The following is a 56,181-nucleotide window of genomic DNA, read 5'->3' as shown; positions in this document are numbered from 1 at the left end:
AAAGCGCATGCTGCAGGAGGCCGTCGACGCCCTGTTCGACAATGGCCGCCGCGGCCGCGTCATCACCGGCGCGAACAAGCGTCCGCTGAAGTCGCTGTCCGACATGCTGAAGGGCAAGCAGGGCCGCTTCCGTCAGAACCTGCTCGGCAAGCGCGTCGACTATTCGGGCCGCTCGGTCATCGTGACCGGCCCGGAACTCAAGCTGCACCAGTGCGGCCTGCCCAAGAAGATGGCGCTCGAACTGTTCAAGCCCTTCATCTACGCCCGCCTCGACGCCAAGGGTCTCTCCATGACCCTGAAGCAGGCCAAGAAGTGGGTCGAGAAGGAGCGCAAGGAAGTCTGGGACATTCTCGACGAAGTCATTCGCGAGCACCCGGTCATGCTGAACCGCGCGCCGACGCTCCACCGCCTCGGCATTCAGGCGTTCGAACCCGTGCTGATCGAGGGCAAGGCGATCCAGCTTCACCCGCTGGTCTGCTCGGCCTTCAACGCCGACTTCGACGGCGACCAGATGGCCGTCCACGTCCCGCTGTCGCTGGAAGCCCAGCTTGAAGCCCGCGTGCTGATGATGTCGACCAACAACATCCTCAGCCCCGCGAACGGCAAGCCGATCATCGTCCCCTCGCAGGACATGGTGCTGGGCATCTATTATCTGTCGATGGAGCGCGAAGGCGAGCCGGGCGAAGGCATGCTGCTGGCCGACATGCAGGAGGTCCATCAGGCCCTCTATGCCAAGGCCGTCACCCTGCACTCGAAGATCATCAGCCGCGTGCCGCAGACCGACGAAGCCGGCAATCAGTATATGAAGCGCTTCGAGACCACGCCGGGCCGCATGCTGCTGGGCGAATGCCTGCCCAAGTCGCACAAGGTGCCCTTCGACGTCGTCAACCGCCTTCTCACCAAGAAGGAAATCGGGGACGTCATCGACCAGGTCTATCGCCACACCGGCCAGAAGGACACGGTGCTGTTCGCCGACGCCATCATGGCGCTGGGCTTCCGCCACGCGTTCCAGGCGGGCATCAGCTTCGGCAAGGACGACATGGTGATCCCGGATTCGAAGACCGCGATGGTCGACGAAACCAAGGCGCTGGTGGCCGACTATGAGCAGCAATATCAGGACGGCCTGATCACCCAGCAGGAAAAGTACAACAAGGTGATCGACGCCTGGAGCCGTTGCGGCGACCAAGTCGCGAACGCCATGATGGACGAAATCCGCGCCCAGCCCAAGGACCCGAATACGGGCCGCATGGCGCCGATCAACTCCATCTACATGATGGCGCATTCCGGTGCCCGTGGTTCGCAGGCGCAGATGAAGCAGCTTGCCGGCATGCGCGGCCTGATGGCCAAGCCGTCGGGTGAGATCATCGAAACGCCGATCATCTCCAACTTCAAGGAAGGCCTCACCGTCCTTGAATATTTCAACTCCACCCACGGCGCCCGCAAGGGTCTGGCCGACACCGCGCTCAAGACGGCGAACTCGGGTTACCTGACCCGCCGTCTGGTCGACGTCAGCCAGGACTGCACCGTCGTCGAGGAGGATTGCGGCACCGACAAGGCGCTGGAGATGAAGGCCATCGTGCAGGGCGGCTCGGTCATCGCCTCGCTCGGCGAACGAATCCTGGGCCGCACCACGGCGCAGGACATCGTCGACAGCAAGGACGGTTCGGTCATCGTGCCGATCGGCACGCTGCTCGACGAAGCGCTGGTCGCGCAGATCGAGGCCATCGGCACGCAGGCCGTGAAGATCCGCAGCCCGCTGATCTGCGAAAGCAAGATGGGCGTCTGCGGCAAGTGCTACGGCCGTGACCTCGCCCGTGGTACGCCGGTCAATATCGGTGAAGCGGTCGGCGTCATCGCGGCGCAGTCCATCGGTGAACCGGGCACGCAGCTCACCATGCGGACCTTCCACATCGGCGGCGCGGCGAACTTCAACGAAACGTCGAACCTGGAAGCCATGTCGGACGGCACGATCGAGCTGCGCGACATGCCGACCATCACCGACAAGAATGGCCGCCGCCTGTCGCTCGCCCGCAATGGCGAGATCGCGATCATCGACAGCGAGGGCCGCGAGCGCGAAACGCACCGCCTGCCTTACGGCGCGACCATCCTGTTCGCGGATGGCGACACCGTGAAGAAGGGCGATCGCTTCGCTGAGTGGGACCCCTTCACCATGCCGGTGATCACCGAAAAGCCGGGCATCGTGAAGTATCAGGACCTGATCGACGGCAAGACGCTGACCGAACAGACCGACGAAGCGACCGGCATCGCGCAGCGCGTCGTGACCGAGCATCGTGGGTCCGCCCGCACCAAAGAAGACCTTCGTCCGCGCCTCACCCTGCTCGACGACCAGTCGGGCGAAGCCGCACGCTACATGCTGGCGGTGGGTGCGACCCTGTCGGTGGACGACGGCGCGCAGGTGCAGGCCGGCGACGTGCTGGCGCGTGTCAGCCGCGAAGCGGCCAAGACCCGCGACATCACCGGCGGTCTGCCGCGCGTCGCCGAACTGTTCGAAGCCCGCAAGCCCAAGGACAATGCGATCATTGCCAAGGTGTCGGGCCGCGTCCAGTTCCTCAAGGATTACAAGGCGAAGCGCAAGATCGCCATCAATCCGGAGGATGGCGGCGAGCCGGTCGAATATCTGATCCCCAAGAGCAAGGTGATCGACGTTCAGGAAGGCGACTATGTGAAGCGCGGCGACAACCTGATCGGTGGTTCGCCCGACCCGCACGACATATTGGAAGTGCTCGGCATCGAGCCGCTGGCCGAATATCTGGTTGCCGAAATCCAGGAAGTCTATCGCCTGCAGGGCGTGAAGATCAACGACAAGCACATCGAAACGATCGTTCGTCAGATGCTGCAAAAGGTCGAGATCACCGTGTCCGGCGACACCACGCTGCTGGTGGGCGAGCAGGTCGACCGCGAGGAGATGGAGGAGATCAACGCCAAGCTCCAGCCCGGCTTCCAGCCGGCAGAGGGCAAGCCGGTGCTGCTCGGCATCACCAAGGCGTCGCTCCAGACGCGCAGCTTCATCTCGGCGGCCTCCTTCCAGGAAACCACCCGCGTCCTCACGGAAGCGGCGGTCCAGGGCAAGAAGGACACGCTGGTCGGGCTCAAGGAGAATGTCATCGTCGGCCGCCTGATCCCGGCGGGCACCGGCGCCGGCATGAACCGCATGCGCGTCGCCGCCTCGTCGCGTGACGCGGCGATGCGGGCGGCGCTGCGGGCCTCCAGCCAGGTCGACCTGATCGCGCCCAAGACGGCTGCGGAAGAGCATGCCGCCGAACTGCGCCAGGGTCCGGAAGCCGCCATTGGCGACGATCCGCTGGCCGTTGTCCAGGGTGAGGATTTCACCACCGAGGACATGGAATAAGCGCTTTGAAATAATGGGGTCCGCTTCCTATCTCGGGAAGCGGCTCCCAGCCCTTCGTACCCCATCGGGGATCGATGAAGAGCCCGCCGGAAGCGACAGCCTGTCCGGCGGGTTTTCTTTTATGGTTGCGCCGGGCAGGGCATGAAATTGTCCGGCAGGCCTGTCGCAAAACTCTTGACCAATCCGGAATCGCCGCCTATTTGCGCCTCTCCGGTGAGCCGCTGGCCCATCCTGATGCCCGATCCTCTAATGGTAAGAGAGCGGACTCTGACTCCGTCAATCAAGGTTCGAATCCTTGTCGGGCATCCAAACTTTCCCCAGCAAAACCAATAACTTCGCGACACCAAGCCCATTCCCTGGCGGCGCCTTCATGTTGCAACAGAAACCCGCGCAATTCCGCCATTTTCCGCTGATTTCCGAGAGTTCCCGGCAGCTCCATGCAACATGGATGCAACATGGGATGGCGCGGAAATGGCGAGATTACTCGCTTTCTCGTTTGCTCTTTTGGGCGCTTAGGACTGACCGAGGAACGCGGACCTTGGGCTGAAGCATCTCCTGTACGCGCTGCAGCGACATTTTGGCCGCCTCTTGCATTTTGGCCTTATCAACTGGGTCGGCCGTCAGTGCGCGGTACTCATCCCTTTCCCGCTGCCGTTGTATCGCTTGGATCTTGAGCGCTTCGCCTGCGGCCAGTTTCAGCACCTCAATCGCGCCTACGGCAACGAGGAGGTCCAATTCTTCATCCGTGAGGCGTAGTCCTTTACCCACGCTGATCGCCCTCGAAACGCGCCGGTCCAGCTGAATAATGTCACCTGCCCTGTCCATATCGCCCTCCGACGGCAGCCCGGCCCTTCGTCGCGATCGCGTTCAATGTGCCGGGCCGGTCAACAAGGCGTAACATCTGCCTGCATGATCGAAAGGGCGTCGAGGGAGGGCGACAGAAGACAGCGATGGACCGCCTTTAAGACCTACCGGACTGGCCTGGGCGCATGACGGCGCCGGTTGCCGCCGCCTACATGTGCGTATCGCAGTCGACCTTCCTTGTCCGGTTCGCCAGCATCGGCCGCAAGGAAGGGGGCAACACGTTCTGGGCGCGCGCCCAGCTCGATCAGATCATTGCGGAGCAGTTCGATTTGACCTCAATCGGCGCGCCCCCTCCTGAACTGACGTCCGAAGACGAGTATGCCGCGTGGAAGGCCAAGCGAAACAGTGCGCGGCAGAAATAGGCAGCCAATCCGGCGGGACGGTTCAGTTGCTATAAATGAGCAAATTTGCAATGTCGCCGCACTCATGGCATTTAAGAGTCGCTATGGAAGGGGTGAGCATGGCATTTCTTGAATCCGCTGTTGCGGTCGCCATATAATGCGTAAACGCACAAGCTCCTTAACGGGTTGGAAATCAATATTTGGAACCATGCAACGGGGGGTCCGCTGGATGGGATTTCAGTCACCGATGAAGATCGAACTTGCCATACATCTCGCCTTCGATGAGGAAGCGGCGGTTTGGTACGTGGCTTCGTCGGACATCCCGGGTCTTTTTCTGGAAGCCGATAGCCCGCAAGCCTTGATTGAGCGCCTTGCGGTGAGCGCACCCGAAATGATCGAATTGAATCTAGCGGAAATTCTGTCCCGACATGAGGGTACTGAGAGCGACAAGCATCCGGCTGTCTCGCTTCGCCCGGTCTTCGACAGTCCGCTGGAACTGGCGCATGCTTAACCGTGCCGGGATATACGCCTGAGCTAAAGCGGCTGCTCACTGAGGCTGGCTGTTCCTTTTTCAGACACGGCAAGGGTGATCACGAGATTTGGCAATGTCCGGACGGCTGCAAGGTCACCGTCGATGGGAACATCAAGTCGCGGCACACGGCGAACGGTGTTTTGAAGCAGGCTGGCCTGCCCAAGGCATTCTGACTACCCCTTCCTCTCAATCATCTCCGGAAGGGCTGTATACGCGTTCGTAAAGCTTTGAATGGCGCCGCCAATCGCTGCCGGGTTTGATATTGCCCACCAAGCGATCGATGGCCTCATCGATTTGTTTCTTGCTCCATGCCTTCTTTCCGCCGAACTGAATGGGGTCAGGCATATTGCCGAATGCAACCTCGCGCTCAAACACGGTGACGGGCAGATCGAGGTATGCGGCGCTGTAGTCAATCGCATCATCGCTTCAAGGTTTTCGCCTGACGGCCGGGCACACATCTTCCTGCACCGTCGGCAACCTTAAATTTCGTGCGCTTCGATATCCTAGGCACGGATAGGTTCACCGTCAAAACACAGAGATCCCCGCCGTGAGCATCATGGGCGGCGATGAGAGGAAGTTTGAGATCATTCGGCTGACTGAGCCGGATCAAGCTTTTCGTAACCGGGCGTTTTTGACGGACTGCCTAAATTCGATATCTTATCGTCACCATGCTCAACCACAGGAATAACGAAGCTTTGTTGTCGCCTGCGGCCATGCGAATCATCATAATTAACGTGAAGGTCCAACGGACCAACAATGTCTCCAGGTTCATAAATAAACCTGAGCGTATTTTCTTCTGCCACTCCCATGAGAGGCTTTCGCATCACAATCTTTTCATTGGATCGAACGATAACATTTGTGCAAGCGGGTCCGCCACAAATTAGGTTATATCGAAATTCAACGCGGCCACCGGAGCGCGTACCGCCTGCTTGTGAAAGCAGCAGCCGTGGCTGGGCGAGCTTATCCTGCTCGGCGTCTATCCGAAGTCGCTCAGCGTATTCGGCCGACAGTTGCTCGCGCGATACCTCAACTAAGCGTCGTTGCTGCTCGACAGAATTACGGAGTTCTTCGCCTTGCAGCCACAACGCCTGAGCGCTGTTGCGCAATTCGTCTCCCTGTTGGCGGAAGCCAAGGACCAGCCACAGGAACGCGAGAGGTGCGAACGCCCCAGATAAGAAGGTTGCGAATTCGTCCGGGTCCATCGCGATCATCAGGTTCCAGACTGAAAGTGCATAGCCACCCATCGCGACCAAGTAAGCAACGCTACAAACGACGCCCCAACGATAGAGCTTTTGCGCGCTACGGATTTCTGGCGCGATTTGGTCGGGCGTCTCGATCATTACGCTTCTATGCTTTGTTCTGGCAGCGATTCTCAACCGTCAAATCTTATTGCCGAATCGCAACGAGCTATGCCAAAAGGAGGGCCTGCCAGAACCTTCGGTTTCGAAGCAGTATGGAGGGGTGGCTGAGCTGGTTTAAGGCACCTGATTGATACTCAGGCGCGGGTGCAAGTCCGCCGCGGGTTCGAATCCCGCTCCCTATTTTAGGAGCCCGCTCCGGACAATGGTCCGTCGAGCGGGCTCCGTCGTTTAGGGCACCCATGAGCCTGTCGGCGTGGATCTGATCCGGCATGTAGCCATGATCGCGGATCAGAGCGAAAATCGAATTCTGCACCGATCGATACCCGCCTCATAAGCGAAGAATTCGAATATGAGCAACTGACGCAATTTTTGGGTAACCGTTTTCGTCACCCCCCCATCGAAAGCCCGGAAACCAAGGGTTTCAGCTCTATCGGAACCTTACGCAATCAGGAATTGCGTAAGGTTGGCGCCGGAATTGCGTCACTCCTCTCGCTGACGGCGGTTTGATCCAATGCTGTCTTGAAGAGAGACTATCGAAGGCTCCTTTCTCCTATCCTTTCCAGCGGGCCCGGCAGATACTGCCGGCCGATTCGCGGCAGTAATGGGGAATGGCCGCGTTGGAAGGGGGAAATCATGAAGAGCCTATTCGTGAGCGCGCTTGCGCTCAGTGCCGCGGTGCCAGCACTTGCACAGCAGCCCGTTGCTGCGCCGGTCGCCGCCACAGCAGCGCCCATGCTGATCGCGCCGCCACAGGTCCAGCAGGCCACCGCCGTTCTACCGGCCAACACTGAAATCACGCTGGCGCTGAACGACACCATCTCGACCAAAGGCAAGCGCTGGACCGAAGGCGACAATTTCGACCTGACCGTCACGCACAACGTCATGCTGGGAAACTATGTCATCATCCCGAAGGGCAGCCGCGGCGTGGGCCGCATTTCCTGGCTCACCAACAAGGGCGCCTTCGGCAAGTCCGGTAAGATGGAGATCGACCTGGAGTATGTGGAGGTTGGTGGCCGCCGCATTCCGCTGTCGGGCCATTATCGGCAGGAGGGTGAAGGTAACACCGTCGCCACTGTCGGGACTGTCATTGCCGCAGGCGTCTTTGCGGGGTTCGTAACCGGCAAGAGCGGCACGATTCCGGCAGGCCGGGAGCTGACGGCTCACACCAAAGAGGATTTGCCGGTCGCGTTCGCTGGGCCGATGACCACGCAGACGGCGCCCGTGATGGTGCAGCCGATGGCTGTTCAACCTGCCGTCATGACCGTGGCCTCGCCTCCGCCTGTTGCAGCGCCCGCCGGAGTGACCTCCCCTTCCTCCAGTACATTCCACCCGCCGGCCAGCGGAAGGATCAGCTGCCAGACCTGTCAGTAAGGAAGACCCTGTCGATTGTTGCGGGCGTTAAGATACCGCCCGCAGTCCACAGGATGACGTCCACCTTCCGGAACAGCGGTGGTGTAGCCGGCAGGGTGTAACTGAGGAAATGCGGGAGAGGCGGAAGTGAGACGCGCACGAATGGCTGCAGCTTGGGCCGTTTTGCTCGTGCTATCGTTTTGTTACTGGAGTTGGGTTGCAACCATTGTGCACGACGGGAAAGGCATACGCGCAGCGTTGATCTATTTCGCTTTTCTGGCTGGCGGTGTCGGGGCATTGCTAGCCAAGATTTTTCGCCTCACATCACGGCCATAAGTCTCGTGTCCAGGGTCATCGGCATGTTCCGCAGCGCGCATCGCCACTTCTCTCCGCCTATGTGAGGCGCCCGAGTTCCAGCCATCCCTTGTCCTGGCTGTTGTTGCCGTGGTCGCGCGGGTTGGACCAGTTGCGCAGGTCCTGCTTTATGGATGCCTCCCTGCCACTGGGAAGGTCGCGGACGGGATCGAGCGCCGCCAATACCTCTGGCAACGCAAAGGCGCGCTCAGGTTGAAGTTTGGCGAGTTCCTTCAGAATTTCCCAACGCTTCAACGCGTGTTCGCTGTCGGGCCTGAGGCCCCTCACCAAACGAACGTGGGTGATCAGGTCCCAGTTGGTCGGAACGCCCGGCGTTTGCAGCAGCGGCTCGAACGGCATGATCGAATCCCCCCGAATTCAGGCGGGCAGCCTATCACGGTGGAGGGCGGGAGGAAATCTGTGGGTCCTACCCAGGGGATCGGAAACCCAAAGCGGTGGGGAGCCGCAAAAAAAGAGCGGGTGTGCCCAAAAATCTTTTGCGTAAGTTACCGGTTCGTCCTCATCCACGCTTCAAGCCGTTGAAATTAATGGATCATGTGGCCTCTGGTCAAAGAGTGGGGCCAGAGCGGGCGGGTTGCCGACGCCCGCCGGTGGGTAGATGATGCTGACATCGACAGGCGATATTTGGACCAGCGGGAGAAGAGCATGAGGCTGTTGCTGATCGCCGTTGCGCTTTTGAGTTCTGCCGCGTGGGCGGCGGAGAGAAGTTCATCCATCAGAGCGAAGACGGAACAGGCATTCTCAGCAGCGGTGGCCGTAGGCGATGCGGAGCAGGACTGTGGCCATGCGATAGGCAAGCAGCGCGCTCTGGCGCTGGTACGATATTGCCGATGGGTAAGCTCAGCAACGCGCCCGCCATGCAACACTGTCAACGAATGTGCCCTTATAGTGAAGCATATCCGCGGAATGTGCGGTGCGCCCAACGCGACCGTATTAGGGCAGACATGCGAGCGTTTCGGAGAATCCAGTTGGCAGGCCGTCAACCGTATGCCCGCGCACTAGAGCCAGACGGCTTCCTGATCTATGAGCCCGAAAATGCGGTTCGCTCTATCCGCTTATTTGCACGCGCCGGGGACCGGTCATAGCGCCGTCATCGGAATCCGCTTATCTGGCCCACATGAATATCGGTTCATACTTCCGCCTTGAGGGCGTCTTGGTTGCTGGAGCGGTCAGCCTATACGTGCAGGCATGCAACGGTGCGCTTTGGGAAATCGGCTTGCTGAAAAACGTTGGCCATCTCCTCCAAACAAATGTCATCGTGGAAGGTATCCGCACGGGCGCCGAGGCAATTGCGGTGAACTGGATTGAGGCGTGTGAGCCGATCCGAAGGACGCTTAACCCGACTGGAATGTAACCCACGCGCCCGGAAGCCATCCGCCGCCTGGTTCGACAACGCGTCGGATGTTAGCCCGCCCATAAGCAGAGCTAACCCACTGAAAAGGATTCGTTATAATTGATTGAATCGTAACAATTTTTAGGTAAATTGATCAACGGCAGGATACGCTGGGATTACCGCTCCTCGACAGCCTACTGGGCTTAGATTATCTGCTGGGACGGCCGCACTGATGTTGGCGACCTATCAGCCCACCGGAGACAGGGGTTGGCCAGGGCCTGCCAACTTACCGAATTTGTATCCATAATGCTCGTAAATCTGGCGGGCTTCCTGCGGTATATGCGCTTGGTGCGCGAGTGGCCATACCGTTACCCCGACATCTCGCGCTACCTCAGGCGGCATTTCCGCCATGATCGGCGATAAGGCTCGCGCCGGCTCCAACGCGAAATTGGGTGAAACCGTGTTCGTGGCCTGGAAGAAGGCGCTGGCAACTACATCTGCGAGCTGGAGGCCTGCTAGTTCTTCATGCCGGACATGAGATGCGAACTCAGCCTTCATCATGGTTGGATTGAACGCCTTGGGCGGTTTTTTGAATTTGCCATGCTCTGCTTGGTAGACGAGCGTACCAAAAAGATACCTGAACATATGATCATAGTCGTGACCGCCTCGATGAGAAAAAATTATTCTCATGGGCGCTAAAGAAAGTTCGCCCGCAGAAATCATTCCTTCATACCAGAACATGACCCTTTCCAGCAGAAGTCTCGTGCACCAGTTATAGAATTGGCCAAAGCTCAGGTGGCCTAGAATGTCGTTGTGGTATTCGCGCAAGTTGCGCTTGTGCGACGCAAAGCAGAATGCTCGTGCGCTCGATCGAGCCACCTTCCTGCACGCTGGAAGTCGGTTGTGACGCCCAAGCTGCGCGTAATGAAGTGTGGGCGACTGGCCTCCCTTCACGAGGGATAAGATATCTTTGACAAGATCGACTGGTTCATTGTGTCTAGTGGAGCGGGTTACATACGCGCCCAGCGTGAACCATTCGTACGGCGAGTTTAAAAATTTGAGGCCGTCTTTGACACCTGGATCGCCACCTTCATCGATGTACACCGTTATCTGCGTTTCCATTTATATATTTGTGAACAGTCGTCGCGAAGAGTCGAGTCTTTACTGCATTCTTGGTCGGCGGCCTGTTCCTTGCCACCCTGTATCACGCCGAGCAGAGGCATCGGTGGATCGGTGATATAGAGCCTATGCAACGGAAATCCGTCATTTCTCTGGACTCTTGCGCTCGAATCCATCCTGATTCATATTGTCGGCGTTGTGGCACCCCGTTCGATGAGGGACCGCGACCCGTGCTTTCAGAACCAGCAATCGTCCACCGGTCGAACTGACCGATGGACTGGAAGATTAAGCAGCCCAGCGGCGACGCGCTCGGCCCGTTCCGCCGTGAGCTATCGAAGCGCGTCACCATCGCGGCTGGTCTAGCCACCGACAAAGCCGCACGCTCTGCCCGCGATGAGATCCGCGCCACGATGCGCACCCAGCGGTTGGGCGGACTGTCCCGCACGATTGCGTCAACCTCCGACGCCGAAAAGGGCCGTATCAATATCGGGGACATTTCGTCGTTGGACGTCGGCGGCTTCGTCTCTGTCCGTGGCGTGAAATCACCGCGCACAGCCGGCGCGCTGAAAAGCTACATCGACCGGGACACGACGCAGATCGCGCCAGTGCGCGGGCGATGGCTGGCGATCCCGACCGGAGAAATCCCCAAAAAGGTGGCGAGGCGCGGAATCACACCTGACCTCTACCGCTCATCAGGGCTGGAGGAGAAAATCGGACCGTTGCAATTCGTGCGCAGCGGCAAGCCGGGGATAGCCTATCTCGTGGTCAATGACGTCACCGTCCGCACCGACGGCAAGAATGGCAAGGCCAGGCGGCTTCCGAAACGCGGTGTTGCCAGCAAGGGGCGGGCACATGTTTCGATCATCGCTTTCATTCTGATCCGCGTGACGCGCCGATCGCGCCGCGCTGACCCTCGCCAAATCGCTGAAAAATGGGCGCGCCGTCTGCCTGCTCTACTCAACCAGGAGCTTTCCGGCTCCGCCATCAAGTTCTGAGGCTCGACATGGGCAATCTTAACTCATTCCCGCTGGTTCTTTCGATAAAAGCCGAAGATGGCGCCGTTGCAAGGATGCGCGAGTTCGAAGCCAACCTGCGCAGCAGCGCCGACCGGGCTAGCACCGCGTGGGAGAAGGCGGGACAGCGTGCCGACAAGGCATTCTCCTTCAACGGCGCGAGCCGGGAGGTAAAGCAGTTCGGTCGAGAGATCGAGGCTCTCTACCAAAAGCTGGCGACTAAGGGACGGGTTCAGAATCTTGCAGCCAGCGCTTTGTCTGGTTTCGATACCGGCGGCGCGATCCGCCAAATAAATGCACAGGCCGCCGCAGAGGAAACCTTGGAGGCCACGCGCCGTCGGAATCATGCCGAACGGATGGCTGCTGTCCAGCGGGAGATAGCCTTGACGCTGGGAGGCATTCGCGAGCGCCAAGCGGCCGAAAACGCGGCCTTCCGCCAAGCGACAACCGAAGCGGAACGGCGCATAGCTCTTGAGCGCCAGCGTATCACCGAGAGCGCGGCGAGGATCGCGGGGCCACAAAACCTTGGCGGCGTGACCCTTGATCCTGCCGCGACGCTGCGGTCCGCAACATCGGCTCGCGCATTTGCCAATGCCCAACGCGAGATTGCGGAGGCCGCCACCGTCGCCGCTCGTGCCGTTGGCACCGCCACTGCAGAAGATAGGGCCTATGCGACCACGGCGCGCCAGGCTGCGGCAGCGGCGGAGGTGGAGGCCCAGCGGCTCGAACTGCTGGCAGCGACCCACAGCAAAGTGGCCGGCGCATTGGTGGCATCGGGTGGTTCCCTTGCTCGCACCAGTGCAGCGGCAGCGGTGTCGGCCGGCGCACAGCGGGCGGCTTATGCGAACCTCTCGAATCAGATTGCGGACGTAGCGGTCCAGGCCCAACTCGGTACGAACGCCTTTGTCATCTTGTTGCAGCAGGGAAGCCAGGCATCGTTCGCCCTGGCCCAGACGGGCGGCAAGCTGGCTGCGCTCGGCCGCTTCCTCTCCAATCCTTGGGTTGTCGCTGCAACGACGGCCGCCGCAGTGCTAGGCAGCTACGTCACCAAGTTGGGTGAAGCCGATACCGCCAGCCATCTGGCCAAGGTCGGCGCGAACGCCCTGACAGACGCCCAGGTTGTACTGGGCACCATGTTTGACCTGACCTCCGGAAAGCTGGAAAAGCAGAATGAACTTCTCCGCCTCAATGCCCGGTTGACCGCCATCAATCTCCGCGCCGATGCGGCCGCCAAACAGGCCTCATCCGCAAAGGTGTTTGGGCAGGACGGGCTATCGACCACCACCAAACTCCGCGCCGGGGCAAGCGCCTACCTGCCCTTGGGCCTCGGCAACGTGGTTGGCGGCGATTATTTCAAGGCCCGCGAAAATCAGCAGGCTCTCCAGCGGCTGGAGCAGGAGCGCGCCAAAGCCGAGCAGATCAAGAATGCCGACGCCCGCGCGAAAGCTATCGATGCAGTCCTGCAACGGTCCGAAAAGCTCGATTTTTCTGGCCTAAAAATCACCGGCGAGGAATACCGGCAGGCGCTCATCGACCGGTCCACCAGCGGCATCAATACCCAGATTGCCAAACTCATCGATGAATCGCTCGATAGTGGCACCCTCGCCAAAGGCCTCCGCAATCCTGCCAAGAAAACGGGGAGCGGCACCGCCAACAGGATTGCGGGACTGGAGGAATCGGGCCGGGATATCTTTGACCGCATCAAGAACATTGCGGCACCCTTTGGGGATCAGCCTAAACTTGTTCAGCAGACAGCCAAGGCGATGGCTGAACTGGCGGATATCACCGATGACCTGACTCGGAAGAATGACGCCTACGTCAAGGCGACTGGCAAGGCGTTGCCCGGATATGAGAAAACCCTGACCGCCGCGAAGGAAGCCGCCGCAGTGATCGGCAACGCGCCGGTGATGGCGATCAAGCAGCAGACCGATGCGCTGGCGGATCAGGCGCGGGTGCAGGAATTGCTGGCGCAGGGCCGCCCGGCGGAGGCCGAAGCGCTTCAGGCAAAGCTGGCCATCATCCGGCAGATTGGCGTCGAACTGGACAAAGAGCCGGAGGCAGTCAGCAAGGCGCTGGCGGAATACGAGGAGCAACGGAAGCGCCTAGCGCAATTGACCGTCGATGCACAGGCGACCAGCGCCACGCGGCAACTGGAAGAGGCAAACCAGATTCTTCAGGCGCAGCTGTCCGGTAACGAGCGCCTGGCTGAACTGCTCTCGCGCCGGTTCCAGATCGAGCAGGGCACTGCGCAGATCGGTGATGAGCAGCTGACCAACCTTGAAAAGCAGATCGAACTCAACAAGGCCCTTACGCAGGAGAACGAACGCCGCAACCAGCTGATTGCGATCCAGGTACAGCAGGCGCGCGACCTGCAGAGCGCGTTTGAGAATTTCCTGACTGAGCCGTTCGCCAAGGGCAGCCTGAAGTCGCTCACGGACAGCATCACCCAGTCGCGCCGACAAGCCATTGCGCGGGAGATCAGCGTCAAACTGTTCGGTGACATGGGTTCGACCGTTGAGGACAAGCTGCGTAACGCTGGGGAAGTGGTGACCATTGCCGGGGACACGCTCAACGCTTCAGCCACAACCATCAGTGATTCGGCGGGGAAGGCGTTGGAGGCGCATCAAGCTGCAGCGAAGGCCCTCACGGATTCCGCGACTGCCATTAGCAATGCCGCGGCAAACTTCCTGGCTTCGAATGACAATATGCCTTCCATCGGACAGCTGACCACCACTCCAACCGCTTTTGGCAGTCAAACCGGGCTGGAGCCGTTCCTGACCAATTTTGCAAAGGGCCTGCAGCCGATCCAAGACATCTGGAGCAATGCGCAGCCAGCCCAGGAACTTGCCGATATCGTAGTGACCGCGCAGCGCTATATTCCGGCCAGCGCCCAACGAACTGCTTCGGGTGGCGGCTTCGGGACTGCGGTTGGCGGCGTGAATGGGTTGACCACCCTGTTGAGTTTCGCCAGCAGCGCAGTCGGCGGCAAGGCGGGCGGCCTCATCAACGGGCTGTTGAATGCCGCGGCGTTCAATCAGATGGGGCAACTGGCAGCCAGTGGCATCTTAAAGCTTGGCGGCGGCACCTTTGCGGCAGCGGGAATCGGCCAGACGGTCGGCAATGCCATCGGCGGCATTGGTTCGGGCATGCTCGCCAGCAGCATCGTGAAGGCCTTGGGCCTCAAGGGGTCCACCACGGGCGGGGCGCTCGGCGGCGCCATCGGTAACGCCATCCTGCCCGGTATCGGCGGCTTTATCGGCGGCGCCCTTGGTTCCATCGTCGGCGGATTGTTCAAAAAGAACCCGAAGGCCTATGTCACGCTGGGGACCGACGCATACGGCAACACCACATCGGAAACGTTGCGCGCTGTCGGCAAGGGCAAGGCCGAGCGCCTGGCCGGTGCACAGTCGTCAGCCAGTGGCGTGTTCGATGCTCTGGAGCAGCTATCGAGCGCGTTCGGCACTGGCCTTGCATCCAATATGAACCTTGGCGTCATCGGGAGCTACAAGAAGCAGTATCGGTTTGATCCTGATGGTGACGGTCCTCTTGCGCATCAGTCCTTCGCGACCGCTGAGGAAGCTGTAAAGGCCGCGCTGGTCAATGCCATCAATCGCGGCGTTATCACCGGAATGAGGGAGTCGACCAAGCGCCTGCTGACCGTTGGAGGCGATTTCGACAAAGCGTTGCAAAAAGCCACAGCGTTCGAAAGCGTGTTCACGGACCTCAAATCCTATCTTGATCCGGTGGGCGCCGCGATCGATGGCGTCGAGAAGCATTTCGACGGGCTGCGCAAGATCTTCGCTGAGGCTGGGGCCAGCACGGAAGAATATTCGAAGCTGGAGCAGCTTTATGGCATCGAGCGGAGCGAAGCCATCAAGCAGGCAGCGGAGAGCCTGTCTGGCACGCTCCAGAACTTCTTGGATGGCCTGCGCTATAGTGGTGACAGTGGCCTGTCGCTGCGTACCCGGCAGTCCAACGCCAGGGCGGCGTTCGATCCTTTGGCTGCACAGATCATGGGGGGGCAGCAGGTCGACCAGGACAAGTTCACCTCCACGGCCCAGTCCTATCTGGACATCGCCCGCGAACTGTACGGCTCGACCCAGCAATATTTCGACCTGCTGGCCCAGGTGACGAACCTGACCACGAAGGCCATCACGAACGCTGGGGGCACCGTCACGCCCATCACCGCAGCGTCGACGGCTTCAGCTATTGCGGCGGCGACCGGCACCACCTCCAGCGCGTCGGGCAGTGCTTTCACCGCTTCGGTCACGGGCACTACCACGGGCATCACCGGCGCCACTTATGACGTCGCCCGGCAGATCGCGAACGACAACGCGATGCTGGCCCAGACCATCGTTGAGCAGTTCAAGCAGCAGACCCAGGCCATCGCCATTCCTGCTGATCGGCTGGCCTGGTTCACGCGGACGGACTTCGTATCAGCGATGCAGGAATCCTTGGGCATTTCCGCTCCGTCTGGCCAATCATCGGCGCGCCAAAACAGCATCCTGACCGCGCCCGACGTGGTGACCGCGATCAACGCCACCAATAAGCGGCTCGATACGTTGATTGGCGTTACGACCAGCAACGCGCCTCCACCGACGGTGAAGCCTATCCTTCAGGCTCCCGTTGGCGCCACGCCGCGCACCAATACAATATTGGGGCTGAGGAATGCCTGAGGCTGGTCAAAGGAGATCGATAGCCGCTCGCAGCTGGGCTATACGGGCATTGATGGCAGAGGTTTCGTGGTGGATGCGGAGAAGCCGCGCGTCATCGATGCCGATCCGAGCCTGGGCAGCGGCGGCTCGGTCAGTTGCGTCGATAGCCGGTGTCCTGAATTTCGCCATGAGTTGCTTGAAGATGGCGGTCTGGCGCGCCTCCAATGCAACGATCTGGGCTTCAAGGCTTTCGCGGGAGATCATGCTGATGTTCTCTTGAAAGGCTCCCCGCCGCCCGCGGATGTTGTGGCCATAATAGGCGGCGGGGAAAGGTGGCGCTGTTACGCGCCCGATGGGCCGGTGGCGTCGGGGAACGATGCCCCGGCCTGTACAGGGGGAAGCCATTCGATATTGACCCTCTGGCGAAGGCCATAGCCGCGCACGGGACGGCCGCCGGTGCGATGGGTGAAACAGCGGCGCGTGGGCATCCCGCCACCGCAGACGCTAGTTCCGTAGAAGGTCTCGCCACAGTCTGCGCATGGCGCCGACCAGCTGATCATCGTCCGAATGGAGCCGTCACGCCGGCGGCAAGGGTCGACGCGCAGAATTGTGTAAACCTGCTGGTCCATCACCAGACGCTGGCCGATCACGATGCACGAGGCGTCCGGCAAGGTCGAGCGAACATAAGGAACGCTGGGAACTTCGGTTTCATCGTTCATAGGAACCTCCGAAACTGATGATCGAGGCGGGCAGCGGAGAGTCTGAAATCCGCTGCCCGCCCGCGCGGCACTCCCGGCCCGCGCCCGCTGGGACCATCAGCCAGCGGCGAACTGAAATTCCTGTCATCCTGATGTTCGCCGTCACCGGGGGAAGAGTGAACCCAGGTGACGGCGGCGCAGCGTTTCCGCGCGCGGCGGGCAAAGGATGAAACCCCGCCAACACCTTACCGCGCTGCCTGGAGGAGCGCGATTTGAGAGCGAAGCGCAGCATTCTCCTGCCCCATGACAACGAGAGCCGGATTGATAGGCCGTAGCGGAGCGTTGACGTTGACAGGCCATCTCCGTCCGAGCTGTTCGATGGGCGCCCGCCCAGCCTCCAGCACGTTCAACGTTTCGCTGGGCACCGGAATTCGACCGTTCTTCAGTAAGCCGCCTTCATTGGCCTCCGCCAGTGTACGGCTGATGCGCTCCGCAACGCCGCGCGCTGCGGTGCTGCCTACCCCCTCCGAAAGCGCCACGGCCGCCGCATATACCGCAGCCAGCTGTTCTACGGCCTGTTGAGCCTCTCGCAACAGGATCGGTGAAAGCTCTGCGACACAACCCGCCAGCCCCTGATGTGCTGCATTTTTCGCCTCCGACTCGGTACGCGCGGCTTCCGTTTCGCGTTCGCGCAAACGCTTGAGTCCGGCCTGAAGACCGGCGCGCTCGACTTCCAATTTCGCGAGCGTATCGACCTCGATCAACACCTCACCCTTGGACATCAAGGCGTCAGCAGCTTGGTCAGGATCGACGCGCGGCCCATACTTCAAATCGGTGATCCGGCCGCTCATGACGTTCAGTTCGTGAAGGCCATGCTGTACACCCGCATCGATTTTGACGCGCTCTGCCTCTGCTTCAGAAATGCGCGCCTGGTGTTCGGTGACGTCGAAACGGGCCAACCTTTCGGCCGCTGCCTTTAACTCGCTGGTGGGCATTGTTTTCCCTTTCACTTTTTCGGCCGGAGACGATCATAGACACGATCCCAGGCAGCGCTGGAGGCGGAACGGGATGGGTCATGGCCAGGGTTGTTCGCGGCGATGGCGGAGTTCCAGACGGCATTGGCATCTTCCGGCTTGCGACCCGCCGCCTTCGCATACGCTCTATCCCACCCATGGTTTTTGCGCAGAATGTGCGAGCCCGACTGAGCCGATGCAGCTTGCCTGCGGGCCATACGGGTGGAGATCGACTCGCCTGGCCGGAGCGGCAAATCGAGGTGCAGGACGACAGAGGACCCAACATCATCGAAGCCAGAGCAGCAATCTTCATCGCTCTCTTCGTCGTCAGGATCGCCGTCGAGTTCGTCCAGCCTGTCGATAGCCGCCTGAGCGACAGCTTCGACCCGACTGCGGTTCAGCCGTTCAAGGAAGCGCTGGATTTTTGGCGTGACGCAAGGCGCCGCGCCCGGTAGGGTGCTGTCGTTCATTTGAGTTTCCTTCTCGATGATCACAGCCGGCGGGGTGGCTCCATCCGCTCCGTCGGCACATCCTGGCAATCAGTTGATGACCCCCGCGCGCAAGTTCGCCTCCAACTCGGATTTACGTGCGTGAATGCGCCCGCCAATTTTGAAGTGAGGAATCTGATTGTTGTAAATCAGGTGATAAGTCGCACGCTCCGTTTTCCCCACGTAGCGCGCAATCTCGGGCACACCCTTCAATAGATCATCTGCCAAAGTCATCGGAGTAGCCTTCCATAAAGTTCCGATTAGCTACAGGTATAGCCGACACCCTTCATGAACTTGCAAATCTTTTCCGTCAAGAGGTAGAGGGAGAGGTGTAGCCGATGAGAGGTTTGAGATGATTCTGACGTATGGCCAGTTAGAGGCGACCCTAGCTGGGCACCTACGCATTCATCCTGATCGCCTCGGTACGCTGCGCGCGCGCATTAAGCAGCTCCAGAAGCTGCAGTTTCCGCCTGGAGTTAATGTCGGCCGGGGGACCAAGATGGCCTATTCCGGGGCACACCTATTTCAGCTGGTCAGCGCGTTTGAACTCATCAACCTAGGACTACCTGCAGCAACAGCGACGGGTTTAGTAACGCCGAGTTGGCGAGTTATAGCTGCCGGATACGCCTTGGCGGTTGCAAATCCTTCGTGGGGGCGGCCGAATGACATATTCATCAGGCTTCTAAACTCCTCTCTTGAAGATTTGACCGGAGGCCTTGACCGTCATGGCTGGACATCTCGGGCATATATTCATGACCGGAAGAGTCTTATAGATGATCTTTACTGTGACTACAGGCGACCAGAATTCTCATCTATACTAATCAACGCGTCAGACGTTGTGAGAAGCGTTCTTCAATTTGCAGAGCAATTCGCAAGAGTACCTTCACCGCTTGCCGACGATGAGATCCGCAGTTGGACAGTCAATTATTCCGACGCAGATTATTGGGTGCGCGTTGATGAAACTTGGCGGGAGGCGGAGAATACTTTCTGATGACCTCAATTCGCAAACGCACCTGGACCGCCCCCGACGGCACCACCAAGCAATCATGGCTTGTGGACTACAAGGACGCGGCCGGGATGCGTCGCGCCAAGCAGTTCGACCGGAAAAAGGACGCCGAAGCCTGGCTGACGACGGTCGCCTATCAGGTCCAACAAGGCACCCACACGCCCGATTCGCAGTCCATTACGATCGCCAAGGCGGCGGATCTGTGGATCAAGCGCGGCGAGCGCGAGAATTTAGAAGCCTCCACCCTCGCCGCATATGGCCAGCATGTCCGTCTGCATATCGTGCCCCTCTGCGGCGACAAGAAGCTGTCCCAGATTACGCGCCCGATGGCGGAAGGCTGGCGCGATGACCTGATGGAGAAGCTGTCCCGCCCGATGGCCTCTCGCGTCCTGCGTTCCCTCACCGCGATCGTCAGCGAGGCGCAGGGCCGCGGCTATGTCGCTCAGAACGTGGTCGCCGGCGTGAAGATGCGCCGGGCGAAGCGCGAAAAGCCCAAGATGGTGATTCCGACCAAGGCCGAACTGAAGGCCATCATCGAGGCGGCGAAGGCATCGACCGAACCGATGGCCTATCCCCTCGCCCTTATCACCATCTTCGCCGGTCTGCGCGCATCCGAACTGCGCGGCTTGCCCTGGCGGTGCATCGACCTGAAGGCTGCAACGGTGACGGTCGACCAGCGCGCCGACGTGAAGAACGTCATCGGCCCGCCCAAATCGGAGGCAGGCTATCGGACCATCCCCCTGCCCGCATCTGCTATCGCCGCGCTCACCGCATGGAAGCTGGCCTGCCCGCCAACCGACGACGGTCTGGTGTTCCCGTCGCTGGCCAAGCGGGTGATGAGCCACATGTTTATGAACGTGAACATCATGGGCGCGGTCCAGCTTGCAGCTGGCATTGCCGATCCGGCGATGAAGGACGGGAAGCCCATGCTGGACAAAGATCAGCAGCCGGTGGTGGCCCAACGCTACACGCTACACGATTTCCGGCACGCCGCCGCCTCGCTCTGGATCGAACAGCGGGTCAATCCGAAGCGGGTGCAGAAATGGATGGGGCATAGCTCTATCCAGGTCACCTTCGACACTTATGGGCATCTTTTCGATCAGGCCGATCAAGATGGCGCTGTGGCAGCAGCTATCGAGAACGAAGTTTTAAACGTGCCGTAAGCGAAACGTTAATCCCGGATCGGCACAGCAACCCCTTCAACGTCTTCAGGAGGAACGTTTGTCACTTAAGGAATTGGCTGCGTTAGAATTATCTCTCGAAGACGCTGAACTCATCGAGGCTGCTACGGCGGCGGCGATTAAGGAGCTCGCCAAGCACATCCAAGTGCCGGCCGAAACTCGGCACCGCTCGAATGGCATGATGGACATGATGGTGGCGCGCCCGAGCGGAAACGTCGCTTGGTCATTCCACATCAACAACCTAGTACGAGCCAATCCGATAAGCCCAACGGCGATCACCGCTGGCGTTGCCACGTATGCTTTGGCAGCCGCTGCCGGCACATTACTTGCCTTCATTGTCGCGGTGACAACTCTTGCTTTCCGTTCGGTCAATCGAGCAGAAGCTATGACGCTCCATCTCATTCACCGCATTGCTCGCGATGATGGCACATTCCTTTTGGAGGACGTCATTGGAGCCGCTGATCAACTCCGAGAGGAATACGGGCTGATCAAGAACAGCCAGACAGACATAGAATCCTACGTGGCTGAGCTCTTGCGGGCGGGATGCGTCAGCGAGATTTATAACGGGTACAGGGTAGAGGAACGGATCTTGATCACACCCTTTTAAGCCGTTCGAAACTTACCTTGCGGACGTTCGGTTGGGCCTGCGGGTAAGACCCCTACCGCCAAACGAGACATATCTTTGCAACACAGATGCAACATGAAGCCTGAAACCCACAGAAAACCGTACCATCTTGGGGGACTCTGACTCCGTCAATCAAGGTTCGAATCCTTGTCGGGCATCCACACTTTCCTAAAAATCACGGGACACACGGCAAGGCCTGGGGCACTTTGGGCTCCAAAGACGCCGCGCCCGATCACCGCCTTGTCAGGAAACGGCATTCCCTGGCCAGCCGGCGCCCCATGTCCCATGCCGGCCTATAGACAGCCATGCCCTTGCGAAGCTGTTCGCACGACATGTTGAGCCCACCGGCATAGACGATGGCCACGGTACGCCCATAGGCGTCGCGCGCCACGGGAACGATGGTGATGGGATCGCGCAAAGCGTGCTTCAGGCTTTCCTTGCTCCGGCGCGAACTGTCCTCCGGGCAGGTCTTGCCCTTGCGGCAACGGCCGACAATGTCGGGGGCTTCGATGCCGATCAGCCGGATCGGCTCGCCATTCACGCGCAGCATGCCGCCATCGACCACCGTCAGGGCGGACGCCAGGAACAGGGCGCCGATCATTCCCTCAACCTCGGACCGGGAAGGGAAACGCCCAGGCTAGCAATCATGTCCTCTCCCCATCGTCCTTGCCCCGCGCGGGACAGTGGTCCCATCGCCCGGAGCCGTTGCAGGAACCTGCGGGGGAAATGGTGCCAGACTCCCGCCGTCCACGACCTTGGGAAAGCTGGCGCCGGCACGGGAGCGACCTCTACGGGCCCCTCACCGACTGCCTCCATTCTCCACCGGAGACCTGTCCCCATTGCGTATGTTTACGCATTCATAATTGATCCTCCAACCTATTTTGCCTTTCTCCGCGAATATGTATCGCTTTGATACAGAATGGTAAAATATCCGATCCGACGCCATATGACTTCCGACATATAGGGCGGCCCGGGCATGCAGATGTCATGGCGCATCGCCGCCGCCCGGGATTTTCGCCGGCGCGTCGGGGCAGGGCGCGATACAGGATATAGATCGTCCGCTATTGGACGCCGTTGCCAACGCAATAAGCAATAATGGGCAAGCATTACCCATTTTCCCAAATTGTCCCCGATGGCCGGTCCAGATTAAATTCCCGCGATGAGATCAAGCGCCCATGCAAAGCCTGCAATGGGCGCAGTCTGTCGGGGAGGAGAGGATGCGCCCTGCATGGACATTCCTGCCGCTCCCCTGGGCTCTCTGCATCGCCCTGACGCCGGCGGATGCGCAAGACGTCCGCCCGGATGAAGCGGTCCAAACGGCCCTGCTGGAAACACCCTTCGACCTCCGCGCCATGACGCCGGAACCGCCCGAGACCGGCAACAGGGTCCAGGGGCCGGCCGATCCGCGCATCCCGCCTCCTCCCGATCCCGTCATGGAAGGGCGTTACCATTCGCTGGGCAGCCGCATCGGCGCCGCCAGATGGGAGACTATCGGCCTGTTCGCCTATATCACCGCGACGCAGGCCTATTGGACCGACGGCACGACCCATTTCCATTTCAAGGATGAGGGCTGGTTCGGCAAGAACACCCATAATCTGGGCATCGATAAGCTGACCCACGCCTTCAACGCCTATCTCTTCGCTGAATTTCTGGGCGCGCGGATCGCCCGCAGGACTCATGACCGGGCGCGGGCGGCGGCGCCCGCGGCGCTGCTTTCCATGGGCCTCATGCTCTATGGCGAGCTGTGGGACGCGCATAAGAAGGACAGCGGCTTTTCGATACAGGACGTGGTCTTCAACAGCGGCGGCGCGGCCTTCTCGGTGCTCCGCCACACCGTGCCGGGGCTGGAGGAGAAGCTGGATTTCCGCCTGCTGATGATGCCCAATTCAGAGGTCTACAGCTTCAAGGGAAAGCGTCATTATGAGCAGCAGCGCTTCCTTCTGGCGCTCGAACTTTCCGGTTTCAGGGGATTGCGCGACAGCCCGCTGCGCTTCGTCGAACTGCAGGTCGGCTATCGCGGCAGGAATTTCACCAATGCCGACCGCGCCGCCGGAAGAGAGCCGGAGCGCGACATCTTCTTCGGCGTCGGCCTCAACATCAAGCAGCTGTTCTTCCGCGACAGCCGCTCGCGCCTGGGCCGGGCGATCGGCAGCGGGCTCAACTATTTCCAGCTTCCCTATACCGCCGCCTATTTCCATTGACGGGCAAGGGAAGCTGGAAGAGCGAACGGGGCGGATGCGCGCAGGCTGACCCGCGCCGCATCGAACCGCCCGGCCGCTCCTCCAGACTCCGCATCGCGCAACGCCATCCGGGGGGAAGGACGGCGCTCAGCGCGACGCAATCAGGACCGGCCTGTCGCCGTCGGCCTGCGCCATCGTCCGGGCGCGGTGGTCGGTGCGCAGCCGGCGCAACATGGCGTCGCGTTCCAGCGCGTCGCTGGCGACGACGATCCAGGCTTCGAACCGGGACGAGGCGGCGATCTGCGGCGGCAGGGGCGTCAGCCGTCCCATCCGCTTCACCGCCCGCAGCGATATGCTGTCGACGGCGGGCGACGATGAAGGCTGGGCCAGCGAGACGGCTTGCGGCCGCCCCTCCCCGTCCAGACGGAATTCGACGCGGGTATAGCCGGTCGCATCCCGGTCGAAATTCTGATCGGCGGCGCGGCGGATGCTGCCGGTCAGCCGGGTCGCGGTCCGGCTCTGCCATTTTTCAAGGGTCATCTCCTTTTCGGGAGAGGCAATGACGGTCAGCTGGTCACCGGGCTGTCTGGCGCTAACCCCTGTCGACAGCAGCAGGGACGAGCAAAGCACCAAATATCTGGCACGCATAAGGGCCTCCTCTGCCAGGATAATGATGTCGTGGATTGCGGCTGCGGCTGTGTCTGACCGGCCGAAAGCAGCGCGAAGCTATATATTACAAAATCGATCCTGCTGGTAATGAATATAAACCAGCAATCTCATCGACATGCATAATATTTCACGATTGTGTCTTTGCGCCGGCATGGCCGCATGGCTGCCGGTGGCACGGCGGGGATGCGGGCCAACCCGTTGTCGTTGATCAGTTTTGGTGAACGGGACCGAAGCTCGCGGCGGCGACTCGGCCTTTCCCCGGACGTACCGTCACCCCGAGCCGCTCCACAATATCCGTCCAGCCCGCCATCGCCCTCTCCAGGCTGAACGCTTCGATCCTGTTGCCCGACAGGATGGCGCTGGCGGGTTCGATCTGGCCCAGCAGCGCATCCGCCATGGCCGTCGCATCCGCCGGGTCGACCAGCCGCCCGAACCGCCCGCCATCCAGCAGATCGGCCGCATTGCCCGCCGTGCGGGAGGCGACCACGGGAACGCCCACGGCCATCGCCTCCAGCAGCACATTGGGCGATCCTTCCCACCAGCTCGGCAGGACGAAGGCGTCGGCATGCGCCAGCCAGGGAAAGACGTTCGCCACCACGCCGGGCAGCGCCAGATCGTCCGCCATGCCCAGCCTGCGCGCCTGCTCCATCAGCCGGTCGCGCATCCGGTCCCGGCTCTCGCCCAGGATGATGAGCCGCGCCCGCCGGCTTTGCCGCAAGGTGGCGAAGGCGCGCAGCAGCGTCTCGAAATTCTTCTGCTTCGCCAGCCGGCCGATGGCGAGGATGACCGGCGCATCCTCGGTCATCCAGCCATGGGGCGCCGGACCTTCCGCCCTTGCGCGCGCCGCGGCGGCGTCGATGCCGTTGGGAATGACCGCGACCCGCCCCTCGCGCGCCGCGGCCGCGAAGGCCGGCGCGGCGGCCAGCGTCGGCGACACCAGCACGACCCGGTCGGCGTCGGCGGCGATCAGGCGGGTCATGATCCGCCGCTCCCACCCCGCCGATCCGCCATGCGGGGCGCCCGGAACGGCACGCACCATGTCGTTGCTGATGCGATAGACGCGGCGCAGGCCGCCAAGCCCCCTGCTGGCCGCCCAGGCGACGAAATGACCGTGATTGCCGGCAGAGATCAGCAGGCCCGGCGCGCGCCGCCGCAAATGGCGGCGCAGCGCGTGGATCGCGATCAGCTTTTCGATCAGGCGGGAGGCATGGCTCCGCTGGAGCAGCGCATGGTGGCGCACGCCCGGAACGCCCTCCCCACCGGGCGCGGCCGTCACCAGTTCCACCTGATGGCCGCGCTCTGCCAGGGCGGCCGCCAGCAGCCGCGCATTGCGCACCACGCCGGTCGCCGCCAGGGCGTGGACGTAGAGGACGATCACCGCCGCGCCTCCGTTTCGATGGCGCGGGCCGTGCGCCAGCGTCGATCGGGCAAACGGTCGAGATGATGGCGGTATAATGCGCCCATGCGTCCGGTCCCGACGCCTCGCCCGCTGACAAGTTGCACAATGTCCGTGCCGGGGTTCCAGTTCCCCTCGATCAGCGCCGGTCCCTGCGCGGTCAGGCCGATGTCCCAGCCGATGACCGCGAAGCCCTCGCTAAAGCGCCGGTGCGCGGCCAGCGCCAGGGCCTCCGCCGCATCCCGGTCGGGAAGCATCATGCCTTCAAGCCTCGCACCGGTGGCGGGGTGCCGGCCCGGACGAACCCGTCCCATGCCTCCGCGCCACGCAGCGCCGCAGCGCCCCGCATCGTCCACCGCCAGCACCAGATTGCCCGCATTGAAATTGTCGACCGGCCGCCCCTCCCCCGCCGACAGGCGCAAGGCCAGCGCGCAGGCCTCCGGCGCGCCCCGCTCATCAAGGACGGTCACGACACGCAGGGTCGGCAGCGCGCCGGGCGACACCGGCTCCAGCGCCGGATGGGTGGCGAGCCGCTGCTGGATGACGCCGCCCCGCGCCCATTGCCGATGCAGCCGGGCGAGCAGCGCCGTTTCGGACAGGCGGCCATGACCGCCGCGCCAGCGGTCCCCGTCCCGGACGAAACGCTCCACGCCCCGCCCCCTGGACGTGTAGCTGGGCTTGGCGATGATGTCATGATGGCGGCCCAGCCATTGCGCCAGCGCCTCCCGCTCCGGATCGTGGCTGTCCGGCGCGGGCAGGCCCGCCTCCCGCACCAGCCGGGCGAACAGGCGCTTGTTCTTGAGCGGGTTGGCGGCAAGCGGAAAGGCGCCCGGATTGAGCAGCCGGTGCAGCCCCTTGCGGTCGCGCATCGACAGGCCCTGGGCGCGCGCGGCTTCGCTCAGCATCGCCCGCTCGGCGCGGCTCCAGCCGCCCTGCCCCGCCTCCGCCAACAACCGCGCAAGGACCCGTCGGCTCAGGCTCCAATGGCTGCGCAGCCCCCGGTGATAGGCGGCCATCAGCTCATTGTCGCCCGGTCCGGCGGGCAGGGCGCGCAGGGTGAACAAGGCGGCTACTCCGCCGCCTGCGCCACCGTCATGCGGGCGTCCAGCAGTTCCGCCGCGACGGCGCGGGTGCGGCTGTTGTCGACGTCGATGGCGACCGCGCCGTCGCTCAGGATCACCGGCGCGATGGTCATGCCGAACCGCCGGGAAAAGCGGGCGAAGGTCTCCGCCAGCGTGCCGATGCCAAGGCGGAAACGGACGAGATTCAGGAAACCGAAGGCGTTGACGATGCGCATCGGATGCTTGACGAACTGCCCCCCCGACCGGAATGTCTCCGCGGCCGTCAGGGCTGCGCGGTCCTTCAGCCAATAGCTGTTGCAGTTGGAATAGCTGCCCTCGGCAAAGCGGTAGAATTTGCGCTGCCCCTCCGGATGGGCGGCCAGCACGGACTCGCGCCGGGCGAAGGCGACCGCCGCGTCGGTTCCCGGCGTCCCGCATTGGCCCAGCATGTCGGCCACCGCTTCGGGCGTCAGCAGCACATTGTCGGCGGTGGTGATGAACAGCGGGAACTGCGCGCCCTGCGCGGCGGCAAGGATGCTGTCGACCAGATTGGGCCGCGCGGCCACCGGCATCATCCGGCCGCTGTCGAGCAGGCGGCGCAGCAGCGGTACGCCCGCCAGCACTTCGGGATCTTCGATGGCGACGCGGATCTCCCCGATCCCGTCGCTTGCCGCCAGTGCCGCGGCCACATGGGTCAGCATCGGGCTGCCGGCGACGGGCGCCAGGCATTTGTGCGACACGCCCGCCTCCAGCGCCAGCGGATCGGTCAGGCCGTCGCGCCTGCCCGCCAGGATCAATGCCGTCGTCATGCCGCCGCCCGGTCCGGCACGTCGGCCGACAGCCCCTGCCGCAACAGCCCCTGCCGCAACAGGCTGTGCGCGACGATGGTCTCGACCAGCGCGGGATGATCCACGCCCAGCGAACGGGCGGAACGCGAAATGGTCTTCTTCGACCAGAGATTGCAGGACAGGTTCAGTTCCATGAACAGCAGCGCATCGGTCGCCGGATCGTAGCGGAACTCGAACCGGCCATAGTCGAACGGCCAGAATTCGGGCAGCAGGCGGCGGGTCAAATCCTCCAGCCGCTCGCGCAGGTCGCGATCCTCGACCAGCACCAGCGGATCGTCGCCCGCATCCACCAAGCCGCGCTTTTCCTCATAGCTGCGCTCGCGATGCGGGTCGGCGGGGACGTACATCATCGGCGGCAGCACCCAGGGGGCGTTGCCGCTGCCGCCCACCACCGGCACCGCCACATCCAGCAGCGGAGCCCAGGCCTCCACCAGCACGTCATGGCCCAGGTCGAACAGACGATCGGCATGGACCAGCGCCTCGGCCCAGCCGTCAACCATGGCCAGCCCCCAGGAGGCGGAGGATGCGTTCGGCTTCACCACCAGCCGCTCGGCCGCGAAAGCGGGGCCGCCGGGCAGGCCGCCGCGCCGGAAGAGCTGCGCCTTCATGGTCGGCACGCCGCGGGCGCGCGCGATCAGCTTGCTCAGATATTTGTCGTCCGACACGCCGCGCACGATCGGGCTGGCGCCCAGAAAGGGGACGTCGCGCCACGACAGCAGCAGGGGCGCCAGCATCTCGCTGTTCTGGAAGCCGCCGCGATTGAGCAGGGTGACGACGAAATCGGCATCGGGCCGTTCGAACAGGGCATCATAGCGGCTGGCGGCGGCGACATGGAGGCCGATGCCCTCCAGCGTGGAGCGCATCTCATGATGGTAGATGGCGTGATTGCCGTCCACTGCGTCCGGCCGCCCGCCCGCGCAGGCATGTTTGGCAAGGAAAAGGACGCGCAGCCGCGCCTTGTCGGCGGCCGGAATGCGCATGCAGCGGTCGGGGCTGGTCGTCATGCCACGACTGCTAACGCGGCTGCATGACGGCGCCTTGACGCTGGAGTTACGGCAGAGCGTCGGTCAGGAGACGATAGGATGACGGGCGCATGACCGCTTTATTTCACCCCGCCAAAGCGGCAGGTCCCGCATGGCTGCGCAATCAGGAAGATGCGACATCAAGTCGCCGCGATGCCCAGCCCCACCGCTTCCGCCACCTTGATGCCGTCGATGGCCGCGGAAAGGATGCCGCCCGCATAGCCTGCCCCCTCGCCCGCCGGATAAAGCCCCGCGACATTCAGGCTCTGGAAGTCCCTGCCCCGCGTGATGCGGATGGGGGAGGAGGTGCGCGTCTCCACCCCCGTCATCACCGCGTCCGGATGGTCGTAGCGCGCGATCTGCCGGCCGAAGACCGGGATCGCCTCGCGGAACGCCTCCAGCACGAATTCGGGAAGGCAGCGCGACAGGTCGGTCAGGGTCACGCCCGGCTTGTAGGAAGGGACGACCTCCCCCAACCCGGTCGAGGCGCGGCCGGCAAGGAAATCGCCCACCTTCTGCCCCGGCGCATGATAGCTTTCGCCGCCCGCGACGAAGGCCATGCTTTCCCAATGGCGCTGCAATTCGATCCCCGCCAGCGGCCCGCCGGGATAGTCCCGTTCCGGATCGATGCCGACGACCAGCCCTGAATTGGCGTTGAACTCGGCCCGCGAATATTGGCTCATGCCGTTGGTGACGACGCGCCCCTCCTCGGACGTCGCGGCCACCACCCGCCCGCCGGGGCACATGCAGAAGCTGTAGACCGTCCGCCCATTGGCGCAATGATGGGCCAGGCTGTAGGCCGCCGCCCCCAGCACCGGATGCCCCGCGCAACTGCCGTAGCGCGCCCGGTCGATCCAGCTTTGCGGATGCTCGATCCGCACGCCGATGGAAAAGGGCTTCGCCTCGATATGCACGCCCCGGCGGTGGAGCATCTCGAAGGTGGGCCGGGCGCTGTGGCCCACCGCCAGCACGACATGGTCCGCCTCGATGAAGCCGCCATCCGCCAGATGCAGCCCGCGCAGCTTTTGCGTGCCGTCCGCCTGCCGCTCCAGCTCCAGTTCGTCGACCCGGTGCCGCCATCGATATTCGCCGCCCAGCCCCTCGATCTGCCGCCGCATCGCTTCCACCATGGAAACCAGCCGGAAGGTGCCGATATGCGGATGCGCCTCGGTCAGGATGTCGTCGGGCGCACCGGCCGCGACGAATTCCTCCAGCACCTTGCGGCCCAGGAAGCGCGGGTCCTTGACGCGGCAATAAAGCTTGCCGTCGGAAAAGGTGCCGGCCCCGCCCTCTCCGAACTGCACATTGCTGTCGGGGTTGAGTTCGGCCCGCCGCCAGAGGCCCCAGGTATCCTTGGTCCGTTCCCGCACCACCTTGCCCCGGTCGAGGATGATCGGCCGGAAGCCCATTTGCGCGAGGATGAGGCCGGCGAACAGCCCGCACGGACCCGCGCCGATCACGACGGGGCGCTTGCCCGACCAGCCCGGCGGCGCATTGGCCACGAATTTATAACCGGTGTCCGGGCGCGGGCGGACGTCATGATCCTTCGCGAAGCGCGCCAGCACGCCCGCCTCGTCGGCCAGCTCGACATCGACGGTATAGACGAGCTGGATCGCATTCTTCCGCCGCGCATCATTGCCCCGGCGCACGACGACATGGGCCAGCAATTCCTGCGGTTCGAGGCCCAGCCGCTCGCAAATGGCGGCGGGCATCGCCCCGGCGGGATGGTCGAGGGGCAGTTTCAGTCCGGAAAGGCGCAACATCCGCCTGCCCCTAAACCTATTACCGAGTCGGCTCCAGTGCTCCTTAGATTATCTCTCCCATTGTCGTTCCCGCGAAGGCGGGAACCCATCTCCCATAAGAATAGACGGGATGCCGCGTCGGAGATGGATTAGCTTTGCTGAACTGCGTTTCCCGCCTTCGCGGGAATGACGCTTGAATTAGAACCGGGCGCGCACCCCGCCATAGAAGGCGCGCCGTTCGATGGGATAAAAGGCGACGCTGCCTTCATTCGCCACAGTCGCCGGATTGTCCGGCACATAGCGAACCACCGCGCTGATGTCGCCCACGGCCCGCTCGCCGGTCAGGTTGCGCGCATCGAGGAACAGGGTCAGCCCCTTCCGCACTTCCGCCTGCGCTCCCAGGTTCAGCGTCGCGTAATCGCCCACCCGCTTCGTGTTGGCATAGTCCACCCAGGCACCCTGCGGCAGCCACTCGACGGCGGGCGAAATGCTCAGCCGCTCCGTCCCCAGCTTCAGTTCCGCCCGATAGAAATGGCGCGGCACCACCGGCAGGCGGTTGTTCCCGAACTGCGCATCGCCCCGGAAGCGGAAATCGCTATATTGATAGACTTGCCGCAGCGTCGCCCAAGGCGTCAGCGTCAGGTCCAGTCCTGCCTCGACGCCCTGATGGCGCGTGCGGCCCGCATTGAAGGTCGCCGCCGGAATGGCGCTGTCGCCCGCGCCATATTGCAGCATCTCGCCGCGAAGATCGGCCCGGTAGATGCTGATGTCCCAACGGGCCATGCCCAGCGTCCCGCGAGTGCCGATCTCCGCTGTCCATGCCTTTTGCGGCTGGAGCGGGACGAAGCCGACGGCCAGCGTATCGAACTGCGTCTGGCCAAGCTCGATAAAGCCCGGCAATTCCACCGACCGGCTGTAGTTCGCATAGAATTGCACCGCCTGCGCCGGCTCCACGAGCAGCCCGAATTTCGGCGCAAAGGCGTCAAAGGACGCATCCCCGCTCCGCGCCGGAGCGAAGCGGTTGTCCAGCCGCCGCTCGCCATGGGTGTAGATGCCGCCCGCGATCAGCCAGAGCCCTGCAAGCGGCGCGATCCGCGCCTCGCCATAGCTGTTGATCGTCTGCGCCCGCGCCTTCTGATAGGATGTCGGCGCCCCCGCCCTGCCGTTCACATTGACGAACTGCCGGAACCGGCCCTGCCCGAAACGCGCCTGCGTGCCCAGCGTCAGCCCGACCGGCATCCCGCCAAGGTCACCAGCCAGGTCGAGGCTGGCAAAGACCCCGCGATCCTCCGATTTCTGGTCCACGACCTGATAGATCGGATGATCCAGCGCCTTGGCGTTATAATAGACGCCGAACGCCAGCTCCCCGCCATCCAGCGCCACCGTGGTGCGGTTCTGCAAGCGGATCGAATCGATGTTGCGTGCCTGATCGCCGGTAAAATTGCCCTTCGCCGGATGATCCAGCGCATCGCTTTCATTAAGCGCGCCGGGCAACTTCTGCCGGATCGTCTGCACGCTGGCATAGAAGCGCGTTTCGACCCGCTCACTGAGTTTCAGCCCGACATTGCCGTTGAAGCGCAGCGCCCTGCGCCGTCCATGGTCGCGGTCGCCGTCGGACCGGTCGGCGGTCACCGCGGCCCAGGCGTCGCCCCGCGCGCCGGCATGGCCATAGGCCGCCTTCGCCCGCAACGTGTCGAACGACCCGCCGTCGACCCGCATCTCCACGCCCGGCGCCGTGCGCCCGGTCGGCGTCACCGCATTGATCGCCCCGCCCAGCGTCGACCCGCCCAGCCGCAGCGCATTGCCGCCGCGATAGACCTCCAGATGCTGGAAGACCTGCGGGTCCAGTTCCTGGAAGTCGCCATTGTCGTCGGCCATGTTGATCGGGATGCCATCCTGCAACAGCGTCAGCCCGCGCATATGATAGCCGCGCGACAGGCCCGACCCGCGAATGGAGATGCGCACCTCCTGCCCGAAGCGCGGCTGGGTGTAGACGCCGGGCGAGAAGCTCAGCGCATCGCGCAGGGAGATGGCGAGCCTGTCCTCGAAATCCCCGGCCGACACCACGTCGACGCCGCCGGGGGTGCGGACGACTTTCGCCGCGGCTTCCTCCACCACGGGGCTGGCGGTGACGATGATCCGGCTCTGCTCGGCCTCCTCGGCCAAAGCGGGAGCGGACAGGGAACAGGCAAGCGCGCACAGCGAGACGCCGCGCGAAACGGAAAAGACTGGCATGAAATGATAACCTTACTGAAAAATCGCGGAAAATGGCGGATTTTCAGAAGGCGGGCGGCCCCGAGGAGGGCGGCGGCGGCGCGGCCAGCCGCGCGATCAGCCCTATCTTGAGCGCGAAGGCGATGGGCCCGAAACCAAGCTGCCAGGCGGGCAGGGGCAGATCGGCCAGAGCCAGCGGCGGAACCAGCGGCTGCACCGATGCGGCAAAGGGGCAATGCTGCTGCCCCGGCGCACCGTCGTCCGGACGATGCCGGCCCGACTCGCCATGCCGGTCGAAGGCGCCCCGGTCGACCACGACATTGACCGCGCCCTGCCCGGTGCAGAGCGTCACGACGACGCCCCGTTCGGTCCGCACCGGCATGAAGCCCGAAGGCGCGACAAGCTGGATCGCGAGGACGAGCAGGGCCAGCGCGGCCAGCAGGCCCCTTGCCGATTCCGATCGTCTGACTGCCCCCATCATGGCCCAGGCCCTAGCGGCGACGGCCTGCCCTGTCACTAGGACAAAAGGGCCAGGGGCCGCACACTCACCTTGACGTAAACGTAAAGCACCGTTACATCAGCCGGCATGGACAAACACACCAGTATCGCCGGTATCGAACTGCCCGATCACAGCGACCGGCAGTCTTATACCATCACCGACCTGTCGGAAGAATTCGGCGTCACCGCCCGCGCCCTGCGCTTCTACGAGGATGAAGGGCTGATCGCCCCGGAACGGCAGGGCCTCGCCCGCATCTATTCGCGCCGCGACCGCGCCCGCCTGGCCTGGATATTGCGCGGCAAGCGGGTCGGCTTCAGCCTGTCCGACATACGCGAGATGATCGACCTCTATGACGCCGACGAGGAGCATGAGGAACAGCGCCGCGTCACCATAGAAAAGTGCAGGGCGCGCATCGACCTGCTCACGCGGCAGAAGGACGACATCGACGCCGCCATAGCGGAACTCTCGCAGTTCGTGACCGTCCTCGACAGATAATCCCCCACCAGAACAGAACCGTCCGGAGAAGATCATGCCCAGCTATACCGCCCCCGTCCGCGACACCCGCTTCGTGCTCGATCACATCGTGGGGCTGGACCGCTACACCAACCTCCCCGGCTTCGAAAATGCGTCCGCGGACCTGGTCGACGCGATCCTGACCGAAGGCGGCAGGATCGCCGCCGAAGTCCTCTTCCCCCTGAACGCCGTGGGCGACAGGGAAGGCTGCACCCGCCACCCCGACGGCAGCGTCACCACCCCGACCGGCTTCAAGGCGGCCTATGACGCCTATGTCGAGGGCGGCTGGACCACGCTGCACGCACCGGCCGAATATGGCGGCCAGGGCCTGCCCCATGTCGTCGCCACGGCGGTCAGCGAATATATCCTCTCGGCCAATCACAGCTTCGAAATGTATCATGGCCTGACCAGCGGGGCCGTGGCCGCCCTGCTCGCCAAGGGTAGCGAGGAACAGAAGCGGAAATATCTGCCCAATATGGTGTCGGGCAAATGGACCGGGACGATGAACCTGACGGAGCCGCATGCCGGCACCGACCTTGGCCTCATCAAGACCAAGGCGGTTCCGAACGCCGACGGCAGCTACGCGATCAGCGGCACCAAGATCTTCATTTCCGCGGGCGAGCATGACCTTGCCGAAAACATCATCCACCTCGTCCTCGCCAAGACCCCCGGCGCGCCGGACAGCAGCAAGGGCATTTCGCTGTTCGTGGTGCCCAAGTTCCTGGTGAACGAGGATGGATCGCTGGGGCAGCGCAACGCGGTCTCCTGCGGATCGCTCGAACACAAGATGGGCATTCACGGCAACGCCACCTGCGTCATGAACTATGACGGGGCCACCGGATGGCTGGTGGGCGAGGAGAACAAGGGCCTGGCCGCCATGTTCATCATGATGAACGCCGCGCGGCTGGGCGTCGGCCTGCAGGGCCTGGGACAGGCGGAGATCGCCTATCAGAACGCCGCCCATTATGCCCATGACCGCCGTCAGGGCCGCGCCCTGACCGGCCCCAGGGACCTGGAGGAAAAGGCCGACACGCTGTTCGTCCATCCCGACGTCCGCCGCATGCTGATGGAGGCGAAGGCGCTGACCGAAGGGCTGCGCGCGCTGATGCTCTGGGGCGCGCTCCAGGTCGACCTTTCCCATCAGGCCGCCACCGAAGAGGAACGCCAGGCCGCCGACGATCTGGTGCAACTGCTGACCCCCGTGATCAAGGGCTATGGCACGGACAAGGGCTTCGACGTCACCGTCATGGCGCAGCAGGTGTTCGGCGGCCATGGCTACATCTGGGAAAATGGCGTCGAACAATATGTCCGCGACGTCCGCATCGCCCAGATCTACGAAGGCACCAACGGCGTGCAGGCGATGGATCTGGTCGGGCGCAAGCTGCCGATGAACGGCGGCCGCGCGCTTCAGGCCTTCCTGAAGGTCGTCGCGGATGAAGTGGCGCAGGCCAAGGGTGACGAGAAGCTCGCCGGCCTTGCCGAGGCACTGGAAAAGGCGAGCGGCCAGCTTGGCGCGGCGACCATGTGGCTGATGCAGAATGCGATGAAGAACCCCGACAATGCCGGGGCGGGGGCGGTGCACTATATGCACATATTGGGCATCGTTGCGACCGGCCTGATGTGGCTTCGCATGGGCAAGGCCGCAGCGGCCCTGCTGGCGGCGGGGGAAGGCGACGCGAAATTCCTGGAAGCCAAGCTGGTGACCGCCCGCTTCTTCGCGGAACGCATCATGCCCGACGCCGGCGCGCTCCGCCGCAAGATCGAGGGCGGCGCCGACAGCCTGATGGCGCTCGACCCGGATATGTTCCTGGCGGCCTGACCGCCGGGGCAGGCAAGGCGCTCCATCCGGCCCAAGCCGGACGGAGCGTCCCTGCGTTCAGGCGGCGAGGGGCAGTCGTTCGGCCGGACGCCGCGCCGCCGGGGCGGCAGGGCGGGCTTCGGCCCTGGCCAGTCCGGCGACATAGCGCTCGGCAAGGACGACATCGCGGCGATAGGCGAAATATAGCGACAACAGGGAGAACATGGCGACCTCTTGATAAAAGGATTGCTGCGTTGCAGCATCGACGCCCATCTGGGGTCAGCGGGAAAAATCCGCAAATGCAATGGCTTCGAACGCGATTGCAGAAAGCTCATCCTCATGACCGCGCGCATCATGGCTGGATTTTGAGCGGCGCGATCCCGCTTGCAGGCCGATGCTCCCGCTTTCGGCAAACCGTCCCAGTCAATCCAGCGAAGGCGGAAAAGCCGCGCCCTGCCTTCGCAGGCGCCCGTCGCGCATAGCGCCCGCAACGGACCGTCCACCGCTGCCCTTCATCGCCACCGACCATTGACCCATTGCGCGCGGCGCGGCATGGGCCCATCAAACGGGACATGATGCAGCGAGCCGCTTCGTGAACGGGCCAGTGCCGGCAAGCCGCACGCTCGGCCTGCCCGCCTGCATTGCGCTGGTGATGGGCAACATGATCGGGTCCGGCGTGTTCCTGCTGCCCGCCTCGCTCGCGCCGTTCGGCTGGGATGCGGTGGCGGGCTGGATATTCACCATCGCCGGCTCCCTCCTCCTTGCCTATGTCATCGCCCGGCTGACGGTGCGGATGCCCGACGCCGGCGGCACGGCGCAGTTCATCACCCGCGCCTATGGCCCGTCCGCCGGCTTCGCGATCGGGTGGATATACTGGATTTCGGTGATCTTCACCAATGTCACCATCGCCGTCGCCGCCACCGCCAATCTCAGCAGCATCCTGCCCGCGCTGCACCGGCCCGGAATGGGGGCGCTCCTTTCCATCGGTTTCCTCTGGGCGACGACCGGCATCAACCTGGTCGGCGCGCGCGCCGTGGGCGCGACCCAACTCGCCACCACCGCGATCAAGCTGATCCCGATCGCGGTCGTCTTCGTCCTGCTCGCCCTGACCTTGGGCCATGGCCGGGCGCAGGTCGCGCCATTCCCCGCGCAAGGCTTCACCAGCGCCGGCATCACCGCCTCGGCCGCGCTGACGCTCTGGGCGCTGCTCGGCTTCGAATCGGCCAGCGTCGCCGCCGACAAGGTGCGCGATCCCGCCCGGACAATCCCGCGCGCCACGCTGATCGGCACGGCAGTCACCGGCCTCATCTACCTGCTGGTCTGCTCCGGCATCGCTCTCACCCTGCCGGCGGAGGAAAGCCGGTCCGGCTCCCCCTTCGCCGCCTTCGTCGCGCATTACTGGTCGCCCGGCCCGGCGGGACTCATCGCGGTCTTCGCCACGATCAGTTGCCTCGGGGCGCTCAATGGCTGGACATTGTTGCAGGGTGAAGTGCCGCTTGCCATGGCGCGGGGCGGCGAATTGCCGCGCTGGCTGGCCGGGACCAACGGTCGCGGCACGCCGGTCTGCGCGCTGCTGCTGTCCTGCCTGCTCGGAACGCTGATGCTGGTCGCCAACAGCCTGCAGGGGCTGGTGGCGCTGTTCACGGCGATGGCGCTGCTGTCGACCTCGGCCACGCTCTGGCTCTATGTCGGCTGCGCGCTGGCGGCGCTCAGGTTTCGGCTGGCGGTGCCCGCCGCTCTGCTGGGGCTGTGCTATGCGCTCTGGACATTATGGGGCGCGGGGCTGGTGCCCAGCGGAGCAAGCTTCCTGCTGATGGCGGGGGGATTTCCCTTTTACGCCTGGGCGCGGCGGGACCGAAAGTCCCTGCCCTGTCTCCACTCAGGCTGAGCCCGTCAAAGCCCTTCCCTTCTCCTCGAAGAAAGAAAAGCCTCTCCACCAGCTCGGGGCGAACGGAGGCAGGGAAGGCGTCCGACGGGTGGAGGGAAAATCAGTCCCCCCACAATTCCTTGAGCTTGCTGAAGAAGCCGGTCGATTGCGGGCATTCCTCGCCGGTTTCCGTCTCGCGAAAGGCTTCCAGCAGTTCGCGCTGCTTGGCGCTCAGCTTGGTCGGCGTCTCGACGTCGACCTGGATCACCAGATCGCCCTGCCCACGCCCGTTCAGCACAGGCATGCCCGCGCCGCGCTGGCGGATCTGCTTGCCCGACTGGATGCCGCTCGGAATCTTGATCTCATGCCGCCGGCCATCCAGCCCCGGCACCTCGATGACCCCACCCAGCGCGGCGGTCGTGAAGCTGACCGGCGCGCGCGCGAACAGGGTCGTGCCGTCCCGTTCGAAGATCGCATGCCGCTTCACATGCAGGAAGATGTAAAGATCGCCCGCAGGAGCCCCCCGCGCCCCCGCCTCGCCCTCACCCGACAGGCGGATGCGCGTGCCTTCGTCGACGCCGGCGGGGATGTTGACGGAAAGCGTCTTGGGCTTGTCCACCCGCCCTTCGCCCCGGCAGCTACGGCAGGGGCTTTCGATCACCTGACCCGCGCCATGGCAGGACGGGCAGGTCCGCTCGACCACGAAAAAGCCCTGCTGCGCCCGCACCTGGCCATGGCCATGGCAGGTGCCGCAGCTCTTGACCCCGGTGCCCGGCTGCGCGCCCGAGCCGTCGCAGCTTTCGCAAGGGGCCGAAACCTCGATCTCGATCTCGGTCTTCTTGCCATGATAGGCGTCGTCCAGCGTGATTTCCATGTCGTAGCGCAGGTCCGCCCCGCGCCGCTGCGCCTGCCGCCCGCCGCCGAAGCCGCCCGCCGCCTGACCGAAGATCGTCTCGAAAATATCGCCCAGGTCGGAAAAGCCGCCCGCGCCGCCGCGCCCGCCGCCGAAACCGCCGCCATTCTGGAACGCCGCATGGCCGAACCGGTCATAGGCCGCGCGCTTCTGCGGGTCCTTCAAACATTCATAGGCTTCCGAAACGGCCTTGAACTTGGCCTCGCTGTCGGTGCAGCCCCCGGTCTTGTCCGGGTGATATTTCATCGCCAGCTTGCGATAGGCGCTTTTGATCGTGGCGGCGTCCGCCGTGCGCTCGACTTCGAGCAGTTCGTAATAGTCGATTTCGGTGCTCATCTCGCCCCCGGCGTCCCTGCCCCGTCAAGGCCATAACAGTCCTGACGGGGCAAGCACATCAGCTTACGCCTTGTTATCGTCCACTTCGGAGAATTCGGCATCGACGACATCGTCATCCGCCTTCGGCGCGTCCGCGCCCGGAGCAGCCGCAGCCGCCTGCTCCTTCTCGTAAATGGCCTGCCCCAGCTTCATCGCGACCGTGGCGAGTTCCTGCGCCTTCGCCTTCATGGCTTCCGCATCGCCGCCCTCGACCGCAGACTTGGTGGCCGCGATCGCGGTCTCGATCTCCGACTTCAGGCCAGCATCGACCTTGTCGCCATGCTCGGAAAGCTGCTGCTCGGTGGTGTGGATCAGGCTTTCGGCATTGTTCTTCGCCTCGGCCGCCTCGCGCTTCTTCTTGTCTTCCTCGGCGAAGCGCTCGGCATCCTTGACCATCTGGTCGATGTCGGCGTCCGACAGGCCGCCCGAAGCCTGGATGCGGATCTGCTGTTCCTTGCCCGTGCCCTTGTCCTTGGCATGGACGTTGACCAGACCGTTGGCGTCGATGTCGAACGTCACCTCGATCTGCGGCACGCCGCGCGGCGCGGGCGGGATGCCGACCAGATCGAACTGGCCGAGCAGCTTGTTGTCCGCCGCCATCTCACGCTCGCCCTGGAACACGCGGATCGTCACCGCCTGCTGATTGTCGTCGGCGGTCGAATAGACCTGGCTCTTCTTGGCCGGGATGGTGGTGTTGCGGTCGATCATGCGGGTGAACACGCCGCCCAGCGTCTCGATGCCCAGCGACAGCGGAGTGACGTCCAGCAGCAGCACGTCCTTGACGTCGCCCTGCAACACGCCCGCCTGAATGGCGGCGCCCATGGCGACCACTTCGTCGGGGTTCACGCCGGTGTGCGGTTCCTTGCCGAAGAACTCCTTCACGGCCTCGCGCACCTTGGGCATGCGGGTCATGCCGCCGACCAGCACCACTTCGCTGATCTCGCTCGCGGAAACGCCGGCATCGGCCAGCGCCTTCTTGCAAGGCTCCATCGTCCGCTTGATGAGGTCGGCCACCAGCCGCTCCAGATCGGCGCGGGTGATGGTCTTGACCAGATGCTTCGGCCCATTCTGGTCAGCGGTGATGAAGGGCAGGTTGACTTCGGTCGACTGGGCCGAGGACAGTTCGATCTTCGCCTTTTCCGCCGCTTCCTTCAGGCGCTGCAAAGCCAGCTTGTCCTTGGTGAGGTCGATGCCTTCATCCTTCTGGAAGCCCGAAGCCAGGAACTCCACCAGCTTGGCGTCGAAATCCTCGCCGCCCAGGAAGGTATCGCCATTGGTCGACTTCACCTCGAACACGCCGTCGCCGATCTCCAGGATCGAGATGTCGAACGTGCCGCCGCCAAGGTCATAGACCGCGATGGTCTTGCCGTCCTGCTTCTCCAGCCCGTAGGCGAGCGCGGCCGCGGTCGGCTCGTTGATGATGCGCAGCACTTCCAGGCCCGCGATCTGGCCCGCATCCTTGGTCGCCTGACGCTGGGCGTCGTTGAAATAGGCGGGCACGGTGATGACCGCCTGCGTCACCGTCTCGCCCAGATAGCTCTCGGCGGTTTCCTTCATCTTCTGCAGGATGAAGGCGGAAATCTGCGAAGGCGAATAATCCTTGCCGCCGGCATTGACCCAGGCGTCGCCATTGGGACCCTTGGCGATGCTGTAGGGCACCAGCTCCATGTCCTTCTTGGTCATCGGATCGTCGAAGCGGCGGCCGATCAGGCGCTTCACGGCGAAGATGGTGTTGTCCGGATTGGTCACGGCCTGACGCTTGGCAGGCTGGCCGATCAGGCGCTCGCCGTCCTTGGTGAAGGCGACGATGGAGGGCGTCGTCCGCGCGCCTTCCGCATTTTCGATCACCTTGGGCTTGCCGCCGTCCATCACAGCGACACAGCTGTTGGTGGTGCCCAGGTCGATACCGATTACTTTTGCCATTGTGTCCTCTTTGAACCCCAAATCATATTCAGCGGTTGACGGCCCCATACCTCACGAAAGCGCCAAGGCAAGGGCGTTTGCGCAAGGGATATAGGCGTGCTTTCGCTTGGCACAAGAAGCTGTGACGATTACCTCCAGGAAACGATCGGAAACGGGACATTGAGGAAGCCTTTGCCCATGCGCGCATTTTACCCCCTAATCGCCCTTGCCGCCCCGCTTGCGCTCACGGCGTGCGGCGATCCCGCGCCCACCTATGTCGATCAGGCCTGGGTGCGGCTCAGCCCCAACAAGGACATGCCGTCCTCCGGCTATTTCATCGCCCATGGCGGCGATGCGGACACGGCGCTGCGCGGCGTGCTCACCGACTATGCGCTGAAGGTGGAGATGCACGAGAGCATGAGCGAGGGCGGCAGGATGACGATGAAGCCGCTCGACAGCGTCCCCATCCCCGCCAGGTCCACGGTCGCCTTCGCGCCGGGCGGCAAGCATCTGATGCTCTGGGGCGTCAACGACACGGCGATCGGCCGCGGCAGGATGACGCTCACCTTCCTGCTCGCCAATGGCGACCGCCTGCTGGTCGACGCCATCATCCAGAAGCCCGGCGCCGCCGCTCCCGTTCCCCCGCAAAAGGAGCATGAGGCGCATTGACCGGACGTCCGCTGACCGAGGCTGAAACCGCCCTGGCCCGGTCGGTGTTCGCCGCCGCCATCGATTATCGGCGGGTGCGGGTGCATGATCGCAAATGGTGGCCGTTCCAGCCGCGGCAAGTCACCATGGCGCCCGACGGCGACCTCTGGTTTCATCCGGAAAGCGGCCTGTTCTGCCCTGATTTCTGCGACAGCCCCCTGCACGTCCAGGGACATTTCATCCATGAAATGACCCATGTCTGGCAGGCGCAGCGGGGCGGCAGATGGTATCTGCCGCTGATGCGCCATCCCTTCTGCCGCTACGGCTATGAGATCGTGCCGGGAAAGCCGTTCCGCCGCTATGGCCTGGAGCAGCAGGCGGAGATCGTGCGGCATGCGTTCCTGTTGCGCCGCGGGGTTTCCGTGCACGGCAAGCCGCCGCTTCCGGTCTATGAGGCGCTGCTGCCCTTCGCCGGCCGGCAAGGGGTCGACGACGGACCGTGATTCGCGCCATGTTCCGGCGAAGGCGCTCCAGCGAGACGGGCGGCCCGGTGCGATGGACCGCCCGGCGACCCTCGCGCTTTCGAGAAGAAAAGCCCGGCGATCCTCGACCGCCGGGCAAAGGGGCATGGCTGGGAGCCGCCCTGAGGAAAGCCGCTCAGCCCTTCTTCTCGGGCGGCAGCGTGATCTTCACATTCTCGCCATTCTGGCCCGGAAAGCCGGTGAACATCGCATCGATCAGGTTCGGCACCAGATAGGTCAGCTTGTTGGAAAGCGACTGGGCCTGCGCCTTGCCCTCGAACAGGCGGCGATTGTCGGCGGCGCGGTCGATCTTCATGCTGAGGTCGCCGGTATAGACGGTGTAGCTGGTCACGTCATTATAACCGCCGGGCCCGAACAGCCACGGGTCATAGAAGCCATAGCCCCAGGGGCGGCCCCAGCGGCCCCGCCAGCCCCAACCGCCGTAGAAGAACGGGTCGGGATTGCCGAATCCGGTCGATCGCACCTTTTCGCGCCCATTGTCGACGCCATAGGCCACGCGCACGATCAGGTCGGCCCGCGCGGGATCGCCGGCGGCGACATAGCCGGTCTGCGTCAGACGCTGGCTGACGAGGTCGGCATAATGCGAAAATTCAAGGCCGCCCGCCAGGCGCGGATCGTCCGCGACAACGGTGAAGCTCTGGCCGGCGGGTGCGGGAAGCTGCTGAAAGCGCGCCACATCCGCCTTGAAGGAACTCGCGCAGCCTGACAGCGCCACAAGCGCCAAAGCGGGCGCCGCGAGGAAGCCGATCTTTTTGAAACGGGTCATTTTTCTTGCGTCCTGTACCAGGCACTTCGCCTGCCAAACATCTTGCGTCCTGCCATGGCAAAACGCAACTGAACATCGTTTGAACGCACGTAACGGGCGAACGGGCGCAAACCATGTCCTGCCATCCGTACGACGCCGCGGCATGGATTATTCCGTCACGAACCGGAAAGGGCCGCCGCTTTGGCGACCCCTGCGGCATCAGCGCATCAGTCCCATCGCGTCATAGGCCGCCCGCAAAGTGGGCGCGGCCGCCGCCGACGCCTTGGCCGCCCCCTTTTCGAGGATGGCGTCCAGCGCGGCGTCGTCGGTGCGCAATTCCATGAACCGCGCACGGATGGGGCGGAGCGTTTCCACCAGCAGTTCGCCCAGGGCCGGCTTGAACGCGCCGAAGCCCTTGCCGGCGAATTCGGCACAGACCGCGTCCACGCTCATGCCCGACAGCGTCGCATAGATGCCGAGAAGATTGTTCGCCTCCGGACGCCCGGCCAACCCCCCGGCATTGTCCGGCAGCGGTTCGGGATCGGTCTTGGCCTTCTTCACCTTCTGCATGATCGCATCGTCATCGTCGGTCAGGTTGATGCGGCTCATGTCGGACGGGTCGGACTTGGACATCTTCGCCGTGCCGTCGCGCAGCGACATGATGCGCGCCGATTCCCTGGGGATGATCGGATCGGGCAGGGTGAACAGCTCCACGCCGAAATCGGTGTTGAACTTCGTGGCGATGTCGCGGGCCAGCTCCAGATGCTGCTTCTGGTCCTCCCCCACCGGCACATGGGTGGCGTTATAGACCAGGATGTCGGCGGCCTGGAGCACCGGATAGACGAACAGGCCGATGGAGGCGCCCTCGCGGTCCTTGCCCACCTTGTCCTTGAACTGGGTCATGCGGTTGAGCCAGCCGATCCGCGCCGTGCCGTTCAGCAGCCAGCACAGTTCCGCATGGGCGGGCACCCGCGCCTGGTTGAAGAGGACGGAGCGGTCCGGGTCGATCCCGGCGGCGACCAGCGCGGCGGCCATGTCGCGGACATTGCGGATACGCTGCTCGCGCCCCTCATGCACGGTGATCGAATGCATGTCGGCCAGGAAGAAGAAGCACTGGCTCCCGCTGTCCATCTCGTCCTGCATCCGCACCCAGTTGCGGATCGCGCCCAGATAATTGCCCAGGTGCAGATTGCCGGTCGGCTGGATGCCGGAAAGGACGCGCATTCTTCTATCCGTTCTCTGTCTTGGTTGCACTTTTGCGCCGCATCAGCGCCTTCAGGTCCGAGAGCCGATAGGCGCCCGTAAGGAAGCAGGCCACCCCGTACAGCGCGATTCCCGCGCCGACAAGCACCGCCAGCGCCACATAGCGCTGGACCATCGCCCCGCCGAGCCATGGATCGAGCAGCCCTTCGCCGGCATGGAGCGCCCCGCCCATGGCGACCGCCGCCACGGCGAGGCGGGGCAGGCGCCGCCGCAACTGCCCGTCGGCGGCGAAATGGCCGCGCTTCACCAGCGTCGAATAGAGCATCGCCACATTGACGGTGGAGGACAGCGCCGTCGCCAGCGGCGGCCCGACATGGCCCAGCAGCGGGATCAGGACGATGTTCCCGACGATGTTGATGAGGATCGACAGCATCGCATAGCGGACCGGCGTCCTGGTGTCCCCGCGCGCATAATAGCCGGGCGTCAGCACCTTCACGAGGACATAGGATGGCAGGCCGATGGAAAAGGCGGACAGCGCCCAGCCGCAGCGCTCCGCATCCAGCGCGGTGAAGCGGCCATATTGGAACAGGCCCCGCACGATCGGTTCCGCCACGGTGATGAAGGCGACGGTCGCGGGCAGGGTCAGGAACAGCGCCAGTTCGATACCGCGGTTCTGCGTGTCCATGGCCACCTGCTCCTGGCCCGTCGACAGCAGGCGGGAAATGGTCGGCAGCAATATGGTGCCAAGGCCGATCCCGATCAGCCCCAGCGGCAACTGGTTCAGCCGGTCGGCATAATAGATATAGGTGATGGAGCCTGAGGCGAGCAGCCAGCCGGACAGGGCGGTGGAGATCAGCAGGTTGATCTGCGAAGCCCCGGCCCCCGCCGCCGCCGGCACGATCAGGCGGAGCAGTTCCTTCACATCCGCGTCCAGTCGCGGGCGCTTGAGCTTCATCGACACGCCCGCCCGGCGGCAGGCCCAGATCAGCCACAGCAATTGCAGCGCCCCGCCCACGGTGACGGAAATCGCCTGCACCCGCGCGGTTTCATATTCGTCGGCGCCGTGGAACAGCCACAGCCCCGCGATCATGGCGATGTTGAGCAGGATCGGCGCGGCGGCATTCACCCAGAATTTGTCGAGCGAATTCAATATGCCGCCCAGCAGGGAGGCAAGGCTGATCAGCGCCAGATAGGGCAAGGTGATCCGCGAGAGCGTCACCGCGAAGGCGAATTGCTCCGGCGTCGGGTTCTGGCGGGAAAAACCGCCGGAGAGCGCCCATGTGATCGGCCAGGCCGCCGCGATCAGCAGCGCGGTGAAGACGACCAGCACCGGCAGCAGCACGGCCAGCGCCCGCTCAGCGAAGCGATAGCCGTCCGCGACCCCACCCGGCCCCGCCGCCTTGCGGTTGAACATGGGGATGAAGGCGGCGGAAAAGGCGCCCTCGGCAAAGAGGGCGCGGAACATGTTGGGCAGGCGGAAGGCGACGCCGTTGAAGGCGTCCGACGCGAATCCCGCGCCGACATAGCGCGCCGCCAGCGAATCGCGGACAAGGGCCAGCACCCGGCTGGCGAGCGTCAGCCCGCCCACGGAACCAAGGGCCCTGGCGAGTTTCATGGCAAAACCCCTCCTCCCGTTCGCCCTTGGCTTGTCGAAGGGCTGCACTTCTTCATCGGAAGAAAGTGGAGGGCTTCGACACGCTCAGCCCGAACGGGGGGATGGATCATTCCCGGACTCAGGCGTGGCCCGCCGGCTCGCCTGCGGTCTGCGCCATGGCCTGCGCCTGCTGGACATAGAGGCCGCCGAAATCGATGGGATCGAGCAGCAGCGGCGGGAAGCCCCCGTCGCGGATCGCGTCGGCCAGCACGCGGCGGGCGAAGGGGAAGAGAAGGCGCGGCGCTTCGGCCAGCATGAAGGGCTGCATCTGGTCCTCGGGCACGTTCCGCATGCCGAAGATCGCGGCATAGACCAGTTCCACGGCAAAGGCGGTGCCCTGCGGCGCGGTGGCCTTGACCTCGATCTTCAGGGATACTTCGACGACTTCCTCGCCCACCTTGTCGGCGCCGATGTTGAACTGCACGTCGATCTGCGGCTGGTCCTGCCACTGATAGACGGCGGGCGCATTGGGGTTTTCGAAGGACATGTCCTTCACATATTGGCTGATCAGCGCGATCTGGGGGCCATTGTCGGCGCCATTGCCGGTGGTCTGAATGGTATCGGCTTCCTCGGCCATCTCATTTCCCTGGTTTTTACGGTTTGCCTGGCGGGCGGAATGTCCGCGCATGTCGATCCGCGCGCTTAGCAGGGGCGGCAGGAGGGGGCAATGCGGCACATGAAAAGCGGCCATTTGAATATGCGGGGAAACATGCCTATGTTGGTTGCGTTACAGTTTCAGATTCAGTCCAAAGGGTGCCTGACCCCGTGTATGTGATCGTCATCCTCGCCATGATTGCCGGCTTTCTGGCGTTGCGGCTTTATTCGGTGCTCGGCAAGCGGACCGGGCATGAGCAGGAGCCTGCGCTTCGCCCGGCGGAGGAACGCGCCAAGGTGACGATCGTGCAGCCGCGCCCGGTTCCGGAAATGGCGGGCGATTCGGTGCGGCTGTCGGACGGGCTGATCGCTCCCGGCGGCGAAGCGGGCGTCCGCGCGCTGATCGCGGCCGACCGCAGCTTCGACGTGCCCCAGTTCGTGGAGGGCGCCAAGGCCGCCTACAAGATGGTGCTGGAGGCGTTCTGGCGCGGCGACCGGCAGGAACTGGAATGGCTTTGCGATGCCGATGTTCTCGCCTCCTTCGAGGAAGCGATCGCGGCGCGGGAGGCGGAGGGCCATGTCCTCGACAACCGCTTGGTCCGCATGGAAAAGGTGCAGATCGTCGACGCGGGCGTCACGGGCCGCATGGCGGAGATTTCCCTGCGTTTCGAGGCGGACATCGCCGCCGTCACCCGCGACCGCGACGGCAATGTCGTCGCCGGTTCGCTGACCGACGCTGTCGGCACCAACGACATCTGGACCTTCACGCGCGATCTGCGCAGCACCGATCCCAACTGGAAGCTCAGCGAGACCGACGAGGCGGCATGAGCCTTCGTCAGTCGTGGGGCGCGCTGGCCGCGGCTTTGCTGCTGTCCGCTTGCGCCGGCGGCGTGATTCCGCCCGGCGCGGGTGGGCCTGCCCCCTCAAGGCCGCCTCGCGGCGCTGAGACCGCAACCCGCCCCGTTCCCGCCACCCCCCGTCCGCCCGTGCCGGTCACGCCTCCCGCGACCGCGCCGGCCGATACAGCCAATGCCGTCAGCGCCGGAATCGCCCCCGGCCCGGCCATCACCGACCTCATTCCGTCGGGCGAGCGTTCGCGCAAGGCGTTGCAGGCGTTCCGCCTCTCCTGCCCTTCGCTGATGCGGCGGGGCGACCAGAGCGGACTGACGCGCGGCACGGACTGGAACAGCGCCTGCGCCGCCGCGTCGAGCTGGCCGGAGGCGTCGGCCGGCGAATTTTTCGCCCGCTATTTCGAAGCGGTGCAGGTGGGCGACGGAAAGGCCTTCGTCACCGGCTATTATGAGCCGGAGATCGCGGGGTCGCGCACGCGGCAGCCGGGTTACGAGGTGCCGATCTACCGCCGCCCGCCCACGCTCATCGACGTCAATCTGGGCCAGTTCAGCGACAGCCTGAAGGGCAGGACCATTCGCGGCAAGGTGGACGGCAGCAATCTGGTGCCGTTCGACGAACGGTCGCAGATCGTTTCGGGGTCGCTCGCCGGCAAGGGGCTGGAACTGGCATGGGCCGCCGATCCGGTGGAATTCTTCTTCCTCCAGGTGCAGGGCAGCGGCCGCCTGCTGCTGCCCGACGGCGGCGTGATGCGGATCGGCTATGACGGGCAGAATGGCCGCGACTATACCGGCATCGGCAAGCTGATGAAGGATCGCGGCCTCATCCAGGCCGGGTCGATGCAGGACATCATGCAATATCTGCGCGCCCATCCGGCCGAGGGCGCGGCGATCATGAACGAGAACAAGAGCTTCGTCTTCTTCCGGGAACTGACCGGCGCCGGCCCGCTGGGCGCGATGGGCGTCGCCGTGACGCCCGAAGCGACGGTGGCGGCCGATCCCCGCTATGTGCCGCTGGGCGCGCCGGTGCTGCTCTCGCTGGACCGGGCAGAACCCAATGGCATCTGGATCGCGCAGGATACCGGCGGCGCGATCAAGGGCGCAAACCGCTTCGACAGCTTCTGGGGCGCTGGCAGCAATGCGCGCAGCATCGCGGGCGGCATGTCGGCGCGGGGCAGCGCGCTGATCCTGCTGCCGCTCGGGTCGGCGGCTCGCCTGGGTCAGCAGCCCTGACATCATGCTGCGATGCCCCGACGCGGTCTCACCTCCGATGAACAGGCGCTCTGGACGGCGCTGACCCGCTCCGTAAGGCCGCTGAGGCCGAGCGCGCGCATCTCTTCCCTTCCGACGCCGCCAACCCCCGCAAAGGACGGGACAGGGTTAACGGCTCCGTCCGTTCAGGCAGTCGCGACGGCCCCGGCGCGCACTCCCGCAGCCACTCTGGATTCGGGCTGGGAGCGCCGAATCCGTAGCGGAAATCTGACCCCCGACATGACCATAGACCTGCACGGCCACAGCCTGTCGGCGGCCCATTCGCAGCTTAACCAGGCGCTGGCCTCGGCCTGGGCAAGGGACGTGCGAATATTGCTGGTGGTCACCGGGAAACCGCCGAAAAGCCCCTCCGCCAGCGGCGGTTCGCGGCGGGGCGCCATCCGCGGCGAGATCGGTCACTGGCTGGAAACCAGCAGCTATGCCGACCGCATCGCCAGCGTGCGGATCGCGCATCGGCGCCATGGCGGCGACGGCGCGCTCTACGTCATCCTGCGGCGCAAAAAATAAGCCTTTCGGACTGATTCACTGACCTTTTCTTAACCACTGTCCTTCATATCCCACTGATCCAGTCCAACGCCGGACTGGCGGGGGTAGGGAGACTCATGCAGGGCGTGACATTGACGAGCCGCGCCACTGCCTTCGCCTGCGCCGCGGGGGCGCTGGTGTTCATCCTGTCCCTGGTCCTTGGGCAGGGGCAGGCGACCGACATGGACGGCATCGGCCGCTCCCTCATCATCGCGATCCTGTGCGGCACGCTCAGCTGGGCCTCCGCCCGCCGTACCGTGGCCACGACCGCCAGCGCCATCGACGGTGCGACCGAACGCCTGCTGGCGGCGGCCCATGGCGACCTGCAATCCGCCGTGCCGCGGGACATAGGCCGGGAATTGCCCGACCTGTCCGTGGCGATGGAAAGCCTGTTCAGCCAGGTCCGCACCAACCTGGACCATGTTCAGGCGCTCGCGCTGTTCGATCAGGTGACCGGCCTTCCCAACCGCGCCAGCTTCTGCCGGCAGGTCGAACGGCTGCTGGCGGAACGCAGCGAAGAAGGGCTTGCGGCCCTGTTCTTCATCGACCTGGACGGGTTCAAGGGCGTGAACGACACGCTGGGCCATGCGGCGGGCGACCAGTTGCTGGCGCGCGTTGCCGGCCGCCTGCGCGAAGTCGCCATGGCGCAGGCCAGCGCGGGCGCGGGCGATTGCCTGATCGGCCGCCTGGCGGGGGATGAATTCACCCTGTTCGTCCCCAGCATGCCCGATCTCGACACGGCCGGCCGCATTGCCCGCGCCATCCAGTTCGCGCTGCGCGAACGCTTCGACCTCGGTAGCCAGCATATCGACCTGGGCGCGTCCATCGGCGTCGCCTGCTATCCCGAACATGGCGACACGCTGCCCGCGCTGCTGCGATCGGCGGACATCGCCATGTATCATGCCAAGCATCAGGGCCGTAACCGGGCCGAGATGTTCACCACCGAACTGGCGCTGGAAGCCGCCGACCGCGCGGAGCTGGAGCGCGACCTGCTGCTGGGCCTGCAACGGGACGAGTTCCTCCTCGAATTCCAGCCGCAGATCGAAATTTCCAGCGGCCGGGCGATCGGCGCCGAAGCGCTGATCCGCTGGGTGCATCCGGAACGCGATCTGGTGATGCCCGGCTCCTTCGTGCCGATTGCGGAGGAAAGCGGCGCCATCGTGGCGCTGGGCGACTGGGTCATGAGCCGCGTGTGCGAAACGGCGGCGCGCTGGGCGCAGGCCGGGGTGAGGCAGCGGATCGCGATCAACATCTCCTCCCGCGAACTGGGGCAGGCCGACTTCTTCATGCGCCTGCGCCATGCGATAGACGCGCATCGGGCGCCGGCGATCATGCTGGAACTGGAGATCACGGAATCGCTCGCGATGGAGATGAAGTCGCGGACGCTGGACCAGATCCGCGCCCTGCGGCGCGACGGCGTGCGCATCGCCATCGACGATTTCGGGACCGGCTATTCCAACCTCTCGCGGCTGCGCGAACTGCCGGTCGACCGGGTGAAGATCGACCGTTCGCTCGTCCGCGACATCGCCGTTTCGGCCGAAGCGCGCACGATCTGCAGCGCCGTCGTCGGGCTGATCCAGGGACTGGGCATGGAAGTGGTGGTCGAGGGGGTGGAGACAGAGGCGCAGATGGAAATGCTGCGCGTGATCGGCTGCACGCTGTTCCAGGGCTATCATCTGGCCCGGCCCATGGGGGAGGAGGATTATCTCGCCCGCTTCGCCGCGCCCGCGCCGCTGGTCCGGCATCGCTCCGTCTGAAGCGGATGGCCATGCGCATCCCGCTCCTCATGGGGCGGGATTTCATTCCCTTCCGTCATGACCGGGTTCCTGCCCTTCGACAGGACCGGGACAGGCCGTTCCGCGCAACGCTCCAAGCTTTTGTTGGCGCATCCTTTTAAGCCCAAAACCGGTTCCCACTTTTGCGCACGATGCCCTAGCTCGCCAGCGCCTTCGCCGTAACCAGCCGGTAGATTTCGGTGAGGTCGCGCAGGTCGGCCAGCGCCACCGCCTCGTCCAGCTTGTGCATGGTGGCATTGTTGAGGCCGAATTCCACCACCGGGCACAGGCGCGAGAGGAAGCGCGCGTCGGACGTGCCGCCGGTGGTCGACAGGTCCGCCTCCACCCCCGTCACGTCCCGGATCGCGCCCGCGACCATGTCCGACAGCATGCCCGGCTCCGTCAGAAAGGGTTCGCCGCTGATCTTCGCTTCCACCCTGCCCCCTTCGGCCGCGGCGATGGCGGTGATGCGGTCGACCAGTTCCGCGCCGCCATGTTCATTGTTGAAACGGATCGAGATGCGCGCCTGCGCCGCGGCGGGGATGACGTTGGTCGTCGGATTGCCGACATCCAGATTGGTGATCTCGATATTGCTCGCCTGGAACCAGTCATTGCCCTCGTCCAGCACCAGCGCATCGATGGCGGACAGGATGCGGATCAGGCGCGGGATCGGATTGTCGGCCAGGTGCGGATAGGCGACATGGCCCTGCACGCCGTCGACATGGATCCACATGTTGACCGATCCGCGCCGGCCGATCTTGATGACGTCGCCCAACCGCTGCGAGGAGGTCGGCTCGCCCACCAGGCAAAGGTCGGGACGCAGCCCATGGGCGGCCATCCGCTCCATCAGTGCCAGCGTGCCATGCACAGCCGCGCCTTCCTCATCGCCGGTGATGATCAGGCTGATCGTGCCGGGCAGGTCTTCGGGCAGGTGGTGCAGGGCGGCGACATAGGCGGCGATGGCGCCCTTCATGTCGACGGCGCCGCGCCCATAGAGCAACTCGCCGCGCACCTCCGGCCGGAAGGGATCGCTCGCCCAGCCATTGCCCGGCGGGACCACATCCAGATGCCCGGCAAAGGCGAAATGCCTGCCCGGCCCCGTCGTCCGCCATGCCAGCAGATTTTCCACAGGGCCGTCCGGCGCCTCCCCCGCCAGGAAGCGGTCGACGGTAAAGCCCAGCGGCTTCAGCATCGCCTCCAGCACGGCGAAGACATCCCCCGTGGCCGGCGTGACGGAGGGACAGGCGATCAGCTTCTCGGCTATGTCGATCGGGTTTGCATCGGCGCTGGTCTTGTTCATGGGGTTGCGTTAGAGCATTTTGAAGCTGGCTGAAACAGTCAGCGGCTCGCAAAATGCGTGCAGGCCGACGTGCATTTTGAAGCTGGCTGAAACAGGCGCGGCTCGCAAAATGCGGTGGCGCACAGCGCGCATTTTGAAGCTGGCGGGACCGCCGGCGCCGACGCCGGCAGGAGGATATGTCATGCCCAGGATCGACCTTGCCGCCATCGAACAGACCAATCGGACGGGCTATCCGCCCGAATATGCGGATGCGGTGGCGGGGCGATGGGTGCGCAGGCTGGGACCGGCGACCGGCCTTTCCGATTTCGGCATCAGCCATGTGGTTCTGAAGCCCGGCGCCGCATCCTCCCAACGGCACTGGCATGAGGATGAGGACGAATTCCTCGTCATGCTGAGCGGCGAAGCGATGCTGATCGAGGAAGGAAGCCGAACGGCGCTGCACGGCGGCGACATGGCCTCCTTCCCGAAGGGCGATCCCAATGGCCATCATCTGGTGAATGAAAGCGGCGAGGATTGCGCCTTCCTGGTCGTCGGGCGCGTTCCGCTGGGCGATGCGCATTATCCCGACATCGACATGCAATGGGTCGAGGGCAGCTACCGCCGCAAGAATGGAAGCAGTTTTTGAGGCTGGACCGGCGCGCATTGATGGCCGCGCTGGGCGCTGCGATGGCGGCTCCCGGGCTTTCGGCCGCGCCCCTTGCGGGCGTGGTGAAGCCGCCCCGGCTGCGCCCCGGCGACAGCGTGGGCCTGATCGAGCCGGCGGGCTTTACCGACGACAGGTTCGACCTCGATCTGGTCAAGGAAACGATCGTCGCCATGGGGCTGGTGCCCAGGCCCGCCCGGCATCTGGTCGAACGCTACGGCTATCTGGCCGGGACGGATGCCGACCGCGCAGCCGACGTCAACGCCATGTTCGCCGATCAGCAGTTGCGCGCCGTCTTCGCCACCCGGGGCGGATGGGGCTGCGCGCGCATCCTGCCCTATCTGGACTTCGCGAAGATCAGGGCCAATCCCAAGCTGCTGATCGGCTTTTCCGACATCACCGCGCTGCATCTCGCCTTCGCGGCGCGGGCCGGCTTCGTCACCATCCACGGGCCCAATGCGGCCAGCAGTTGGCCGCGCTTTTCCTGGGATGCCTTCCGCGCCGTCGCCTTCGATGGAGCAACGCCGCTGATGACCAATCCGGACGGGCATGAGGACCGGCTGGTGCAGCGCAGCGGGCGCATCCTGACCTTCCGGGGCGGAAAGGCCAGCGGGCGGCTGCTGGGCGGGAACCTGACCGTGCTCTCGACGCTGATGGGAACCCCGTGGCTGCCGGATTTCGACGGCGCGATCCTGTTCATCGAGGATGTGAGCGAGCAGCCCTATCGGATCGACCGGATGCTGACCCAATTGGCGCTGGCCGGCCTTCTGAGCAGGGTGGCGGGCGTGGTGTTCGGGCAATGCACCGATTGCGGTCCCAGCGGCGCCTCCTATGGCGGGTTCACCCTGGCGGAGGTGTTGCGGCAGCATCTGGCGCCCCTTGGCGTCCCCGCTTTCCAGGGCGCGCTGTTCGGGCATGTCGCCAGCCAGTTCAGCCTGCCGGTGGGCTGCCGGGCGGAAATCGACGCCGACGCGGGAACGATCCGCCTGCTGGAACCGGCGGTCCGCTAGGGAGCGTCGTGCAGAAAGGCCTGTCCCGACCCCGGCGAAGGGCGGGAACCGGTTTCCGCCTGAAAGCATGCGACGACAGGAACCCGTAGCGCGCGACCGGCGCCCGCTTCAACGCAGCGCCCCCTGAAGAACGGCCGACATGCAGTCGGGGTCAGTCCCTGTCGTCGGCGGGCCTGACATAGGCGCCGCGGCCATCGGGCGGGACGAGCGACCTGTCCTCGACTTTCAGGACAAGCGTTCGGAAGCCGGGCTCGGGCACCTCCTTCGTCCTTTCGGCAGTGAGGATGACGGCCCCGTCCCTCTCGGCCCACCGCCCCTCCGCGAACAGGTCCAGCGCGCCATAGACCAGATACCATTGGAAGCGGCCGTCCGGATGGAGCATCAGTTCGGACCCCGTCTCCATCACGCCGCGCAGATAATAATGCCCCGCCCGCTCGGAGGCTTGCGCCCAGGCCGGCCCGGCCAGGAAGGCCGCAAGGGGGAGGAGTGCCGTGAGGACGCGCATCCCACGATGCTATCGCAAGCGGCCTCGGCAGAACAGGCCTACCAGGCGCGGGGGCTGTGCCCGACGCGATGGGAGACCTGCTGCTCGATCTCGTTGAGCTGGGCCTGGCTGAGCACGCCGGAATGAAGCAGCTTGCGCATCAGTTCATCGACCAGCGCCGCGAGGAAGTGAAGCTCCGCCCGTTCGGACAGGGTGTCGTTGCTGTCGACCTGCATGGCTTGCTCTCCGCAAAAAGCTGAATCTTAAAGGGGAAAGCGGCAAGGCATAGAGCCGACCGCGCAGGGCATCCCTCATTGGAGGCGGCCCGGCGAATATGGTTAACGATGCAGCGGCATCGGGCCAGCCGCGCTGCCGCAAGAGCAGGAGCCCGGCTCAGGGCCAAGGTCAGGGCCAAGGTCAGGGAAGACGGCGCGCCGTCAGGATCGTCACCGGCCGCTCCAGCATCTGCCCCTTCATCACGCCCTCGCCGGCCGTGGGGGATTTGGGGGCGGCGAGGATCGTCTTCACGACATCCATTCCCTCGATCACATGGGCGAAGACGGCGAAGCCCTGATTGTCGCCCGCCGCTTCGGGATGCGCGTCCATGCCGGGCATCTTGCCCAGCACGATGAAGAAATCCCCGGTCGCGCTGCCGGGCGCATAGCGGGCCATGGAGAGCGCGCCATCATCATGGGTAAGGCCGGTCTGGCTGGTCGGCTCATGCTTGACCGGCGGCAGGATGCGCTTGGGATCGTTCTGCGCCCCGCCCTGCACGAAGCCATAGTCGGCCGAACCGACGCCGCGGTAGAAGCTGGCGCCGTCCAGCCGCTTCTGATCGACATAGCGCAGGAAATTCGCCGCCGTCGCCGGCGCCTGCGCCACATGCACCGCGATCAGGATGCGGCCCGCGCCGGTGTCGAGCGCAACCCGCACATCGGCAGGCGGCGGCGCAGCAGCAGGGCTCTGGGCAAGGGCGGGAGCAAGGGAGAAGAGGGCGGCCAGGAACAGGGCGAGTTGTCGGATCATGGCGCGAAGCCTAGAGCCAATCGACATTCAGCCCTGACGGCCAAATGACGCTTTTCCGTGCTTCCGGTGCTCACGTACCTTGAGTATGCTGCGCTCCGGGTCACGGAAAACCACCATTTTCGGCTCGTCATCATCTGAATGTCGATTGGCTCTAATCCAAAGCCGCCCGCCTGTCAGCCTTCCAACTGGCGCTGCAGGGCGCGGATGTCCGCGTCTATGTCCGGATTGCTCTGCCGCAATTCCTCGATCGTGCGCACCGCGTGGATCACGGTGCTATGGTCGCGCCCGCCGAAGATACGGCCGATCTCGGGCAGGGAACGCGGCGTCATCTTCTTGGCCAGATACATCGCCACCTGGCGCGGACGGGCGACCGCCCTCGCCCGGCGCTTGGAACGCATTTCCGCCGCGTCGATCTTGTAATGCGCGGCACAGGCCTTCTGGATCTCGTCGACGGTGATGCGGCGGGCATTGGCCCGCACCGCGTCCGCCAGCATCGCCTGCGCGAACTCCAGGTCGATCGATCGGCCGGTAAGCTGGCCATAGGCGATCAGCTTGTTGAAGGCGCCTTCCAACTCGCGCACATTGGAACGGATCGACCGCGCCAGGAAATCGACCACCGCGTCCGGAACCGGCGGGTCGCCCGCAATGGCGCGCTTGGCCTCCAGGATCGCGAGGCGCAGGTCGAGCCCGGCGGGACGGATGTCGGCCACCAGCCCGCCGGCCAGGCGCGAGAGGATGCGCGCATCGATCGCGTCCAGCATCTGCGGCGCACGGTCGGCGGTCACGACGATGCGGGCGCCCGAATCGATCAGGTCGTTGATCGTGTGAAGAAACTCTTCCTGCGTCGAACCCTTGCCGGCGATGAACTGGATGTCGTCGATCAGCAGCAGCCGCGCCGCGCGCAGCCGCGCCTTGAACATCATCGTTTCGTTCGCCCGCATCGCGTTCACGAATTCCATCATGAACCGCTCGGCCGACATGTAGAGCACGGGGGCCGAGGGCGAATGCGCGGAGAAGCCCTGGGCGATGGCATGGAGCAGATGGGTCTTGCCCTGCCCGGTGCCGCCATGGATGAAAAGCGGGCTGAAACGCGGCTGGCTCCTGCCCGCCATGGCCTGCGCGGCGGAGAAGGCGAGATGATTGGTCTCGCCGGTCACGAACTGGTCGAAGCTGTGGCGCGGCTGGAAATTGGATGCGGGGGCCTGATCGTCCGCCACCCCGCCGTCGTTCACGGCAAGGGCCTCGGCCGGCGGCAGTTCCAGAACCCGGGGGCCCACCGCATTGGGGGCGCGGCGCAGGCGCACCTCGCGCACGCCGGCGCCGGCGCAGCGCCATGCCATGCGCAGCCGATCCCCGAACTGGCCCGACACGAAATTGGCGGTGAAGTCGGAAGCGAACAACAGGTCCAGCGTCTGCGATTCGGGGCAATAATCGCCCAGTTGCGCGGCCTTCAGCCACTGGTCGAACATGCGCGCGCCGATGTCGCGGCGCAGCCCGGCGCGAATGGTCGCCCAGGCAGTCTCCAGGCGCGCATTCTGCTGCGTGTCGAGACCGCTCAAACTTCCAATCACTGCCGTAATATCCTTCAT

General features: G+C 64.1%; 54 protein-coding genes and 2 tRNA genes (1 of these 56 only partly in view). 26 read left to right on the top strand and 30 right to left on the bottom strand.

The genetic code is table 11. The features are described 5' to 3' along the window. Positions 1–3,370, top strand: the 3' portion of a protein-coding gene (rpoC, locus tag LDB29_RS00275; RefSeq protein ID WP_037482269.1) for a DNA-directed RNA polymerase subunit beta'. Its footprint begins 887 nt before the window's first position; only the last 3,370 of its 4,257 coding nucleotides appear in the window; the start codon falls outside the window, past its left edge; it ends in the stop codon at positions 3,368–3,370. 235 nt (positions 3,371–3,605) lie between these two features. Beyond that, positions 3,606–3,679: transfer RNA gene (locus tag LDB29_RS00270), tRNA-Gln, on the top strand. A 171-nt stretch (positions 3,680–3,850) separates the two neighbouring features. On the opposite strand, the gene LDB29_RS00265 is transcribed toward LDB29_RS00270, so the two are convergent. Then, the gene (locus tag LDB29_RS00265) at positions 3,851–4,195 is read right to left on the bottom strand and encodes a hypothetical protein (protein WP_013039482.1); all 345 of its coding nucleotides are present in this window, start codon (positions 4,193–4,195) and stop codon (positions 3,851–3,853) included. Positions 4,196–4,359: 164 nt separating this feature from the next. Between LDB29_RS00265 and LDB29_RS00260 the strand changes: the two genes are divergently transcribed. The 4 genes from LDB29_RS00260 to LDB29_RS00250 all read left to right on the top strand — a co-directional run bounded on the left by LDB29_RS00260 (position 4,360) and on the right by LDB29_RS00250 (position 5,590). Beyond that, on the top strand, positions 4,360–4,596 hold the full coding sequence (locus LDB29_RS00260) for a hypothetical protein (protein WP_013039481.1): 237 nt from the start codon (positions 4,360–4,362) through the stop codon (positions 4,594–4,596). Positions 4,597–4,822: 226 nt separating this feature from the next. Continuing rightward, on the top strand, positions 4,823–5,086 hold the full coding sequence (locus LDB29_RS00255; protein WP_013039480.1) for a DUF1902 domain-containing protein: 264 nt from the start codon (positions 4,823–4,825) through the stop codon (positions 5,084–5,086). 2 nt (positions 5,087–5,088) lie between these two features. Further along, a complete protein-coding gene (locus LDB29_RS29345) occupies positions 5,089–5,280 on the top strand; it encodes a type II toxin-antitoxin system HicA family toxin (protein WP_013039479.1) in 192 nt (63 codons plus the stop codon). Positions 5,281–5,338: 58 nt separating this feature from the next. Beyond that, positions 5,339–5,590 (top strand): hypothetical protein, encoded by a 252-nt coding sequence (locus LDB29_RS00250; RefSeq protein WP_146001630.1) that lies wholly within the window; start codon positions 5,339–5,341, stop codon positions 5,588–5,590. A gap of 101 nt (positions 5,591–5,691) precedes the next feature. On the opposite strand, the gene LDB29_RS00245 is transcribed toward LDB29_RS00250, so the two are convergent. After that, positions 5,692–6,447, bottom strand: a complete 756-nt coding sequence (locus LDB29_RS00245; RefSeq protein ID WP_099186211.1) for a hypothetical protein — start codon at positions 6,445–6,447, stop codon at positions 5,692–5,694. Positions 6,448–6,562: 115 nt separating this feature from the next. Here LDB29_RS00245 and LDB29_RS00240 point away from each other — a divergent pair. Both LDB29_RS00240 and LDB29_RS00235 read left to right on the top strand, forming a co-directional pair. Continuing rightward, a tRNA-Ile gene (locus LDB29_RS00240) sits at positions 6,563–6,650 on the top strand. Between the two features lie 451 nt (positions 6,651–7,101). Then, positions 7,102–7,839: a hypothetical protein gene (locus tag LDB29_RS00235; protein ID WP_062017315.1), complete on the top strand. Its 738-nt coding sequence runs from the start codon at positions 7,102–7,104 to the stop codon at positions 7,837–7,839. Positions 7,840–8,211: 372 nt separating this feature from the next. Here LDB29_RS00235 and LDB29_RS00230 read toward each other — a convergent pair whose 3' ends face one another. Then, positions 8,212–8,532: a hypothetical protein gene (locus LDB29_RS00230; RefSeq protein WP_099186212.1), complete on the bottom strand. Its 321-nt coding sequence runs from the start codon at positions 8,530–8,532 to the stop codon at positions 8,212–8,214. A gap of 778 nt (positions 8,533–9,310) precedes the next feature. Between LDB29_RS00230 and LDB29_RS00225 the strand changes: the two genes are divergently transcribed. After that, positions 9,311–9,547, top strand: a complete 237-nt coding sequence (locus LDB29_RS00225) for a DUF5818 domain-containing protein (RefSeq protein ID WP_099186214.1) — start codon at positions 9,311–9,313, stop codon at positions 9,545–9,547. 225 nt (positions 9,548–9,772) lie between these two features. On the opposite strand, the gene LDB29_RS00220 is transcribed toward LDB29_RS00225, so the two are convergent. Continuing rightward, positions 9,773–10,648: a DUF3800 domain-containing protein gene (locus tag LDB29_RS00220; RefSeq protein WP_099186215.1), complete on the bottom strand. Its 876-nt coding sequence runs from the start codon at positions 10,646–10,648 to the stop codon at positions 9,773–9,775. 269 nt (positions 10,649–10,917) lie between these two features. Here LDB29_RS00220 and LDB29_RS00215 point away from each other — a divergent pair, with 269 nt between their 5' ends. Next, positions 10,918–11,640, top strand: a complete 723-nt coding sequence (locus LDB29_RS00215) for a hypothetical protein (protein ID WP_257555612.1) — start codon at positions 10,918–10,920, stop codon at positions 11,638–11,640. A gap of 8 nt (positions 11,641–11,648) precedes the next feature. Further along, complete coding sequence (locus LDB29_RS00210) at positions 11,649–16,334, top strand: hypothetical protein (protein WP_257555610.1); 4,686 nt, start codon at positions 11,649–11,651, stop codon at positions 16,332–16,334. A 6-nt stretch (positions 16,335–16,340) separates the two neighbouring features. On the opposite strand, the gene LDB29_RS00205 is transcribed toward LDB29_RS00210, so the two are convergent. From LDB29_RS00205 to LDB29_RS00185, 5 genes are all read right to left on the bottom strand, one after another. Further along, positions 16,341–16,577, bottom strand: a complete 237-nt coding sequence (locus LDB29_RS00205; RefSeq protein ID WP_099186219.1) for a hypothetical protein — start codon at positions 16,575–16,577, stop codon at positions 16,341–16,343. A 77-nt stretch (positions 16,578–16,654) separates the two neighbouring features. Next, positions 16,655–17,032, bottom strand: a complete 378-nt coding sequence (locus tag LDB29_RS00200; RefSeq protein WP_099186220.1) for a hypothetical protein — start codon at positions 17,030–17,032, stop codon at positions 16,655–16,657. A gap of 224 nt (positions 17,033–17,256) precedes the next feature. After that, complete coding sequence (locus tag LDB29_RS00195; RefSeq protein WP_099186221.1) at positions 17,257–18,006, bottom strand: hypothetical protein; 750 nt, start codon at positions 18,004–18,006, stop codon at positions 17,257–17,259. Between the two features lie 11 nt (positions 18,007–18,017). After that, positions 18,018–18,494, bottom strand: a complete 477-nt coding sequence (locus LDB29_RS00190) for a hypothetical protein (protein ID WP_257555607.1) — start codon at positions 18,492–18,494, stop codon at positions 18,018–18,020. A gap of 69 nt (positions 18,495–18,563) precedes the next feature. Next, positions 18,564–18,746 (bottom strand): AlpA family transcriptional regulator, encoded by a 183-nt coding sequence (locus tag LDB29_RS00185; RefSeq protein ID WP_099186229.1) that lies wholly within the window; start codon positions 18,744–18,746, stop codon positions 18,564–18,566. A gap of 118 nt (positions 18,747–18,864) precedes the next feature. Here LDB29_RS00185 and LDB29_RS00180 point away from each other — a divergent pair, with 118 nt between their 5' ends. Genes LDB29_RS00180 through LDB29_RS00170 form a run of 3 tightly spaced genes read left to right on the top strand, consistent with a single transcriptional unit; the run spans position 18,865 to position 21,306 of the window. Beyond that, a complete protein-coding gene (locus LDB29_RS00180; protein ID WP_146001636.1) occupies positions 18,865–19,503 on the top strand; it encodes a hypothetical protein in 639 nt (212 codons plus the stop codon). After that, complete coding sequence (locus LDB29_RS00175; RefSeq protein WP_257555604.1) at positions 19,476–20,681, top strand: site-specific integrase; 1,206 nt, start codon at positions 19,476–19,478, stop codon at positions 20,679–20,681. Before LDB29_RS00180 ends, LDB29_RS00175 begins: the two co-directional genes overlap by 28 nt. 58 nt (positions 20,682–20,739) lie before the next feature. Next, complete coding sequence (locus LDB29_RS00170) at positions 20,740–21,306, top strand: hypothetical protein (RefSeq protein WP_146001637.1); 567 nt, start codon at positions 20,740–20,742, stop codon at positions 21,304–21,306. Between the two features lie 250 nt (positions 21,307–21,556). On the opposite strand, the gene LDB29_RS00165 is transcribed toward LDB29_RS00170, so the two are convergent. Beyond that, on the bottom strand, positions 21,557–21,925 hold the full coding sequence (locus LDB29_RS00165; RefSeq protein WP_025548770.1) for a thermonuclease family protein: 369 nt from the start codon (positions 21,923–21,925) through the stop codon (positions 21,557–21,559). A gap of 616 nt (positions 21,926–22,541) precedes the next feature. Here LDB29_RS00165 and LDB29_RS00160 point away from each other — a divergent pair. Continuing rightward, a complete protein-coding gene (locus LDB29_RS00160; protein WP_099186992.1) occupies positions 22,542–23,525 on the top strand; it encodes a DUF2279 domain-containing protein in 984 nt (327 codons plus the stop codon). Between the two features lie 126 nt (positions 23,526–23,651). On the opposite strand, the gene LDB29_RS00155 is transcribed toward LDB29_RS00160, so the two are convergent. The 8 genes from LDB29_RS00155 to LDB29_RS00120 form a co-directional block, all read right to left on the bottom strand. Beyond that, positions 23,652–24,152: an energy transducer TonB gene (locus LDB29_RS00155; protein ID WP_025548772.1), complete on the bottom strand. Its 501-nt coding sequence runs from the start codon at positions 24,150–24,152 to the stop codon at positions 23,652–23,654. A gap of 229 nt (positions 24,153–24,381) precedes the next feature. Then, the gene (locus LDB29_RS00150; RefSeq protein WP_099186232.1) at positions 24,382–25,551 is read right to left on the bottom strand and encodes a glycosyltransferase; all 1,170 of its coding nucleotides are present in this window, start codon (positions 25,549–25,551) and stop codon (positions 24,382–24,384) included. Continuing rightward, the gene (locus tag LDB29_RS00145) at positions 25,548–26,633 is read right to left on the bottom strand and encodes a sugar-transfer associated ATP-grasp domain-containing protein (RefSeq protein WP_025548773.1); all 1,086 of its coding nucleotides are present in this window, start codon (positions 26,631–26,633) and stop codon (positions 25,548–25,550) included. The genes LDB29_RS00150 and LDB29_RS00145 overlap by 4 nt, the downstream gene beginning before the upstream one ends. 5 nt (positions 26,634–26,638) lie before the next feature. Further along, positions 26,639–27,439 (bottom strand): nucleotidyltransferase family protein, encoded by an 801-nt coding sequence (locus LDB29_RS00140; RefSeq protein WP_025548774.1) that lies wholly within the window; start codon positions 27,437–27,439, stop codon positions 26,639–26,641. Further along, on the bottom strand, positions 27,436–28,482 hold the full coding sequence (locus LDB29_RS00135) for a phosphoribosylglycinamide synthetase (protein WP_025548776.1): 1,047 nt from the start codon (positions 28,480–28,482) through the stop codon (positions 27,436–27,438). The genes LDB29_RS00140 and LDB29_RS00135 overlap by 4 nt, the downstream gene beginning before the upstream one ends. Positions 28,483–28,640: 158 nt before the next feature. After that, the gene (locus LDB29_RS00130; RefSeq protein WP_025548777.1) at positions 28,641–30,263 is read right to left on the bottom strand and encodes an NAD(P)/FAD-dependent oxidoreductase; all 1,623 of its coding nucleotides are present in this window, start codon (positions 30,261–30,263) and stop codon (positions 28,641–28,643) included. Positions 30,264–30,440: 177 nt separating this feature from the next. Then, positions 30,441–32,477 carry a TonB-dependent receptor gene (locus LDB29_RS00125; RefSeq protein WP_025548779.1) on the bottom strand — a complete coding sequence of 679 codons (2,037 nt, stop codon included), beginning with the start codon at positions 32,475–32,477 and terminating at the stop codon, positions 30,441–30,443. A 43-nt stretch (positions 32,478–32,520) separates the two neighbouring features. Next, positions 32,521–32,937 (bottom strand): hypothetical protein, encoded by a 417-nt coding sequence (locus tag LDB29_RS00120; protein ID WP_025548780.1) that lies wholly within the window; start codon positions 32,935–32,937, stop codon positions 32,521–32,523. 105 nt (positions 32,938–33,042) lie between these two features. Here LDB29_RS00120 and LDB29_RS00115 point away from each other — a divergent pair, with 105 nt between their 5' ends. Both LDB29_RS00115 and LDB29_RS00110 read left to right on the top strand, forming a co-directional pair. After that, positions 33,043–33,450 carry a MerR family DNA-binding transcriptional regulator gene (locus LDB29_RS00115; protein ID WP_025548781.1) on the top strand — a complete coding sequence of 136 codons (408 nt, stop codon included), beginning with the start codon at positions 33,043–33,045 and terminating at the stop codon, positions 33,448–33,450. A gap of 34 nt (positions 33,451–33,484) precedes the next feature. Beyond that, complete coding sequence (locus tag LDB29_RS00110) at positions 33,485–35,287, top strand: acyl-CoA dehydrogenase C-terminal domain-containing protein (RefSeq protein ID WP_099186233.1); 1,803 nt, start codon at positions 33,485–33,487, stop codon at positions 35,285–35,287. 57 nt (positions 35,288–35,344) lie between these two features. Here the strand turns inward: LDB29_RS00110 and LDB29_RS00105 are convergent, their stop codons facing one another. After that, entirely contained in the window at positions 35,345–35,491 is a 147-nt protein-coding gene (locus LDB29_RS00105) for a hypothetical protein (RefSeq protein ID WP_257555602.1), read from the bottom strand. Positions 35,492–35,858: 367 nt separating this feature from the next. Between LDB29_RS00105 and LDB29_RS00100 the strand changes: the two genes are divergently transcribed. After that, positions 35,859–37,154, top strand: a complete 1,296-nt coding sequence (locus LDB29_RS00100; RefSeq protein WP_037482275.1) for an amino acid permease — start codon at positions 35,859–35,861, stop codon at positions 37,152–37,154. 100 nt (positions 37,155–37,254) lie between these two features. Here LDB29_RS00100 and dnaJ read toward each other — a convergent pair whose 3' ends face one another. Together dnaJ and dnaK are read right to left on the bottom strand one after the other, a co-directional pair. Next, complete coding sequence (dnaJ, locus tag LDB29_RS00095) at positions 37,255–38,382, bottom strand: molecular chaperone DnaJ (RefSeq protein WP_044661628.1); 1,128 nt, start codon at positions 38,380–38,382, stop codon at positions 37,255–37,257. A 63-nt stretch (positions 38,383–38,445) separates the two neighbouring features. Further along, a complete protein-coding gene (gene dnaK, locus LDB29_RS00090; protein ID WP_025551917.1) occupies positions 38,446–40,344 on the bottom strand; it encodes a molecular chaperone DnaK in 1,899 nt (632 codons plus the stop codon). Positions 40,345–40,521: 177 nt separating this feature from the next. On the opposite strand from dnaK, the gene LDB29_RS00085 reads away from it, so the two are divergent. Next, the gene (locus LDB29_RS00085; RefSeq protein WP_025551915.1) at positions 40,522–40,992 is read left to right on the top strand and encodes a copper chaperone PCu(A)C; all 471 of its coding nucleotides are present in this window, start codon (positions 40,522–40,524) and stop codon (positions 40,990–40,992) included. Then, complete coding sequence (locus tag LDB29_RS00080) at positions 40,989–41,474, top strand: hypothetical protein (protein WP_025551913.1); 486 nt, start codon at positions 40,989–40,991, stop codon at positions 41,472–41,474. Before LDB29_RS00085 ends, LDB29_RS00080 begins: the two co-directional genes overlap by 4 nt. Positions 41,475–41,628: 154 nt before the next feature. Here the strand turns inward: LDB29_RS00080 and LDB29_RS00075 are convergent, their stop codons facing one another. The 4 genes from LDB29_RS00075 to secB all read right to left on the bottom strand — a co-directional run bounded on the left by LDB29_RS00075 (position 41,629) and on the right by secB (position 45,692). Beyond that, entirely contained in the window at positions 41,629–42,279 is a 651-nt protein-coding gene (locus LDB29_RS00075) for a DUF4136 domain-containing protein (RefSeq protein ID WP_025551911.1), read from the bottom strand. Between the two features lie 198 nt (positions 42,280–42,477). Then, positions 42,478–43,482 (bottom strand): tryptophan--tRNA ligase, encoded by a 1,005-nt coding sequence (gene trpS / locus LDB29_RS00070; RefSeq protein ID WP_025551910.1) that lies wholly within the window; start codon positions 43,480–43,482, stop codon positions 42,478–42,480. Between the two features lie 4 nt (positions 43,483–43,486). Then, positions 43,487–45,076 (bottom strand): murein biosynthesis integral membrane protein MurJ, encoded by a 1,590-nt coding sequence (gene murJ, locus LDB29_RS00065; protein WP_025551908.1) that lies wholly within the window; start codon positions 45,074–45,076, stop codon positions 43,487–43,489. A 118-nt stretch (positions 45,077–45,194) separates the two neighbouring features. Then, a complete protein-coding gene (gene secB / locus LDB29_RS00060) occupies positions 45,195–45,692 on the bottom strand; it encodes a protein-export chaperone SecB (protein ID WP_025551907.1) in 498 nt (165 codons plus the stop codon). A gap of 188 nt (positions 45,693–45,880) precedes the next feature. Between secB and LDB29_RS00055 the strand changes: the two genes are divergently transcribed. The 4 genes from LDB29_RS00055 to LDB29_RS00040 all read left to right on the top strand — a co-directional run bounded on the left by LDB29_RS00055 (position 45,881) and on the right by LDB29_RS00040 (position 50,111). After that, positions 45,881–46,537, top strand: coding sequence for a Tim44/TimA family putative adaptor protein (locus LDB29_RS00055; protein ID WP_044661622.1), 657 nt, complete (start codon positions 45,881–45,883; stop codon positions 46,535–46,537). Then, a complete protein-coding gene (locus tag LDB29_RS00050; RefSeq protein ID WP_099186234.1) occupies positions 46,534–47,790 on the top strand; it encodes a murein transglycosylase A in 1,257 nt (418 codons plus the stop codon). The genes LDB29_RS00055 and LDB29_RS00050 overlap by 4 nt, the downstream gene beginning before the upstream one ends. A gap of 12 nt (positions 47,791–47,802) precedes the next feature. Beyond that, complete coding sequence (locus LDB29_RS00045; protein WP_025552006.1) at positions 47,803–48,336, top strand: Smr/MutS family protein; 534 nt, start codon at positions 47,803–47,805, stop codon at positions 48,334–48,336. A 95-nt stretch (positions 48,337–48,431) separates the two neighbouring features. After that, positions 48,432–50,111: a bifunctional diguanylate cyclase/phosphodiesterase gene (locus LDB29_RS00040; protein WP_044661619.1), complete on the top strand. Its 1,680-nt coding sequence runs from the start codon at positions 48,432–48,434 to the stop codon at positions 50,109–50,111. 175 nt (positions 50,112–50,286) lie between these two features. Here the strand turns inward: LDB29_RS00040 and dapE are convergent, their stop codons facing one another. Beyond that, positions 50,287–51,429: a succinyl-diaminopimelate desuccinylase gene (gene dapE / locus LDB29_RS00035; protein WP_025552008.1), complete on the bottom strand. Its 1,143-nt coding sequence runs from the start codon at positions 51,427–51,429 to the stop codon at positions 50,287–50,289. A 181-nt stretch (positions 51,430–51,610) separates the two neighbouring features. On the opposite strand from dapE, the gene LDB29_RS00030 reads away from it, so the two are divergent. Both LDB29_RS00030 and LDB29_RS00025 read left to right on the top strand, forming a co-directional pair. Continuing rightward, positions 51,611–52,054 carry a cupin domain-containing protein gene (locus tag LDB29_RS00030; RefSeq protein ID WP_025552009.1) on the top strand — a complete coding sequence of 148 codons (444 nt, stop codon included), beginning with the start codon at positions 51,611–51,613 and terminating at the stop codon, positions 52,052–52,054. Positions 52,055–52,074: 20 nt separating this feature from the next. Beyond that, on the top strand, positions 52,075–53,082 hold the full coding sequence (locus LDB29_RS00025) for an LD-carboxypeptidase (protein WP_257557072.1): 1,008 nt from the start codon (positions 52,075–52,077) through the stop codon (positions 53,080–53,082). 151 nt (positions 53,083–53,233) lie between these two features. Here LDB29_RS00025 and LDB29_RS00020 read toward each other — a convergent pair whose 3' ends face one another. The 4 genes from LDB29_RS00020 to dnaA form a co-directional block, all read right to left on the bottom strand. Then, entirely contained in the window at positions 53,234–53,587 is a 354-nt protein-coding gene (locus LDB29_RS00020) for a hypothetical protein (RefSeq protein ID WP_025552012.1), read from the bottom strand. A gap of 38 nt (positions 53,588–53,625) precedes the next feature. After that, positions 53,626–53,802 carry a hypothetical protein gene (locus LDB29_RS00015; protein WP_165363329.1) on the bottom strand — a complete coding sequence of 59 codons (177 nt, stop codon included), beginning with the start codon at positions 53,800–53,802 and terminating at the stop codon, positions 53,626–53,628. Between the two features lie 181 nt (positions 53,803–53,983). After that, complete coding sequence (locus LDB29_RS00010) at positions 53,984–54,592, bottom strand: peptidylprolyl isomerase (protein WP_099186235.1); 609 nt, start codon at positions 54,590–54,592, stop codon at positions 53,984–53,986. A 173-nt stretch (positions 54,593–54,765) separates the two neighbouring features. Beyond that, on the bottom strand, positions 54,766–56,181 hold the full coding sequence (gene dnaA / locus LDB29_RS00005; RefSeq protein WP_025551638.1) for a chromosomal replication initiator protein DnaA: 1,416 nt from the start codon (positions 56,179–56,181) through the stop codon (positions 54,766–54,768).

Origin of the sequence: Sphingobium sp. CFD-2 (assembly GCF_024611135.1) — a bacterium.
GTDB classification, from domain to species: Bacteria; Pseudomonadota; Alphaproteobacteria; order Sphingomonadales; family Sphingomonadaceae; genus Sphingobium; species Sphingobium fuliginis.
This window is presented reverse-complemented; position numbering and strand designations above follow the sequence as displayed.

Coding starts and splice junctions, on each gene's coding strand:
- LDB29_RS00025 (WP_257557072.1), top strand. CDS start 52,075: ATGGCCGCGCTGGGCGCTGCGATGGCGGCTCCCGGGCTTTCGGCCGCG.
- LDB29_RS00205 (WP_099186219.1), bottom strand. CDS start 16,577: ATGATCTCCCGCGAAAGCCTTGAAGCCCAGATCGTTGCATTGGAGGCG.
- LDB29_RS00235 (WP_062017315.1), top strand. CDS start 7,102: ATGAAGAGCCTATTCGTGAGCGCGCTTGCGCTCAGTGCCGCGGTGCCA.
- LDB29_RS00110 (WP_099186233.1), top strand. CDS start 33,485: ATGCCCAGCTATACCGCCCCCGTCCGCGACACCCGCTTCGTGCTCGAT.
- LDB29_RS00130 (WP_025548777.1), bottom strand. CDS start 30,263: ATGTTGCGCCTTTCCGGACTGAAACTGCCCCTCGACCATCCCGCCGGG.
- secB (WP_025551907.1), bottom strand. CDS start 45,692: ATGGCCGAGGAAGCCGATACCATTCAGACCACCGGCAATGGCGCCGAC.
- dnaJ (WP_044661628.1), bottom strand. CDS start 38,382: ATGAGCACCGAAATCGACTATTACGAACTGCTCGAAGTCGAGCGCACG.
- LDB29_RS00225 (WP_099186214.1), top strand. CDS start 9,311: ATGAATATCGGTTCATACTTCCGCCTTGAGGGCGTCTTGGTTGCTGGA.
- LDB29_RS00085 (WP_025551915.1), top strand. CDS start 40,522: ATGCGCGCATTTTACCCCCTAATCGCCCTTGCCGCCCCGCTTGCGCTC.
- dnaK (WP_025551917.1), bottom strand. CDS start 40,344: ATGGCAAAAGTAATCGGTATCGACCTGGGCACCACCAACAGCTGTGTC.
- LDB29_RS00260 (WP_013039481.1), top strand. CDS start 4,360: ATGACGGCGCCGGTTGCCGCCGCCTACATGTGCGTATCGCAGTCGACC.
- LDB29_RS00040 (WP_044661619.1), top strand. CDS start 48,432: ATGCAGGGCGTGACATTGACGAGCCGCGCCACTGCCTTCGCCTGCGCC.
- dnaA (WP_025551638.1), bottom strand. CDS start 56,181: ATGAAGGATATTACGGCAGTGATTGGAAGTTTGAGCGGTCTCGACACG.
- LDB29_RS00210 (WP_257555610.1), top strand. CDS start 11,649: ATGGGCAATCTTAACTCATTCCCGCTGGTTCTTTCGATAAAAGCCGAA.
- LDB29_RS00250 (WP_146001630.1), top strand. CDS start 5,339: ATGGCGCCGCCAATCGCTGCCGGGTTTGATATTGCCCACCAAGCGATC.
- LDB29_RS00135 (WP_025548776.1), bottom strand. CDS start 28,482: ATGACGACCAGCCCCGACCGCTGCATGCGCATTCCGGCCGCCGACAAG.
- LDB29_RS00115 (WP_025548781.1), top strand. CDS start 33,043: ATGGACAAACACACCAGTATCGCCGGTATCGAACTGCCCGATCACAGC.
- LDB29_RS00255 (WP_013039480.1), top strand. CDS start 4,823: ATGAAGATCGAACTTGCCATACATCTCGCCTTCGATGAGGAAGCGGCG.
- LDB29_RS00220 (WP_099186215.1), bottom strand. CDS start 10,648: ATGGAAACGCAGATAACGGTGTACATCGATGAAGGTGGCGATCCAGGT.
- LDB29_RS00020 (WP_025552012.1), bottom strand. CDS start 53,587: ATGCGCGTCCTCACGGCACTCCTCCCCCTTGCGGCCTTCCTGGCCGGG.
- LDB29_RS00140 (WP_025548774.1), bottom strand. CDS start 27,439: ATGACGACGGCATTGATCCTGGCGGGCAGGCGCGACGGCCTGACCGAT.
- LDB29_RS00045 (WP_025552006.1), top strand. CDS start 47,803: ATGCCCCGACGCGGTCTCACCTCCGATGAACAGGCGCTCTGGACGGCG.
- LDB29_RS00185 (WP_099186229.1), bottom strand. CDS start 18,746: ATGACTTTGGCAGATGATCTATTGAAGGGTGTGCCCGAGATTGCGCGC.
- LDB29_RS00015 (WP_165363329.1), bottom strand. CDS start 53,802: ATGCAGGTCGACAGCAACGACACCCTGTCCGAACGGGCGGAGCTTCAC.
- LDB29_RS00215 (WP_257555612.1), top strand. CDS start 10,918: ATGGACTGGAAGATTAAGCAGCCCAGCGGCGACGCGCTCGGCCCGTTC.
- LDB29_RS00120 (WP_025548780.1), bottom strand. CDS start 32,937: ATGATGGGGGCAGTCAGACGATCGGAATCGGCAAGGGGCCTGCTGGCC.
- LDB29_RS00010 (WP_099186235.1), bottom strand. CDS start 54,592: ATGATCCGACAACTCGCCCTGTTCCTGGCCGCCCTCTTCTCCCTTGCT.
- LDB29_RS00230 (WP_099186212.1), bottom strand. CDS start 8,532: ATGCCGTTCGAGCCGCTGCTGCAAACGCCGGGCGTTCCGACCAACTGG.
- LDB29_RS00190 (WP_257555607.1), bottom strand. CDS start 18,494: ATGAACGACAGCACCCTACCGGGCGCGGCGCCTTGCGTCACGCCAAAA.
- LDB29_RS00105 (WP_257555602.1), bottom strand. CDS start 35,491: ATGTTCTCCCTGTTGTCGCTATATTTCGCCTATCGCCGCGATGTCGTC.
- LDB29_RS00160 (WP_099186992.1), top strand. CDS start 22,542: ATGCGCCCTGCATGGACATTCCTGCCGCTCCCCTGGGCTCTCTGCATC.
- LDB29_RS00050 (WP_099186234.1), top strand. CDS start 46,534: ATGAGCCTTCGTCAGTCGTGGGGCGCGCTGGCCGCGGCTTTGCTGCTG.
- dapE (WP_025552008.1), bottom strand. CDS start 51,429: ATGAACAAGACCAGCGCCGATGCAAACCCGATCGACATAGCCGAGAAG.
- LDB29_RS00265 (WP_013039482.1), bottom strand. CDS start 4,195: ATGGACAGGGCAGGTGACATTATTCAGCTGGACCGGCGCGTTTCGAGG.
- LDB29_RS00165 (WP_025548770.1), bottom strand. CDS start 21,925: ATGATCGGCGCCCTGTTCCTGGCGTCCGCCCTGACGGTGGTCGATGGC.
- LDB29_RS00200 (WP_099186220.1), bottom strand. CDS start 17,032: ATGAACGATGAAACCGAAGTTCCCAGCGTTCCTTATGTTCGCTCGACC.
- LDB29_RS00195 (WP_099186221.1), bottom strand. CDS start 18,006: ATGCCCACCAGCGAGTTAAAGGCAGCGGCCGAAAGGTTGGCCCGTTTC.
- LDB29_RS00245 (WP_099186211.1), bottom strand. CDS start 6,447: ATGATCGAGACGCCCGACCAAATCGCGCCAGAAATCCGTAGCGCGCAA.
- LDB29_RS00180 (WP_146001636.1), top strand. CDS start 18,865: ATGATTCTGACGTATGGCCAGTTAGAGGCGACCCTAGCTGGGCACCTA.
- LDB29_RS00125 (WP_025548779.1), bottom strand. CDS start 32,477: ATGCCAGTCTTTTCCGTTTCGCGCGGCGTCTCGCTGTGCGCGCTTGCC.
- LDB29_RS00075 (WP_025551911.1), bottom strand. CDS start 42,279: ATGACCCGTTTCAAAAAGATCGGCTTCCTCGCGGCGCCCGCTTTGGCG.
- LDB29_RS00030 (WP_025552009.1), top strand. CDS start 51,611: ATGCCCAGGATCGACCTTGCCGCCATCGAACAGACCAATCGGACGGGC.
- trpS (WP_025551910.1), bottom strand. CDS start 43,482: ATGCGCGTCCTTTCCGGCATCCAGCCGACCGGCAATCTGCACCTGGGC.
- LDB29_RS00155 (WP_025548772.1), bottom strand. CDS start 24,152: ATGCGTGCCAGATATTTGGTGCTTTGCTCGTCCCTGCTGCTGTCGACA.
- murJ (WP_025551908.1), bottom strand. CDS start 45,076: ATGAAACTCGCCAGGGCCCTTGGTTCCGTGGGCGGGCTGACGCTCGCC.